This window comes from Flavobacteriaceae bacterium GSB9, from assembly GCA_022749295.1.
GTDB lineage: Bacteria > Bacteroidota > Bacteroidia > Flavobacteriales > Flavobacteriaceae > Flavisericum.
Genome location: CP062007.1, coordinates 3,340,001 through 3,397,671, shown reverse-complemented (window position 1 = coordinate 3,397,671; position 57,671 = coordinate 3,340,001). Strand labels below are relative to the sequence as shown.

Below are 57,671 nucleotides of genomic sequence, written 5' to 3'. Positions count from 1 at the left end.
AAGTCGAAGCGCTTAACGGTGCTCCAGGTGTGTACTCTGCCCGATATGCTGGCGAACAAAAAAACGCAGAAGCCAATATGCAAAAACTGCTTTCTGAATTGCAAAAAGCCTCAAGCAGAACTGCACAGTTTAAAACCGTTATTGCACTTTATTTAAATAATGAGCTACTTTGTTTTACCGGTATCTGCCTCGGGGAAATAACAGTAACCCAACATGGCAAAAAAGGATTTGGCTACGACCCCATTTTTAAACCTGAGGGGCACGAGCAAACTTTTGCCGAAATGGATTTAAGTTTAAAAAATAAAATTGGCCACCGTGGTAAAGCTGTAGCCCAACTGGTTGATTTTTTAAACGCCTTATAGCATATAAATAAAAAACCATAATTAGGTATTGCCTGTTAATATTCTTTATGTTACTTTTAAATTATGATGACAGAGGAATACATTGAAAAAGAAAATGCTGCGATTACCAAAGCTTACAAAGAGCTTTTAAAAGTTAGTTACACCACCTTGACCGATGGCGACAAAAAGCTGATAAGAAAAGCTTTTGAAGTTGCCATGGATGGACATAAAGACCAACGAAGAAAATCTGGAGAGGCCTACATATTCCACCCGCTTGCAGTAGCCAAAATAGTGGCTCAAGAAATTGGTCTTGACGGTACATCAATTGCCGCTGCCCTGCTCCACGATGTTGTTGAAGACAGTCCAGATTATCAAATTGAGGATATCGAAAAGCTCTTCGGAAAAACCATTGCCACAATTGTTGATGGGTTAACAAAAATATCATCGTTAAGCAAAGAAAAAGACATGGATGTTTCTTTGCAAGCAGAGAACTTCCGTAAAATGCTGCTCACGCTAAATGACGATGTGCGTGTTATCATTATAAAAATTGCCGACAGGCTGCACAACATGCAAACCATGGATTCTATGCGTGCAGACAAACAGGTGAAAATAGCTTCAGAAACACTTTACATCTACGCCCCTTTAGCGCACAGAATAGGGTTGTACAATATAAAAACAGAACTTGAAGATTTAGGCTTAAAATATACCGAACCCGATGTTTACAACGACATTCTAAGTAAAATTAAAGAAAGTAAAGACGAACAAGATGCCTACATTGAAAAGTTTAGTGCGGTAATAAAAAACTCCCTCGATAAAGAACACCTAAACTATACTATAAAAGGGCGCCCTAAATCTATTTTCAGCATCAGAAAAAAAATGATCAATCAAGGGGTTTCTTTCGATGAAGTTTATGATAAGTTTGCCATCAGAATAATTTATGAATGTGACAGCGATCCGCACAACGAAAAGTTTTTGGCTTGGAAAATTTACTCCATAGTTACAGACCATTTCAGGCCAAACCCCATACGGTTACGCGATTGGATTTCTTCTCCAAAATCAACGGGATACGAAGCTTTACACATTACTGTTATGGGGCCAAGAGGCCGCTGGGTAGAAGTACAGATACGAAGTGAACGCATGAACGAAATTGCGGAAAAAGGCTATGCTGCACATTACAAATACAAACAAGGCAACGAAAAAGAAGATAATTTAGAGAGCTGGATTAATCGCCTACAGGAAGCACTTGAAAATCCAGAAACAAATGCTGTAGATTTTGTAGAGCAGTTTAAACTCAACCTTTACTCTAAAGAAATTTTTGTTTTTACTCCTGCCGGAGATTTAAAATCGTTGCCAAAAGGCGCTACGGCACTCGATTTTGCTTTTCATATCCATACCGAAATTGGCATGAAAACGCGTGGTGCCAAAGTAAACAATAAATTGGTAACCTTAAGCCACGAACTTAAAAGTGGAGACCAAGTTGAAATTTTAACCGCCGAAAACGCTAAACCAAATGCCAACTGGCTCGACTATGCCACTACAGCAAGAGCACGGAGCAAAATAAAATCGGCCCTGCGTGAAAACAAAAAGATTATTGGTGAAGACGGCAAAGAATTGCTACGCCGTAAACTAAAGCAACTAAAAATTACGCTTAATGAAGAATCTGTAAACGATATGGTTAGATTCTTCAAACTTAAAACAAGCCTAGATTTATTTTATAGAGTTGGTGTGGGCACCATAGACAACAACATGCTTAAAAGCTACGCGTCTTCAAGAAGTAACGCTTTTATGAGCTTCATAAAAAACAGAATCAACAAAAAAACTCCAATCAAAAAGGAGGAAATAGAAAAAGAAGAGATTACTGTTAATTTTGATTCACTTGTTTTTGGTAAAGAAGAAGAAAAACTCGACTATAAATTAGCAAACTGTTGTAATCCCATTCCGGGAGATGCTGTTTTTGGATTTCTAACGGTTAACGAAGGAATCAAGGTGCATAAAAAAAATTGCCCAAATGCCGTTAGTTTGCAATCCAATTACGCTTACCGAATCATGTCCGCCAAATGGATAGACTCCACACAGCAAGAGTTTTTGGTTAAAATTGTACTTGCCGGAATTGACCACATTGGGCTTGTTAAGGATATAACCACCGTCGTTTCTGAAAATATGCACGTAAACATGAAAAGCATAAGCTTTGAAAGTAATGACGGTTTATTTTCTGGAAAAATCAATGTCGTGGTTAAAAACAATACCATAATAAAAAAGCTATTAGATAGGCTTAAAAAAATTAATGGCATTGATAAGGTTACCAGAGTGTAAAAAAAGTGTAAATTTGCCACGAAATTATGGATGCTAAACCAGACACTAAAAATCAAGAGATTGTAAAAAACGTGTTTACAACGTTTCTTGAAGCTAACGGACACCGCAAAACGCCCGAGCGATACGCCATACTACAAGAAATCTATAATAACAACGAACATTTTGATATAGAATCGCTATATCTTAACATGAAGAACAAAAAATACAGGGTTTCTCGTGCTACGCTGTATAATACAATAGAACTTCTTTTAGAATGTGGTTTGGTTAGGAAGCATCAGTTTGGACAAAACCAAGCACATTATGAAAAATCATACTTTGATAGGCAGCACGACCACGTTATCCTAACCGATACAGGCGAAGTTATAGAATTTTGCGACCCAAGAATTCAATCTATAAAAAAAACTATCGAAGAGGTTTTCGACATTGAAATTAACAACCACTCGCTCTATTTTTACGGAAATAGAAAATCAACAAACAAATAACTAATTTTTACAATGGCAGTAGATTTACTACTAGGACTACAATGGGGAGACGAAGGCAAAGGAAAAATTGTTGACGTTCTAACATCAAACTACAACATTATAGCCCGTTTTCAAGGTGGACCAAATGCTGGGCACACCCTAGTTTTCAACGGAAAAAAACACGTTTTACATACTATTCCTTCTGGAATATTTCATGATGATGCTACCAACCTTGTTGGTAATGGCGTGGTTATAGACCCCGTAATCTTTAAAGGTGAGCTTGATAAACTTGAAGCGCAAAACGTAAACTATAAAAAATCGCTTCTAATTTCACGCAAAGCACACATTATATTGCCTACGCACCGCTTATTAGATGCTGCTAGTGAGGCTTCAAAAGGTAAAGCTAAAATTGGTTCAACCTTAAAAGGTATTGGACCAACTTACATGGATAAAACCGGAAGAAACGGACTTCGTGTTGGTGATTTAGAGCTTAGCGACTGGAAAGAACGCTACAGAAATCTGGCGGATAAACATGAGAAAATGATAGCCTTCTACGATGTTGATATTGAATACGACTTAAAAGAACTTGAAGGTGAGTTTTTTAACGCTATCGAAACGTTAAAATCGTTAAAGTTTATCGATTCAGAAGAATATATTCACCAGGCACAAAAATCTGGAAATACCATTTTGGCCGAAGGCGCCCAAGGCTCACTGTTGGATATTGATTTTGGAACCTATCCATTTGTAACGTCCAGCAATACAACTGCTGCTGGAGCCTGTACTGGCTTAGGGGTTGCTCCTAACCAAATAAAAGAGGTTTTTGGTATTTTTAAAGCTTATACGACGCGTGTTGGATCTGGACCGTTCCCTACCGAATTATTTGACAAAGACGGCGAAACTATGGCCAAAGTAGGTCATGAATTTGGCGCAACAACGGGTCGCCCTAGACGCTGTGGTTGGTTAGATTTGGTGGCCCTAAAATATGCCTGCCAAGTTAATGGCGTTACCCAATTGATGATGATGAAAGCCGACGTGCTTTCTGGTTTTGACACCTTAAAAGTATGCACAGAGTATAAATACAAAGGCCAAACCATTTCGCATTTACCTTACAATATAGAACCTGAAAACGTAGAACCTGTTTACACGGAGTTCAAAGGTTGGGCAGAAGATTTAACCAGTATGTCCGAAGCTTCAGAACTACCAAAAGCACTTAACGATTATATTGCGTTTTTAGAAAAAGAATTGGAAACACCTATCACTATTGTTTCGGTTGGACCAGACAGAAAACAAACCATTTTCAAGAATTAAAAATTTATAATATTTTTATTTCAATAAAAAAGCTCCAATGTTTTTCAACTTTGGAGCTTTTACTTTTATGGAAAGTTTAATTAAACTTTAATAGTACATCCAATAGCCTTTGTTTCTTTTTCAGGCACCTCTTCACCAGCCAATAACGCATCAACAGCATTTTCAACATACTTTGTTGTTACATCCGAAGCATCTTTATAATTATCATCAATCGCCCCAATGTATTTTACCACATTACCTACCTTAGTTTTCTGTAGCACAAAAATATGTGGCGTTTTTGTTGCCCCATATTTAGGAAAGACACTTTGCTCTGCATCAATTAAATAAGGAAACGTAAACCCTTTACTTTCTGCTCTTTCGCGCATGGCATCTAAATTATCACCAGGTTTTACCTCAACATTGTTGGGCATAATGGCTATTACCGGATACCCCTTTTCTTCATATTTATTGTTAAGCGCTATAATTCTATCTTCGTACATCACAGCATACGGGCATGTATTACAGGTAAATGTTACAATAAATCCTTTGGCTTCATGATAATCAGAAAGTGACACCATGTTGCCATCGCTGCTTTCTAAAGAAAAATCTTCGGCTATATCGCCAATTTTATAACCGTTATCTACGGTAAATGCACTAATTAATATCACAATTAATACTGCTGAAAACAATTGTAATGACTTTTTCATATTATTATAGATTTAAAAATTGTTTTACTTCTAATTCTAAGGCTTCATAATTAAAAGAGCGCTCATAAAACCGTTGCTCGTTATTTTTATAAATAATTGTAGCAGGAATAGCGCCCGTCCATTTTTCGCTAACTTTCGGAATCCAAGTATTCATATCGGGGTCATCCAAAGCCACCACCCTACTCTCAAAGTTATTTTCTTTTATAAAGGGCATCAGTTTCTTTTCATACAAATGCGGAAAATCCAAACTAACCAATAACACCTCCACGCCTTTGCCTTTATAGGTTTTATTAAGTCGTTCAAAATAAGGCAACTCTTTTACACACGGGGCACACCAAGTCGCCCAAAAGTTAATAACATGAATTTTATTGTCTTGCTTGTTCAAGAATTTTTCTAAACCAGAAAAATCATAAACTTCCAGACTTACATCTTTTTGGTGATTTTCAACAACATGAATTTCATGAAACGTTCCTACATTTTTCTTTTTTCCATCAAAACAACTTACCAGAAATAATAAACTAAGACTTAATATTTTTAATTTCATGCATATAAATTTAATTAATCAATTAAGTCTCTGTATTTTTTTAACAGTATTTTAAGTTAAAACATGCGAACCTCTATTTTTATGATCAAAAATTTGAATTATTTCTGTAAATTTGTATATACAACTGTTAATGGATGAAAATAGAAGACATTCTAAAAACAAGCTCTAACATACCATTACAAAAAAAAGTTGTAGTGAGCCTTTTGCATACCTACGGTATTGTTAACGTTCAATTAAATGATGTTCTTAAACCTTATGGTATATCAATTCAGCAATTTAATGTGCTTAGAATTTTACGCGGACAAAAAGGCACTCCCGTTACCCTAGCAACCATACAAGAACGTATGGTAAATAAAATGAGCAACACCACACGACTAGTTGACAAACTAATAAAAAAGCAATACGTAACCAGAAGCAAAAACAAGCAAAACAAAAGAAAAATAGATATTACGATTACAAATGAAGGACTTAATTTTCTAAATAAAATAGACAGTTTGGTTGAAAGAACCGAACAAAATATCACAAAGCCTTTAAATGACGATGAAAGGCTCGAACTCATCCGATTATTGGGCAAATTGAGATTAATAGCAAACCAACCAAGTTCGAGCAAACCCTAATAACCAAGAAAAACTACCATTTTGCAATGGTAGTTTTTTATTAAAAAACCTGTCTTTCTTTTGGGTAATAATTTTTTCATTTCTATATTTGAGCCATTAAAAATAAAACGATGAATAAAACTTTAAATAAAACTTGGTGGTGGTGCTTTAGAAACTAAAAATTCGTGAAGTAAAAACCTAGTATATTTAAAACTCAAAATATTCAAAAAGGCTTGTCAATTCACGACAAGCCTTTTTATTTGTTCAGAAATAAAATTATAAATGGAAAAATACAGCCTTTATACACATCATAAAAGAATTTTAACCGATACCATAACCCCGGTTACAGTGTATTATAAAATTCGTGATAAATACCCTAACAGCATCCTATTGGAAAGTGGTGACTACCACCGTAACCACAAAAACTTTTCGTATATCTGTTTTAACCCCATTGCGTCCATAAAGGTAGAAAACGAAGTAATTTCGCAAACTTTTCCAGACGGAAGCACCACAAATTTAAACATCACCGACGATGTTAACGTTGTGAATGAAATCTATAATTTCACCAAGCGATTTGATGCGAAATCTGAAGAGAATTTCAAATTCATCAACAATGGTATTTTTGGTTATACCGCTTATGACGCTGTTAGGTATTTTGAAGATATTGAAATTGGCAAAAAAGACAATTCGGTAACTGTACCCGATGTGTATTATGCGGTTTACAAAAACATTATAGCCATCAATCATTTTAAAAACGAAGCTTACATTTTCGCACATTGTTATAACGACAATGAAAATAACATCGATGAAATAGACAAGCTCATCAATATCCAAAATTTTGCCTCTTACAATTTCAATACCAAAGGCGAAATTGAATCTAATTTAACCGATGACGAGTTTAAAGAAAATGTTGAGTTAGCTCGAAAACATTGTCAACGTGGTGATGTGTTCCAATTGGTTTTGTCGAGGCGTTTTTCACAAAAATTTGCTGGCGACGATTTTAACGTTTATCGTGCCCTACGCAGTATAAATCCATCTCCTTATCTCTTCTATTTCGATTATGGGGATTTTAAAATTTTTGGCAGTTCACCTGAAGCTCAACTTGTGGTTTCTGATGGTATGGCCGAAATACACCCCATTGCAGGAACTTTTAAACGTACTGGCGATGATGCACAAGATGCTATTTTAGCCGAAAAATTAAAAAATGACGACAAAGAAAATGCAGAACACGTAATGTTGGTCGATTTGGCCAGAAACGACTTAAGTCGCCACGGTAGTCAAGTATCGGTTGAAACCTATCGTGAAGTTCAGTTTTTCTCTCATGTCATCCATTTAGTAAGTAAGGTTATCGGAAAAAAACACGACACCACATCTACCATGCAAGTGGTAGCCGATACTTTTCCTGCCGGAACCCTAAGTGGTGCACCAAAACACATGGCCATGCAGCTTATTGAAAAATATGAAAAAACAAGCCGCGGCTATTACGGTGGCGCCATTGGATTTATGGATTTTGAAGGTAATTTTAACCACGCCATCATGATTCGCACCTTTTTAAGTAAAGATTATAAATTAAACTGGCAAGCCGGTGCAGGAATGGTTTCAAAATCAAACCAAGAAAACGAATTACAAGAAGTTTACAATAAATTAGGCGCATTAACCAAAGCTATCAAAATAGCAGAAGACATTTAAAAATGAAAAAAGTATTAGTTATAGATAATTACGACAGCTTTACTTACAACCTGGTGCATTACTTAGAAGATTTAAACTGCGATGTTACGGTTGTAAGAAACGACAAATTAGCTTTGGAAGATGTTGAACAGTTCGATAAAATTGTACTTTCTCCCGGGCCAGGCATACCCGACGAAGCAGGTTTATTAAAGCCCATCATAGCGAAGTATGCACCAACCAAAAGTATTTTGGGTGTATGTTTAGGTCAACAGGCCATAGGTGAAGTTTTTGGCGGGTCGCTAATAAATTTAAAGGAGGTGTATCACGGCGTGGCCACCGAAGTTGAAATATGTGTGGATGATGAAGCCATCTTTAACGGGTTGAGCAAAACCATAGAAGTTGGCCGATACCACTCGTGGGTAATAAACCCTATATTACCTGACAGACTGGAAGCAACATCTTACGACAAAAACGGACAAGTGATGTCGTTGCGTCATAAAGATTACGACGTTAAAGGGGTGCAATACCATCCTGAATCGGTTTTAACGCCAGACGGAAAAAAGATATTGGAGAATTGGGTAAATAGCTAAAATTAAAATGAAAGACATACTAAACAGACTTATAAATCACGAAACCCTTTCAACCGAAGAGGCCAAAAAAGTTATCGTCAATATATCCAACGACAAGTATAACCCAAGCCAAATAGCATGTTTCTTGTCGGTTTTCATGATGCGTAGCATTACCATTGAAGAACTCTCCGGGTTCAGAAATGCGCTATTGGAACTTTGTGTTCCTATTAATCTCAACGATTACAATGCGATTGATATTGTAGGTACGGGTGGCGATGGCAAAAACACGTTTAACATTTCAACTCTATCGTCGTTTATAACGGCTGGCGCGGGCGTAAACGTTTCAAAACATGGTAATTATGGCGTATCATCAACCTCAGGCTCTTCCAATGTCATGGAGTCTTTAGGTGTAAAATTTTCTAACGACGAAGATTTTTTAAAATGTTGTTTAGACGAAGCAGGCATTTGTATTTTGCACGCACCGCTTTTTCATCCCGCCATGAAAAACGTGGCTCCTATTCGTAAAGAGTTGGGCGTAAAAACGTTTTTTAACATGTTAGGCCCCATGGTAAATCCGTCGTTTCCCAAAAACCAATTGTTGGGCGTTTATAACCTAGAGCTTTTACGCCTATACAGCTTTATGTATCAAAATACCGATAAGCACTATAACATCGTGTATGCGCTTGATGGTTATGATGAAATTTCATTAACTGGAAAAGCAAAAATCATTTCCAATCATTCTGAAACAATTTTTTCGCCAGAAGATTTAGGAGTAAATTATGTGAATCAAAAAGATATTTTTGGAGGCGACACCATACAGGAGGCTGCCAATATTTTTGTTGAAATCATTAACGGAAATGGTACTGAAGCACAAAACAATGTGGTTTGTACCAATGCCGGTTTGGCCATTGCTACAACTAATCAAATTTCACATAAAGAAGGTTTCGAATTGGCCAAAGAATCATTATTTTCTGGTAAAGCCAAATCGAGTTTGGACAAATTGATTGAATTGAGTAAAAAATAAGTTGGTAATATTCAGTAATCAGTTGGAAGTCAAATCGACAAAAACTGAAGACTGAAGACTGAAGACTGAAACATGAACATTTTAGATAAAATAGTAATAGACAAACGGAACGAAGTAAATCTTAGAAAAGGTTTAATTCCGGTTTCACAACTTGAGCAATCTGTACTCTTCAAAAGAGAAACCGTTTCATTGTCCCGTAAATTACGGAATAGTGACTCGGGTATTATCGCCGAACACAAAAGGCGCTCTCCTTCCAAATCGGTTATCAATAACACTTTAAACGTACAAGATGTAGCCTCTGGTTATGAGAATGCAGGCGTTTGCGGTATGTCGGTTTTAACAGACGGAAAATATTTTGGCGGTTCGTTAGACGACTTATTAACCGCCCGAGCCAGTTGCAATTTGCCGCTCTTGAGAAAAGAATTTATTATCGACGAGTATCAAATATTAGAAGCTAAAGCATACGGTGCCGATGTAATTTTACTGATTGCTGCTATTTTAACCAGAGATGAAATCAAACAATTTTCAAAGCTTGCTAAAAGTTTACAATTAGATGTGCTTTTAGAAATTCACAATGAAGAGGAATTACATAAATCGGTTATGCCAAGCTTGGACATGTTAGGCGTTAATAACAGAAACCTAAAAACTTTTGATGTTAGCTTAGAAACAAGTAAAAACCTGAGCACTTTAATTCCAGACGAATTTGTAAAAGTTTCTGAAAGTGGCATCAGTAAGATTGAAGCGATTAAGGAACTCCAACCATTTGGCTACAAAGGCTTCTTAATTGGTGAAAACTTTATGAAAACAGATAATCCAGGAGAAAGCGCTACGGTGTTTATTAACAAATTAGAAAAATAACGTTATTGCAAGGAGGAACGACAACGTAATCTTTTCAACAGATTGCTTCACGACGTTCCCTATGAAAACAAACAATAAAATGAAACTGAAAATCTGCGGCATGAAATACCAAGACAATATTGAGCAAGTTGCAACTTTGCAGCCCGATTATCTTGGGTTTATATTTTACGAAAAATCCGCAAGGTATTTTGAGGGTGATACCGTTCCTAAATTGCCAAAATCGATTAAAAAAGTTGGCGTTTTTGTTGATGCCTCTTTAGAGTTTGTTGAGGAGAAAATAAATCAGCTCGATTTACAAGCTGTTCAGTTGCATGGCAAGGAATCGCCAGAGTATTGTAACGCTCTGCGTCATGCTTACAGCAACCTTGAAATCATCAAAGTGTTTTCAATAAAAGATGAATTTAATTTTGAGGTGCTAAAACCTTACGAAAAAGTTGTTGATTACTTCCTTTTCGATACCAAAGGAAAACTACCGGGCGGCAATGGCTATACCTTTAATTGGAAGGTCTTGAACAACTATCCATCAACGAAACCGTTCTTTTTAAGTGGCGGCATTGGTATTGAGGAAGTGGATAAAATAAAAACATTTAACCAAAGTGATGCTTCAAAATATTGTTATGCCTTAGACGTTAACAGTAAATTTGAAATTAAGCCTGGATTAAAGCATATTGAATTATTAAAAGAATTTAAAGCTAGTTTATCATTCCGCACTTAATGCGGAATCCATTATAAACCGGAACTAAAAATAAAAAGATCCCCGTCTCCACGGGAGTGACAAAATAAAATGAAAAATTACAACGTAAACGAAAAAGGCTATTATGGCGAGTTTGGGGGGGCTTTCATCCCCGAAATGCTCTACCCCAATGTAGAGGAACTGCGCCAAAAATATTTAGAGGTTATGGCTGAACCATCTTTTAAAGCAGAATTTAATCAGCTTTTAAAAGATTATGTTGGTCGGCCTTCCCCATTGTATTTTGCAAAGCGCCTTTCTAAAAAGTACAATACTAAAATTTATTTGAAGCGCGAGGACTTAAACCATACGGGCGCCCACAAAATAAATAACACTATTGGGCAAATATTAATGGCCAAACGTTTGGGCAAAACCCGAATTATTGCCGAAACTGGTGCCGGACAGCACGGTGTGGCCACGGCTACCGTTTGTGCTTTAATGGGATTGGAGTGTATTGTGTACATGGGCGAAATAGACATTGACCGACAAGCCCCTAACGTAGCCAGAATGAAAATGCTTGGCGCTAAGGTAATGCCTGCCAAATCGGGAAGTCGCACATTAAAAGATGCTACCAACGAAGCCATTCGAGATTGGATAAACAATCCCGTAAACACCCATTATATTATTGGTTCAGCCATTGGCCCACACCCTTACCCCGATATGGTGACTCGGTTTCAGTCAGTGATTTCCGAAGAAATAAAATGGCAATTAAAAGAGCACGAAGGACGTGAAAATCCCGATTATGTTGTAGCGTGTATTGGAGGCGGAAGTAATGCCGCAGGAACATACTATCATTATTTACACGAAGAAGATGTGAACATCATCGCTGTGGAAGCCGCCGGGCACGGTGTAGATTCTGGAGAAAGTGCCGCCACGTCGGTTTTAGGAAAAGAAGGCATCATCCATGGCTGTAAAACGCTGTTAATGCAAACCAACGACGGGCAAATTACCGAGCCCTACTCCATTTCAGCGGGGTTAGATTACCCTGGAGTTGGCCCCATGCATGCCCATTTGGCTAAAACGGGACGTGCAGAATTTATGTCCATTACCGATGATGAAGCCATGAACGCTGGCCTAGAACTTTGTAAATTGGAAGGCATTATTCCTGCTATTGAAAGTTCGCACGCTTTGGCTATTTTCGAACAGAAAACCTTCAACCCCGAAGACGTGGTCGTTGTAAGTTTGTCTGGGCGTGGCGATAAAGATTTGAATAATTATATTGAATATTTTAATATATAACCAGCGTCATGCTGAACTTATTTGGGCATCATAAGAAATAAAAATTGTCATTCCGTACATGATACGGAATCCATGAACTTTACAAATTTAAAAATAGATTCCTGCCTTCGCAGGAATGACAGATGAAATGAACAGAATAAATCAAAAACTAGAAGCAAACAAAAAGTTACTTTCTATATATTTCACAGCGGGCTACCCCAACCTCAACGATACGGTTTCCATTATTGAAAATTTGGAAAAAAATGGTGTCGATATGATTGAAATCGGTTTACCGTTTAGCGACCCGTTGGCCGATGGCCCAACCATCCAAGAAAGTTCTACAGCAGCACTGAAAAACGGCATGACCACCGAAACACTGTTCAACCAGCTAAAGGACATCAGAAAAACAGTTGAAATTCCTTTAATCATTATGGGCTATTTCAACCCGATGTTGCAATATGGCGTTGAAAACTTCTGTAAAAAATGTCAGGATATAGGTGTTGATGGGCTTATTATCCCAGACTTACCAGTTGATGTTTATCATGAGCAGTACCAAGCCGTTTTCGAAAAATACGGACTCATCAATGTGTTTTTGATTACACCACAAACTTCAGATGAACGCATACGCTACATCGATTCTGTTTCCAACGGATTCATCTATATGGTTAGCAGTGCTAGTGTTACGGGATCGCAATCTGGTTTTGGCGACATCCAGAAACACTATTTTCAGCGTATCTCGAATATGAACTTAAAAAACCCTCAAATTGTAGGGTTTGGCATTAATAACAACGAAACCTTTACGCAAGCTACAGCATATGCAAAAGGGGCCATTATTGGTAGTGCATTTATAAAGTTTATCACGAATAATTCCGTTGAAAATATTGCTAAGTTTGTAAAATCTATTAGATGATTTTATGTACCCCAATATTTCAACAAAAGTGAACATATTAAATCAAACCGTTTATAAAACTGCCATTGAAACTAACTAAAAACTTCAAGCTTATCGTTTTACTATGCCTAACTTTGGGCTTAGCACCTTTTTTTCCTGAACCTCATATTTGGGGAAAACTAAAATGGATTGCTGGCGGCGCCAAGGGCATGGCATTTATAGACTGGTTCGATGTTGTGCTTCACGGTTTTCCATTTGTATTGCTTCTTGTAGCTTTAGCCTTAAAACTACAAAAAAAGTAACACTTGGTTTTAACAGGAAAACCCTAGGTTTTAAGATAGTTTTAATAAAATTTTGATTCATTTTTTTTATCTTAAGATAAACCAAAAAATAGAAACACAATGGGAATTATTGAAGATAAAAAGAAATTTGAACGCACTAAAGAACAAAAAAATCCATTAAACCCTAGTGGCGATATCGACCAAGATAGAAACCAGTTTGATATTGATGAGAAAACCATAAAAAAGCAGCAAAACAAAAGTTAATTTAATTATGCTGTTTAAAAAAAACAGAATAACCTATTCTACTTTTAGAATAGGTTATTTTTTTATATTTATCCCACAAAAACCACCCAGATGCCTCTGAATATTGTTTTAATTGAACCCGAAATACCAAATAACACCGGAAATATTGGTCGCTTAGCATTGGCTTCTGGTTCTACCTTGCACTTGGTTAAGCCATTTGGATTCGAAATTAACGATACGCGATTAAAACGTGCTGGCTTGGATTATTGGCAACATTTAAACATAACCTATTACAACAATATTGACGTTTTTTTTGAAACCCATCATGATAAACCTATGGCTTTTCTCTCCAGCCATGGCACAAAAAACCATTGGGATATTTCGTTTAAAGACGATATGTTTTTAATCTTCGGAAAAGAATCAGTAGGTCTGCCCAAACCTTTGATTGAAAAACACCAAAGTCAACTTTTTAAAATTCCGTTACACAGCCCCCACGTACGAAGTCTAAATTTGGCAAACGCTGTTAGCATTGTTATTTACGAAGGTCTTAGACAATTATAAAAGCTTGCTATAATAGCAAAATTATTCTTACATTTAACTCACTAAACTAAACATCAACAATACTGATATTTTCACTATGAAAAAACCTTTACTTTTAATTGTTACTTCTCTAATTTTTACGTTTGCAACGTACAATTTATTGGCCCAGCCTAATTTTGACTTGGTTGGATTCGCTACGGAAAACGGAGGAACAACAGGTGGCCAAGCAGGCTCTACCGTTACTGCAAACACATTTACGGAACTGAAAAGTTATGCCGAAAGTGCTACACCATACGTCATTATGGTTAACGGCACCATAGAAAATGGCCCTGAAGGTGGCAGAATAAGCATTGCCTCAAACAAATCGATTATTGGAGTTGGCAGCGATGCTTTTTTGTACGGTATTGGGCTTGAAGTAAAAAACAATAGTAATGTGATTATCCAAAACTTAAAGATTTCATTAACTGGAGTTACGACCAGAACAGACAAAGCTGGTGTTTATTCATCGACTGGAGACAATGGCCTACCTCAAATATTAGTGAATGGTGGTGATTGCATTTCAATAAACGGCAATTCTACCAATATATGGATTGACCACTGTGAGATTTTTTCTGAAGACCCCGATGTGCAAACCAATAAGGATTTATATGATGGTTTGATTGACATAAAAAACAACTCGGGCTTTATAACCATTTCTTGGTGTTACTTACACGACCATCATAAAGGTGGTTTGGTTGGTTCCAGTGATAGTGACCTGTGGACAGATAGAAAAGTTACCATGCATCATAATCATTACGATAAAGTGAAACTAAGAGTCCCAATGTACCGCGGATCAACTGGGCACTTTTTTAATAATTATATAAATGAAGCTGAAGACGCCACCGAAATAAGAGCCAACACCTGTGTTCGTGTAGAAAAAAACTACTATGAGCCGCTTCATTATTCCATTTACACGCCATCTGATTCACCTGGTAAAACTGAACGCATCGACAATATTATTGTAAGTCAGGCTTCACGTCCATTTCCAGAGGATTGCGTTGCCGATATCCCTTATGATTATGCTTCTGCTTTAACAACTAACACAACCGATGTTAAGACCATTGTCCCGCAGTATGCAGGTGTTGGTAAATTGGGGGACGACTGTAACGGTGATTATTTAGGGTCTGCTTATATTGACGATTGCGATACTTGTGTAGGCGGTAATACAGGACTTGAACCCTGCCAACTGGATTGTAACGGTGATGAAGATGGAACTGCGACCATTGACGGCTGTGGTATTTGTTCTGGAGGAAACACTGGGAATACTCCATGCGATGAAGACTGCAGTTGGGAAGCATACCAAGCTGAAGATGGAATTATGAGTTCTGGTAGTGTGGATTCCAACAACGAAGGCTTTACCGGTACTGGTTTTGTAAATACTGATAATAACGCCGGCGAATGGTGGGAAGGCACTGTTAACGTAACCGCAGCTGGCACTTATAATGTAAGATTCCGATATGCCAATGGCAGCACAGACCGCCCTATGAGTGTTAGTGTTAACAGTACAGAACAAATAAGCAATTTGAGTTTTCCAAATACAGGGAGTTGGACGACTTGGGATAACGTTTATTTTACTTTAAACTTAAATCAAGGCAGCAATACCCTCCGCTTTATAGCACTTGGTAGTTCTGGTGCAGCAAACCTCGATAGAATTGATGTTTGCTCGGGTGAAGTACTGTCCGTTTCAAAATCCGATTTAGAATCTTTGATACAATTGTACCCAAACCCAACAAAAAACACACTTATCCTGTCCCTTAAGGGTGGTATTAAAAACAATACCGTAATTCAGTTATACAATAGCCTAGGCGAACTGGTTATAAAAGATTATCAAGTAAAATCTGGCGAAGCGGTATTAAACCTACACCATTTAGGTGCTGGATTATATTTTGTAAAAGTGTCCAACGCTGAAAACACCATTGTTAAAAAAATAATGAAGCAATAATTAAAAATAAGCCTGAATTCAACTTTTTTATATTTTGAATTCAGGCTTTACTATTTCTTATTCTTTAGCATTTGCAAATACATGGCTTCTACCTTCGTTCGAGCCCACGGTGTTCGTCTTAAAAAAATCAAGCTAGATTTCACTGAAGGGTTATTAGTAAAGCACTTTATTTTGATTGTATAGCCCATATATTCCCAACCATAATGGGCCACCAGTTCATTTATAATTTGTTCTAGTTTAACACCATGTAACGGATTATTAGGTTGCGACTCCATAATGCTTTAATTATTATGCTTATTGCTACTACGCCCACGTCGCCTCGAGTTTACATTTTTACCCGAACTTCGGTTTGAATTTCTAGGGTTTCTTTGGTTTTTTCTACCCCGATTTTGTCCTGGTTTTATAGGCTCGGTGGAAGCATTAGAGTCGGGTTCAAACCCTTCAACAATTTCAACTTCTATTTTTTCACCTATTAGTTTTTCTATACTTTTTAAATAGGTTGTTTCATCCGCACTCACTAAAGATATGGCTTGACCGTTCGCCCCTGCTCTACCTGTTCGGCCTATTCGGTGTATGTAATCTTCAGAAATATTTGGTAATTCAAAATTAACCACATGTGGCAACAACGGAATATCCAATCCTCGCGCCGCAATATCGGTAGCCACCAAAGCTTTTACACTACCGCTTTTAAAACCGGATAAAGCTTTAGTTCGCGCACCCTGACTTTTATTACCATGAATGGCCGCTGCCGAGATACCGGCGCTTACCATTTTTTTGCACAGTCTATTCGCTCCATGTTTGGTGCGTGTAAATACTAAAACCTGTTGCCAGTTACCTTCTGAAATCAATTTGATAATCAGTCCCGTTTTTAAACCTTTAGCCACCCGATACACTTTTTGGCTTATGGCCTCAACCGCTGTATTTTCGGGTGTAGCTTCTACCTGTACAGGCTGATTTAAAATACCGTGCGCCAACTTTTTTATCTCTTTAGAAAAGGTGGCCGAAAACATTAAGTTCTGCCTTTTGTTGGGCATCATATCGATTACCCGTTCAATATCGCGTAAAAAACCCATATCGAGCATGCGATCAGCTTCATCCAATACAAAAATTTCTATTCGTTTTAGCGACAATAAACCTTGGTTTTGTAAATCAAGCAAACGTCCTGGGGTAGCCACTAAAATATCAACGCCTTTTCGTATTTGTGCTACCTGTGGCTTTTGGTTTACACCACCAAAAATAACGGCACTACGCAAATTCAAAAAGGCACTATATTCCTTAACATTGGCATATACCTGTGCCGCCAATTCGCGGGTTGGGGCTAATATTAAGGCACGGATAGGCCGGTATTTATCTTTTGGGTTTTCCGATAAAACGTGAAGCAAGGGCAAGGTAAAACCTGCTGTTTTTCCAGTACCGGTCTGTGCCGATGCCAATACATCCTTACCCTGTAAAACGGGCGGAATGGCTTTTTGCTGAATGGGACTTGGGGTGGTGTAACCTTTTTGATCCACCGCTTTTAATAAGGCTTCAGATAAGCCCAATGATTTGAATGTCATATATGCTATTTATAAGGAACCCAAATGGGCTTTGGCAAGTGGCTTAAATGCCTAATATTACCGTCCTCTTAATTAAGGCGCAAAGGTACAGCTATTTTATGGGTAATTAGGATTTATTTGAATGTGTAGGAATTTTTATCGATATTTATTATGTATTATATTAATAGTGTTATATCCTGTAGTTGAGCATAATTTGACCAAAAAATGATAATATTTATTTTAATCATTTTCTTTAGTTTTTCAATAGGCTATTCCCAAACAGCGGAATACGGAAAATTGACAAAAAAACGGAATATAAAATTTATATCACTAAAATTGGATATACTTTAAAGGTTGGAAATACTTTGACAATGGGTATTCCCTATTCTGACTTAGGATTTACTTATATTTCACAAGGTGGACAAAGAGTATCAAATACTTTAGTCGACAAAAAAATTGTTGTGAATAAATTAAAAACTTATGGAACGAAAAAAAAAAAAAAAAAACGGATACAAATTATATGCACATTTTAAAGGTTATGGGCTTCTCCCTGTTTTAATTGACTATGACACAGCATTGGAAGTGGAGAAATTAAAAAATCGAACGGAAAATTAACTAAAGAACAAGCTATCTCTAAATTGATAGAAGCAAAAGAATTATTAGAATTAAGAGTAATAACTGAAGAGCAATATGACAAATTAAAATCTCAATTGACACCTTTTTAATCCTGAATAAATAAACTATGTAGAACGACGGCTATAATTCATTAATGCGGGTTTTCTCGCAACAAACTCCTAACAAAGCATCTTAAAAAAACTCCCGATACTGCATCACCCTAAAATCGAAGGTGTTGAAATCGGGGTTTTTAGATTTTAGCTGTTTGTACAACGGCAATCGGCTAATAGAGATATTAGCTGCACCAGAGCCCGAGGTTAGTGAAACAGTTTTTATTTTACGGGGTTGTTCCATTTCGCCTCCACGCAAAACAACATCCTGCTCTACCGGAATAACGAATTCGTGGATTCGGGGCACTTCGTTTGAAACTAATTTCAATTTTAATCCGTATTCCTTTAAATGTTTTCTAAAAAAATATTCGGTACCGTTTTTACTATTTCCGCCAGTGAACAATAACGTATTAATATTTGGAAATGCTTTTAAATAGCCCACCACATCGCGTAGTTCGATGTTTACCATACCTAAATCTGAGGCATCTATTTTTTCGCGTTCGGCACTTTCCACAATATCACATACTCCAATTTTATGTTTTATTAAAAATGCTTCTCGCTGCTTCACAGCTTCTTCTGAATTATCGTAGCGCAAATTCAGATTATGAATTTTATCTATAAAAAGCCAAAGCGAATTATAATAGCTACCGTAACAAAAATCGACATCCTTTTCGAGCAATTGGCCCGTTGAAAATCGTGGTGGCGGTAAAGTGCCCACAATGAGCCTTGTAGTATCTTTGTTTATAAATGGTGGATATGGATGTTTATGGAAAAACAGAAATTTGAATTTTAGTTGTTAATTTATTATATTTTGACGACATGAAATTTATTAATCGTTCGTCAGTTCGAGTGAATTTCACGACAAAAAAGAGTGAAATTTGTATCGAGAAAGAGAATTTTTCATCACAAAATAGTTCTCGATACGATTTTTAGTCCCTCAAAATCTCTCGAACTGACGCGTAACTAGTTTTATGTTCTAAATGCACAACGAATGATGAACCACTAAAAATAAAAAACCATGGGTAAAGGCGATAAAAAAACGAAACGCGGAAAAATACACCGAGGCACTTTTGGCAAGCGAAGGCCACGCATAAAAAAGAAACCTTCAATTGAAACTAAAATTAATGTAGGCGAAAAGGCTAGTCCGAAATAGCAATTAATCGAATTCTTTTAATAGTTTTTCAACCTCAGCAATAGTGCCTCTGTAGAGACGCCTGTTAGGTTTGGTCATGTGGCTGGATTCATTAAAGATTTCATTCAAAATCTCTTTGGCTTCTGTCTCTTTTTTTATGCTCATTAAAAACTTGGCCAATATCAAGCGCTCTTCGTAAAAAGAGTATCTAATATCAATTTGACGCAAATGGGTTTCTGCTTCTCCAATGTTACCCATTTTTTCTAGTGACAGACCATATAGAAACTGGGTTCTCGACTTATAAAATTCTGGATGCCCTTTTATGTTTTCGGCATAATGAATAACGTTTTGGTAATCTTCAAGGTTAAAATAGGCATTAATTAATTTTTTGGCAGCGTAAAAATTATTTTGCGATTGATCTTTAAGCGCTTCCAAATAATGGGTGACAGCGTTATTATAATCTTTAATTTCTAAATAAGCATCGGCAAGATCTACACGATTTTGATACGTTTCAGAAAATTGCAACCTCTTTTCCAAATCCTTTACCTTTTTGGTTGGGTTGATGATGTGCGCCACTTCGTTGGTTATTTTTTCGGCATCTCGCTTGTTGTACACCTGTGTTATTAAATAAACAATACTGCCTATCACAGGTATAAACATAATGATAAAAAACCACCAAAACGGATTTTTGCGCGTAATGAGGTGGTAAACACAATAGCCCTGAAGCGCTAAAATGAGGTAATACTGCATAAAAAAACCTTTTATACAATAATAAGGATTATCTTATAAATACCAACTCTGTTTCGGTCGACATGTCTTCACTAAACCCATAACCTTCATAATTAAAACCTTTGATATCATCAATGGATTTTGCACCCGAATCTACAATATACCTAGCCATAAGTCCACGGGCTTCTTTAGCAAAAAAGGAAATGACTTTGTATTTACCATTTTTAAAATCTTTAAAAGTAATATTAACCACAGGGACTTTTAACGCTTTTTTATCAATCGCCTTAAAATATTCATTACTCGCCAAGTTTAAAAACAACTCATCATCTTCCAATTCTTCGTTAAGCGCTTTGGTAATGTCTTTTTTCCAGAATTCGTAAAGGTTTTTCTTTGTACCAACGGGCATTTTAGTTCCCATTTCCAAGCGATAAGGCTGTATTAAATCAGTCGGTTTCAATAACCCGTACAATCCTGAAAGAATACGCACGGTATTTTGGAGTGTTTCTATTTTATCTTTAGGAATGGTATAAGCACCCAATCCGCGGTAAACATCACCACTAAAGGCATAAATAGCGGGGCGGGCATTGTCGGTAGTAAAGGGTAGTTCCCAAGATTGATTGCGCTCATAATTTAATTGTCCCAAAGCATCAGAAATACTCATGAGTTTCGATAAACTTTTAGCCGATTTCTTTTTAAGTATTTTATTTAAGCGTTCCGATTGTTTTAAAAACTGAGCTTGGGTATGCTGTTCTGTTGGCAATTGGCTTTCAAAGTCTAATGACTTTGCTGGTGACAATACTAATTTCATATAAATATTTTCTGTATTTCTTTAAATAAGGATAAACTTAATTTCCGTGCAATCAAATTTACGATTACTAATTTATATATAATTCTTACCGTTAAAATTATTTTAAATGGCTATATAAAACGAATCTATAAGTTGATTTTGTCGCAATAAATGCCGAACTTCGTTAAGAGCAGGATTCTTCAATCACAGTAATTTAGCTTTGAACAAATCCTACTAATCTAATAACAAGGCACTAATTATTAAACGTAACATAAATTATGAGTTTGCTTTCTGAAAATGTAATACCTGGACACCACGGTAAAATTTTTGAAACCGACGCTACAAAAGACGACAGCGACAAATTGGAGACCATAAAGAAATTTATTCTGAAAATACCTGGAGTGAAAAAAGTATTTATCGACACCCAGAAGTTTCCGGTACAGATAGCTGTATATACCTCTGCCATGGTTAAGGTTGACGATATTGAAAACGCCGTAAAAAAAACGGGGCACCATGCCATCCCTAAAGGGCTATTTAAACTTTAAGGCATGAGTGAAAAAATAAGTTTGAAAGATGCCATTTCAATTGGAATCGGCGGCATGGTTGGTGGTGGTATATTTGCAGTTTTGGGTTTGGCGGTGTCGCTAGCCAAAGGTGGTACCCCAATAGCGTTTCTTTTTGCTGGCATCATTGCGCTTTTAACGGCCTATTCTTACGCGAAGTTATCAAAGAAATATCCCGAAAATGGGGGCACCGTTAAATTTATACACCAACAATATGGCAATGGCATTTTTGCTGGTGGCGTAAACAATTTATTGTGGATAAGCTATATAGTTATGTTGGCGCTTTATGCGTCTGCCTTTGGTTCTTATGGCCTTGAATTGATTTCAATAAGTGGCCAAAAGGAAGTAGACGTTAAAATTCTACAGACCTCGATAATTATTTTCGCTTTGCTCATAAACTACATGAGCGTTAAACTTGTAAGCGATATAGAATCCGTAGCCGTTGTAGTTAAGCTTATTATCTTAATTGCTTTTATTGCAATAGGGTTTTATGGTTTTTCCTCACATACCGAAAACCTTACGCAACTCTTACCAGAACATTGGGAAAGTCCTTTATTGTTGCTTTCAGGAGGCATGGTTATTTTTGTTGCCTATGAAGGTTTCGAGCTTATTGCCAATTCCATTTCAGATTTAAGAAACAAGGAAAAAAACACTGAAAAAGCCTATTTTGGTGCTGTGGGTTTTGTTGTGGTGTTGTACATATTAATTGCAATTGTTACCGTAGGCTCCTTGCCTTTTTCTGAAATAGCTAACGCCCAAGATTACGTTCTAGCAAAAGCTTCCGAACCTATTTTAGGCCACATCGGATTTACCATTATCACCGTTACAGCATTAATATCTACATTTTCGGCAATAAACGCAACTGTATTGGGCAGTAGTCGGGTCAACTATGATATAGCCCAAGACCAAGAACTCCCAGAATATTTTTGCCATAAATTTTGGGGCAAACCAGTTGGTATGGTTATAACCGCTATTTTATCGGCCGCGTTGGTAAATCTATTTAATCTGCAAAGTATATCAACAGCGGGCAGTGCTGGCTTTTTATTAATTTTTTGCATTGTAAATTTTATTGGTTATAAAAAATTTAAAGTACTACACTCCAATAAATGGATTCACATTACAGCTAGCTTTCTTTGTTTTGCAGCTTTTATAACACTTATAGTCCAGCAATACCAAGATAATAAGACCGGTGTATTAGTTGCTATCGGAATAATAGTGTTTGCATTTATTCTTGAGGCCACATACAAAAAATGGCCGTCAACAAAAACGTCTAATAAGTAATTAGCAAAATAATGTGCAATTAAATTATCTTTGCCCTCCTATTTAGCACGAATTATGCGTATTGATATTATTACCGTTTTACCCGAATTACTTAAAAGCCCGTTTACAGCCTCCATTTTAAAACGCGCCATTGAAGCCAATTTAGTGGAAGTACACTTCCACAACCTAAGAGATTATACTACCGATAATTACAAATCGGTTGACGATACCCAATTTGGTGGTGGCGCAGGTATGGTGATGATGGTAGAGCCCATTGATAAATGTATTTCTACCTTAAAAGCCGAACGTCATTATGACGAGGTTATCTACATGACACCAGATGGCGAAACCCTTAATCAAGGTATAGCCAATCAATTATCACTAAAAGAAAATATTATCATCTTGTGCGGCCATTATAAGGGTGTAGACCAACGGGTGCGCGACCATCTGGTAACCCGCGAAATATCTATTGGTGATTATGTACTATCCGGTGGTGAACTAGGCGCTGCCGTACTGTGCGATGCGGTTATTCGATTAATTCCGGGCGTGCTGGGCAACGAAACCTCAGCCCTAACCGATTCATTTCAAGATAATTTATTAGCACCCCCCATTTACACCAAACCCCGCGAATATAAGGGGTGGAAAGTCCCCGAGTTGTTATTTAGCGGCAATTTACCCAAAATAGAAAAATGGCGCGAAGAACAAGCGTATATCAGAACCAAAGAGCGACGGCCAGATTTACTTGAAGATTAAATTTACCGTTATTAAAAAACTTTTAGTTTTAGCTTTCCGCTTTTAACTTTTTAATTATCTTTGCAGCCAATTTCGGCTTAACCTCTGGCGAGAATCGTGAATGTTGTTCTGAATTAATCACTTATTAATTTTAAAGATATGGAATCTTTAGTAAAATTTGTACAAGACGAATTTGTAACAAAAAAAGAATTGCCTGATTTTTCGGCTGGTGACACCATCACGGTTTACTACGAAATTAAAGAGGGCAACAAAACACGTACCCAGTTTTTTAGAGGTACCGTAATACAGCGAAGAGGTACTGGAGCTTCAGAAACCTTTACGATTAGAAAGATGTCAGGTTCAATCGGCGTTGAGCGTATCTTCCCCGTAAACCTTCCTGCATTGCAAAAAGTTGAAGTTAACAAGCGTGGTAAAGTACGTAGAGCAAGAATCTACTACTTTAGAGGTCTTACTGGTAAAAAAGCCAGAATTAAAGAAGCGAGACGCTAATTGCCCAGCAACACTGCGTAAAACGAATAAAGCCTTGAAAATTTCAAGGCTTTTTTTTATTAACAAAAGTTAACAACTTGCCTTTATAACCTGTTGAAAACAAATTAGTTAAAAAACTTGGACAACTGGACTTTTTATTGTATCTTAGATGAAGAAATAATAACAGTATTGTGCTGGTTTCGTTTCAACAGCGAATTTGTATTATATTCTAAATAAGGTAACGTTCTTATAAAAAATTGTTTTTTGAGGTTTTTGAGCATCTACGTGTATGCGTACGAAAGCTAAAAACCATGATATCGTAAATAGAGTTATATGTGCGAACAGATAGACCACTAGTACGATTGAAAGCTTTTAAAAACAAAAATTGCGAAAGCGAGGGTTGTCCAATACAAAGCAATGCTGTTAATAAATTTAACGCGAAAGCGAATAGGGAGTTAATAGCATCAAGAAAAACAATTTACGGAAACATGATGTAATAGGTCAATACATTTTGAAAATTACAAGAATGTTTCTTTGAAATAACAACACTTGAACCGAAAGATTTAAATGAAAATTTTGAGTTTGATAGTAGAAATACTAAAAGGTCACGTTAAGTTATTTCAAAAAAGCCATGTCAAAGTAGATTAAATTCTATCATGATATGGCTTTTGTTTTTTTAAGCTTAACCGTTATTCTTTAAGAAATTCTTACTCTTGCCCATCTTTTTTACCATTATCGCAATTCTGTAGCGCCCAATATTTTAGTTAATCGTTTAAACATTAATAACTGCCATTTTTTTGTATATTCGCATCGCTAAAAACGAAACGTCTTTTTCATTTTATGTTTTTAGCTTTTTAATAATTCTTTAAAATAACTCATTAGGAATGTCTAAAATTATTTATACAAAAACCGACGAAGCCCCAGCTTTAGCTACAGAATCGTTGTTACCAATTGTAAAAGCATTTGTTAAATCTTCAGGTATTGATATCGAAACCAAAGACATTTCTTTGGCTGCTAGAATTTTAGCAATCTTCCCAGATTTTTTAACTGAAGACCAAAAAGTTCCAGACGATTTAATGTTATTAGGCGAATTGGCAAAAAAACCAGAAGCTAATATTGTAAAACTACCAAATATAAGTGCTTCCATTCCTCAATTAAGTTCGGCTATTGCCGAGTTGCAGGCTTTGGGGTATAAAATTCCTAACTATCCTGACGAACCTAAAACTGACGCTGAAAAAGAAATAAAGTTGCGTTACGACAAAATAAAAGGAAGTGCAGTTAATCCTGTATTACGCGAAGGGAACTCCGATCGTCGTGCACCAAAGGCCGTTAAGAATTTTGCAAAAAATAACCCGCACAGTATGGGCGCTTGGAGTTCAGATTCTAAGTCTCATGTTGCCACTATGGAAAACGGCGATTTTGCTCATACCGAAAAATCCTTAACTTTAGCCGAAGCTACCGATATTAAAATCGTACATGTTGACGATAATGGAAACGAAACACTCTTAAAACCATCTTTCCCCATCCTAAAAGGAGAAATAATAGACGGTTCAGTAATGAGCAAAAATGCATTGGTTAGCTTTTTGAAAGAACAGGTTAAAGATGCCAAAGCCAACGGCACGTTATTTTCATTACATATGAAAGCAACCATGATGAAGGTTTCAGATCCTATCATTTTCGGTCATGCTGTAAAAGTGTTCTTTGCTGATGTTTTCGACAAATATGCTGATGTTTTTGAAAAAATTGGTGTTGAAGAAAACAACGGACTTGGAAATGTGCTTTCTAAATTAGATGAACTTCCTGCTGACAAAAAAGAAGAAATTTTAAAAGCCATTGAAACGGCTATTGAAAATGGTCCGGATTTAGCAATGGTAAATTCAGATAAAGGTATCACCAACCTACATGTCCCTAGCGATATTATTATTGATGCCTCCATGCCAGCAATGATTCGTAATTCTGGACAAATGTGGAATGCGGAAGGAAAGCCACAAGATACAAAAGCCGTAATTCCAGATAGTAGCTATGCTGGAATTTACACAGCCACTATTGATTTCTGTAAAGAAAATGGTGCCTTTGATCCAACAACCATGGGAACTGTACCTAATGTAGGGCTTATGGCTCAAAAGGCCGAAGAATACGGATCACACGATAAAACCTTTGAAATACCTTCAGACGGTGTGGTAAAAGTTATTGACAATAGCGGTAACACCTTAATGAAACACAACGTTGAAGCGGGCGATATCTGGCGTATGTGCCAAACCAAAGATGCTCCAATTCAAGATTGGGTAAAACTAGCTGTTACACGCGCAAGAACCTCCGAAACGCCAGCTGTATTTTGGTTGAATGAGAATCGCGCACATGATGCCGAATTAATCAAAAAAGTAAACGCATACTTAAAAGACCACGACACTTCTGGATTGGATTTAAGAATTTTGTCGCCTATCGATGCCACAATTTTTACTTGTAAAAGGCTTAAAGAAGGTAAAGACACCATTTCTGTTTCTGGTAACGTACTTCGTGATTACCTTACAGACCTCTTCCCTATCCTTGAAGTTGGAACCAGTGCCAAAATGCTATCTATCGTTCCTTTAATGAATGGTGGTGGATTATTTGAAACTGGTGCCGGAGGTTCTGCTCCAAAACACGTTCAACAATTATTGGAAGAAAACCATTTACGCTGGGACTCTTTAGGAGAATTTTTAGCCCTCGCTGTTTCCCTTGAGCATTTTGGTGAAACAAATAATAATGCTAAAGCTAAAATTCTAAGCGCAACCCTAGATGATGCTACAAGTACCTTGTTAGAAAACAGAAAAGGGCCTTCTAGAAAAGCTGGTGAACTCGACAACAGAGGTAGTCATTACTACTTAGCTCTTTACTGGGCAAAAGAATTGGCCAATCAAAACGAAGACCAAGATTTAAAAGCAGAATTTGCTCCTATAGCCAAACGTTTAGAAGAAAACGAAGCTGTTATCATTAAAGAATTAAACGATATCCAAGGAAAACCAACAGATTTAGGAGGTTATTATGAACCAAATGAAGCTTTGGTCAACCAGGTGATGCGTCCAAGTAAAACCTTTAATGCTATAATAGAAGGATAAATCATTCTGTTAAAATATATTAAAAGTCCCTTCTTGAGGGGCTTTTTTTTATTTTTATAAAAAATTGAGCTTTACCTGAGAGCCTTGCTCCATAATTACCGTTGGGTCTGCCTATGAAAAAAAAATCGCTTTTCTTGCTATTAACTTGGTGTTTTTGTAGTTCATTGTTTTCTCAAGAAAAATTTACCATTAGTGGCACCGTATCTGAGCAAAAAAGTAACGAAACCTTAATTGGGGTTAACATTATATTTCCAGAAATACAATCTGGCACAACGACTAACGAATATGGCTTTTACTCCATTACACTCCCAGAGGGATCTTATAATGTTGTGGTGAGCTATTTGGGCTTCAATACTATTTCTGAAACCATCAACTTAACTGGAGACATCACTAAAAACTTCAGTTTAACAGATGCCCTCGAAGATTTGGGCGAAGTCATCATTACCCAAAATGTAGAAAGGTTGGATATCAAAGCACCGCAAATGAGTGTGAATAAACTCAGCTCAAACACTATCAAAGAAATTCCTGTTGTACTCGGCGAATCTGATATTATAAAAGCAATTACATTACTACCTGGAGTAACCACAGTTGGTGAAGGGGCTTCAGGCTTTAACGTGCGTGGTGGGGCAGCAGACCAAAACCTGATTCTTCTGGATGAAGCCACCATTTATAATTCATCACATTTGTTTGGCTTTTTTTCTGTGTTCAACCCCGATGCCATTAAAGATTTAAGGCTATTTAAAGGTGGTATTCCTGCACGTTATGGAGGGCGTGTGTCTTCAGTGTTAGATATTTACCAAAAAGAGGGCAATAGTAAAGAATTTCATGCCAATGGTGGCATTGGCCTCGTTTCAAGTCGTTTGCTCGTTGAAGGCCCATTGAAAAAAGATCAAGGTTCATTCCTCTTAGGTGGTCGTTCCAGTTATGCCCACTTATTTTTACCGCTTTTTGACCTCGATAATATTGCTTATTTCTATGACCTCAACACCAAGCTAAGCTATAAGTTAAACGACCGAAACAACATTTACCTATCGGGTTATTTTGGGCGCGATGTTTTTAGCATTGAAGATACTTTTGAAAACACTTACGGCAACTCGGTATTGAATTTTAGATGGAACCATTTGTTTTCCGATAAGTTGTTTTCAAACTTATCACTCATCTATTCCGATTATTATTACAATTTAAAACTAAATTTTGTAGAGTTCGATTGGGTGTCGGGTATAAAAAACTTTAACCTTAAATACGACCTTAAACACTACGTAAGCAATACTTTTAAACTGCAATACGGCATAAACAGTATTTATTATAAATTCAACCCCGGAGAAATCAATCCAACCACACCTACTTCAGGCATAAACCCATTTAAACTAACAGATAAGTATGCTTTTGAAAATGCATTGTATATTGATGCCGAGCATAAAGTCTCCGATAAATTATCGCTTTCGTATGGCTTACGCTCAAGCAGTTTTCATCGTTTAGGGCAAAACGAACTTAATCTTTATCAAAATGATGAAGCTGTTGTTTTTAACGAAGATTTCCAAATCTATGAAAAAGCAGCCCCCATAGGAACCGAATCTTTCAAAAAAAGCGATGTTATTGAAAGCTTTGTTAACCTAGAACCCAGAGTTTCACTAGCCTACCAATTAACCCAAGAAAGTTCGGTAAAACTGAGCTACAATCGTATGAGCCAATACTTGCATTTACTTTCAAATACCAATTCGCCAACACCTCTGGATATTTGGACGCCAAGCGGGAAATTTATAAAACCCCAATTGTTAGACCAATATGCTGTTGGCTATTTCAAAAACTTTAAAGACAACCTCTTTTCTTTAGAAATTGAGGGTTTTTACAAGAAAATTAAAAATCGTATCGATTATATTGATGGTGCCGACTTAATAGCAAACAACGCCATAGAACAGGTTATTTTAAACGGTCGAGCAAGAGCCTTCGGTGCCGAATTACTGCTTAAAAAAAACAGTGGAAATTTTAAAGGATGGTTAGCTTATACACTTTCTAAATCGGAGCAACAAACACCAGGCAGAACCCCTAACGAGCTGGGCTTAAATTATGGCAAATGGTACAATACACCCTACGATAAAACTCACGATATTTCTTTAACCAGCAGTTACCAATGGAACGACAAGTGGAAAATAAACACCAATTTTTTGCTTCAAACGGGGCAACCGGCCACCTTTCCTACGGCACAGTACACCTACAACGGATTAAACATTCCACATTACGAGGGTAGAAATGAAAACAGACTTCCTGCTTACCACCGTTTAGATTTTGCCCTTAATTATACACCAAAACCCGAAAAATCGAAAGGTTGGCAAAGCTATTGGGTTTTTGGCATCTATAATATTTACAACAGAAAAAATGCAGCTTCAATAAATTTTAGAAGAAATTCAGATACCAGTAATAATGAAGCTACAAGGTTGTCCATTTTTGGCATTGTACCTTCCGTTTCATACAATTTCAAATTTTAAATTCATGAAAAGCACATTATACATACTCGCTTTGTTTCTTCTGTTTTTTTACTCATGTGAAGATGTTATTGACGTTGAACTGGACAACAGCAAGCCAAAATTAGTCATTGATGCCTCCTTATATTGGGTAAAAGGCACCGATGGCAATATGCAACAAATACAGCTCAGTTTAACCGCTCCCTATTTTAATAATAGCATACCAGCGGCAACTGGAGCAACCGTGACGGTTACAGATATGAACAATAATACTTTTAATTTTACCGAAGACGGCAATAGTGGTGTTTATAAAACTGAAAAATTTATACCGGTACTCAACATGCTTTACAATTTAAACATTATTTACAATAATGAAGTCTACTCGGCTACTACAGCAATGATTCCAGTTGTTCCGATAGAATATGTTGAACAAAAAAACGACGGTGGTTTTGCCGGTGATGAAATTGAGATCAAAGCTTTTTACACCGATCCCGAGGACACCGAAAACTTTTATTTATTTGAATTTTTGTTATTTAATAGCAACAAGGTAAATCTTGAAGTTTATGACGATGTGTTTACCAATGGAAATCAAATATTTGCATTTTTCTCTGATGAAGATTTAGAGGCAGGTGACGAACTCATCATAAGAAATTCTGGTATTACAGATCAGGCGTATCAGTTCATGTTTATACTGTTGCAACAAACCGATGACGAAGCTGGCGATCCGTTTGAAACCCAACCTGCCACGTTAAGGGGCAATTGTATTAATGAAACCAATCCCGATAATTTTCCATTGGGCTTTTTTAGAGCTTCTGAAACCGACGTTTTCACCTATGAGATTCAATAATTTGAACGATTTTGAATGATTTATTAAAAATTAGGTTTTATTTAACCAAATAAAATCTTACAGCTTTGTTTTTTTTGTAATTTTAAAACTTCATCAACAAAAACTAAGCATGACCAAAAAAAGAATCGCCATTATTTTAGGTGTTATTGTTCTTCCTATTATTGCCTATTCATTTTTCAGTTCATCTTCTGATGAAGCTGTTTCACTAACCAATAAAGTAGTAAGAGGCACATTTTTAAATGAAGTCTTTATTTCGGGCGAAGCCCAATCCACAAGTTCAAAAAAAATAAACGGCCCCAGCAATACCAGACGATTTGGGCTGTACAACATTAAAATACAAGATTTGGTTCCTGAAGGTACCGTGGTTAAAAAAGGCGACTATATTGGCAAATTGGATGTTTCTGAACTTAACGGAAAAATACTTGATGCCCAACTAAACCTAGAAAAAGCACAATCGAGGTACACACAACAAGAGTTGGATACCACACTTACCCTAAAACAAGAGCGCAACGCCATAAAAGATTTACTTTTTAAAATTGAAGAAGACAAACTGGAGTTAGAACGCTCTATTTATGAGCCCCCAGCTACGGTACGTTCGTTGGAAATTAACATCGAAAAAACCGAAAGGGAACTAAAAGAAAAAAGAGCCGATTATTCCATTAAAAAAAGACAGGCCAATGCCAAAATGATTGAAGTTGGCACCGAGGTATCTAAATACAAAAAGCAGATAGAGGAATTAATGGACCTGCAAAAAGAGTTTACCATATATTCTGATGATGACGGCATGGTAACCTACGTTAAGGAATGGAATGGCACCAAAAAGAAAGTGGGCTCTACCGTTTCACCCTGGGAACCGGCCATTGCAAGCCTTCCTGACCTTAGCAAAATGGAATCTAAAACCTATAGCAACGAAGTTGACATTAGAAAAATTAAAAAAGGCCTTACCGCCAAAGTTGGGTTTGATGCCTTTCCCGATATCGAATTAGATGGTGTGGTAACCGATGTGGCCAATGTTGGTGAAACCAAAGCGGGCTCGGATATAAAATTGTTTCAGGTTTTAATTAAAATAAATGGTACCAATAAAAACATTCGCCCAGGAATGACAACATCTAACAGAATATTAACCAAACAACAGGACGATGTATTAATGGTGCCCCTAGAAGCCATTTTTTCAAAAGACTCTATTAGCTATACCTATGTGAAATCTGGTTTGTCCATCGAAAAAAAACAAGTTGAACTTGGGGTGTCAAATAACGAAGTTGTCATCATCAAAAAAGGCCTTAAAGAAAATGATGTCGTGTATTTAAACAAACCCGATGATATAGAAGATAAAAGCATCACATTATTGGAATAGCATGATAAACAGACTACTCTTTGAAAAGCTAAAATCCAATTTTAACGAAGCATTTTGGTTTATAAAAACCAATAAAGTAAGAACCTTTTTAACTGCCTTGGGTATTATTTTTGGTGTCGCTTCGGTTATCGCCATGTTGGCCATAGGAAATGGAGCCGAAAAAGAAATATTGTCTCAACTGGAACTTGTGGGCGTTAACAATATTGTTGTCACTCCCATACCTGATGAAGAAAACGAAGATGATGCTGGCGAAGAACAACAAGACAGTGAAGATGCCGAATCTAAGCGGTTTTCAAAAGGTCTGGACGTCATGGATGCACTTAACGTAAAAAAACATATTCCAAGTGTAAAATTGGTTAGTCCGGAAATTATCATGAAAACCTATATGATAAATAACGGCAAACAAAATCCGGTAAGGCTCATTGGTATTTCCCCTAGTTTTTTCGAAACCTCTAATATTGCTTTAGACAAAGGAAAGTCTTTTTCAAACTATCATATAAAAAATGCCATGCCGGTTTGCATAGTTGGTAAAAAAGTAGAAAAAAAGTTGTTTACCGGTGAAAGTGCTCTTGGAAAACAAATAAAAGTTAAAGATGTTTGGTTACAGGTAATAGGAGTTATTGAAGAAAAATTTATTTCAAATAAAGCTCAGGAAAACTTGGGCATTAGAGACCTCAATGAAGATGTTTATATCCCATTGAACACATTTTTAACCCGTTACAAAGACCGTAAGATAATAAGTGATAACATAGGCAGCAGCAACCGAAATGAAAATGGCCCAAAAAAGAAAATACCCCGCGGCAACTACCACCAAATTGATAAATTGACTATACAGGTGGCAAATTCAAACCAATTAAAAGCAACGGCCGAAGTGCTAAGTAAAATGTTGAAACGCAGGCATAACGACGTATTGGATTTTGAAATCACCATTCCCATTCAACTTCTAAAACAACAGCAAAAAACAAAACAGATTTTCAATATAGTCTTAAGCATTATTGCAGGTATTTCTTTGCTCATTGGAGGTATAGGCATTATGAATATTATGCTGGCATCCGTTTTAGAAAGAACCAAAGAAATAGGAATAATCAGAGCCATTGGAGCAACCGAAGAAGATGTTATTTTACAGTTTCTTTCAGAGTCTGTTTTAATTAGCGTTGGCGGTGGCTTTGTTGGTATTTTACTGGGTATTTTAAGCGCCTACATTATCGAAATGGTTTCTGGCATCGAAACCGTTTTATCCCTTACATCAATATTAGTTTCATTCTTTATTGCGGTACTAGTAGGACTTACTTTTGGCATATTCCCCGCCAAATCGGCCGCCAAAAAAAGACCTATAGAAGCACTAAGATCAGAATAATTCATCATGAAAAAAAAACTAATAATTACCCTTATAATTTTTCCGTTAATAGCCTTTTCCCAATCAAAACAAATTACACTTGGCGAGGCTATAAGTATTGCAAAAAAGAAATCACCAGATTATAAAATAAACCTCAACAGAAACCAAGCAAGTTATTGGCGCTTTAGAAATTATAAGGCCAGTTTTTTACCTGAATTACGATTCAATGCTATTTTACCAGAATACAGAAATGAAGTAGAGCTAATTACAAATGACGAAGGCCAAGATGTATTTAGAACCAAAAATCAACTGTTCGTACAAGGAGGTTTATCGTTATCGCAAAGTGTGCCCTATACCGGAGGAACCTTATCGATAAATTCACGTATTAACCGGATTGAACTTTTTGGACTAGACGAAAATATTGGCTATTCCGTAATTCCGTTTACGATAAATTATTTTCAAAACTCATTACTTTATAATGCGTTTAAGTGGGATAAAAAAATTGAACCTTTGGTTTACGAAGAATCCAAGCGTGATTTTATTGAAAACATGGAGCAAATAGCGGTAAGCACATCGCGCCGTTATTTCGAATTGCTCAAGGCCCAAATGCAACTGGAAATTTCCAAAACCAACCTAAAAAACCAAGACACCCTTTATCAAATTGCTGAAGGAAGATTTAAAATGGGAAAAATTGCCGAAAACGAACTGTTGCAAATGGAATTGACCCTTTTAAATTCTAAAAACCGAGTAACCACCAACACTATTGAAGTTAAACGTACCTCCCAAAACTTAGCCCGTTTTTTAGAACTCAATACAGAAAATATAGCATTGGCTGTACCCGAAGAGCTCCCTTTGTTTAAAGTGGATGTAAACAAAGCGTTAACCGAAGCCCAATCTAATCGAAAGGCTGTTATTGAGTTTAGAAGAAAACGCCTTGAAGCAGAAAAAGAAGTTGCTTTTCAAAAAGGAAACAACAGACTTAACCTTGGGGTTTCGGCTAATTTTGGTATTTCGCAAAATGGCGATGACTTTAATAACTTGTTCAACAACTACAACAAACAACAAAGCGTTAGGGTAACACTTGGCATTCCTATTTTTGACTGGGGTGTATCGAAATCCAGACGTAAAATGGCCGAGGCCAATTTAAACTTAACCAAAAACAACATTAACCAAGACATGCAGGAATTTGAACAGGAAATCTATCTTCATGTACTCAATTGGACCAATCAACGCGATTTTTTATTCACATCGGAAAAAGCCAAAAAAGTAGCCACCAAACGTTACGAAATATCAAAAAAACGATATGTTTTGGGAAAAATTACAATAACCGATTTAAATATTGCACTTCGAGAAAGAGATGATGCTGTTTTAAGATATTTAAACTCGCTTGAAAACTTTTGGCGCGATTATTACATATTGAGACAACTTACGCTGTACGATTTTATAAATGATAAAAAAATAGAAGTTGAAGACGTCCTTTACGATTAAAACTGCCAATTAATTCCTATTTTTGGCACATGGGGTTTACAAAAACTACAGAACAAGATTCTAATTACAACCATTTGGAAAACATGTCGGTTTTAGAATTATTGACTAACATCAATAACGAAGACAAAACCGTACCCTATGCTGTAGAAAAAGCACTTCCGCAGGTAGAACAATTAGTTGAACAGATTGTCACTAAACTAAAAGCCGGTGGGCGATTATTTTATTTGGGTGCTGGCACCAGTGGACGTTTGGGTATTTTAGATGCCTCGGAATGCCCGCCCACTTTTGGCGTACCCCACGAATTGGTAGTTGGCCTTATTGCTGGAGGTGATTCGGCCATTAGAAAAGCGGTAGAGTTTGCTGAAGACTCACTAACCCTAGGTTGGGAAGATTTACAAAACCACAACATCACTAAAAATGATGTTGTGGTTGGTATTGCTGCTTCAGGAACCACGCCATATGTTATCTCTGCCTTAAAAACCTGTAACGAAAACGATATTATTACGGGTTGCATAACTTGTAACGCTAACAGTCCCCTATCGCAAACGGCTCAATTTCCTATTGAAGTTATTGTAGGTCCCGAATTCGTTACAGGAAGTTCGAGAATGAAAGCAGGTACAGCCCAAAAACTGGTTTTGAATATGATTACCACGACAACCATGATTCAACTAGGGCATATTAAAGGCAACAAAATGGTTGATATGCAATTGAGTAATAACAAATTGGTTGATCGTGGCACCAGAATGATAATGACAGAACTAAATATTAACAGAGAAGAAGCAGAAATTCTGCTTAAAACCTATAAAAATGTGCGATTAGCCATTAAAAACTACAATTATGGAAAACAAAACGGATAAAATTATTCTTTTTAAGGGTATAAAAACATTAATCTTTGCGGTGTTGAGTCTTTTTATAGGCCCTATTTTACTCACTTTTGCTTTTAGTCAACCAGAAAACCCGTTGTATATTCCTTTGTTAATTGTGGGCTGTTTAATATGCGCTATGGCCGTTTTTTTAATTTTTAAAGGCATCAGACTTATAATGAGCAGTATGTTTAAAAACAAATAATCGCTACTCCTCTAAAATTTGCTTTGGTGTGGTAGGATTATACCCAAAGCTAGAATCTTCAACTTTAATATCTAGCCTATCAAAAATATAATTGATAATGGCGTAATGGTGAATGGTATGGCTATTGGCCTGGGCCAATAAAGCACCATAAGTATAGGGTATTTCCGTTTTACCGAGACCTAAATCATCCACTACCTTTACAGTATCTTCCATTATAAAATTGGCCGACTTCAGTTTTTGCTCAACTTTATTTAGATATTCTTGCGCACACGTGCAACTCGATTCTACATCTTTATTTCTTCGTCTCGCCGTTAAATCAATTTTGTTGTTCTGGCTTCCACTTAAAACACAGTCATAAAAATCTAAAATATGTCTAATGTGGGTACCGATACTAGAATGGTAAGGCGAAACGGAATCATTACATAATTGAACGTTGGACAAACTATTTAATATGCCATGCATTTTTTGCATGGTGCTTAAAGTAGATTGGATGATTATGCTCATGAGCACTAAAATAAATAAATTATTTAACAAATAATAAAAACGATAGTTTACTTAGTCTTAAATAGAGCGATATCTTACGTCTCTCTAAACACCAATCCCACACCCTACTTAAACCCCTGGTTTTCAAATGAAAAAATTTAAAAAAACAAAATGTTACATATATGGCATACTTTGAAACATATGTTTGATGACTTTATTCTGTTTCGATATAGATTTACTTAAAACAAAAATCTTAATTGAAATATGATTAACACAACAAACTTCAACTTTTTTAAAAAAACCTCTTTGATCTTAGCATTTGCAGTCTTCGCTACAACAGGTTGTTCCAGTAATAGTGATGATGGTGATGATAATAACCCTACTGGTTTTTGTGACCAATTACTTGTAAAATCACAAGAGTACACAAATATTCTTACCGCGTTTCAGGAAGATCCCTCTGAAACTACCTGCAACAATTTACGCAATTCTGCCCTTGAATTTATTGAAGCCGTAAAGGGGTGCTCAGAATTTTCAGAACAATATGCAGACCTTGAAAATGCCGCTCAAGAATGGACAGCCTTGGATTGCTCGAAAGAATTTGGAAATTAACAGTAAAAACCAACTTAACCTCTAAAATTCAAAATTGATTTGTCAACCAATTAAATTAAAAATAAAGGTTATGAAAAATAAAGTGATAATAACAATGCTATTGGCGTTTTGTTTCACACTGCCAACACAGGCACAGTTTTTAAAAAAACTTAAACAAAAAGCCGAACAGGCCGCCGAACGTACCATATTACGTAAAACGGATGAGGTTGTTTCTAAAAAGACTGAAAAAACAATAGATGACGCAACATTATCTAAAAAAAATAAGCCCCAAAAGGAAAATTCAAAAGAAAACGAACAGGAAACAACTGCTTTGGAGCCGGCAAATGCGGCCTTAAACAAAAACACCAAGGCCAAAAAGGATTTTTATAAAGAAGATGTTGTTATAAAGCTCCATGAAAATAGCAACCTAAACCAAACACAATTTTTTGACGCCAATCAAGTTGCCGTAAGATCTGAACAGGGTAATATGCCAAAACCTAGTTACATAGATAGCGAAGGCTTTATGTATTCGTATAAAGACGGCGAGTACACCAAATCGTCAATTATAGCACTCCAAAGTCAAGGCATGATGATTCCGACCATGATAGTCGAAGCTTATAAACTACCTCCCGAGCCTGTAATGGCCAGTTTGCAAAAACAAACTGATTTAGGTATGACCGCCAACCCTTTTAATGGCATTGTAGAATTTGCCTTTATATACAAACCTGACGATTTTAGATATGTGGATTTTAAAGAATCTAAACAAATCCTAAGAGGCAAAACATACACAAAATTCGAATTCCTAAACGAACCCGGTTATGAAGGCAGTTATGTGCTTTTCGATGACCAAGACCGATTAGTGGAAATCTATACCAAAAAAGGAGAAACCGAAGAACCTACATCGTTCGATATGAGCTTCACACCACCAGAAGCTGGCGAGAGTTTATTGCTCTATAATTACCAGCCCGTTGAGGTACAGCTCCCTCAAGCCAGAGAAGTTAAGGCTCAAGGCCAAGGGTTAATGGAGGGCGTAATGAAAAACGTTGTAAAAGGTGGCAATCAACCCAAAAATGATATTGATGAAGACGATTACGATACCAGCGATAGCAAAGGTATGACCAAAAGGATGAAAAAATCCTTAAAGGAATTTGATGTCACTAAAAAGGATTTGCCAGACTCTTATGATTTTGATTGGCTACTCGAAACCGAAATGGTTATCAATTCCAAAAATAAAGACGTAATGAACATGACCTTTCTCATTAAAGAGGATGCCCCATACCAAGCTACAAAAATAACTAGCAGAGAAAATAAAAATATGGGAATTACTACTATGGTTTTCGATTTAAACCTTAATGCTATGATTATGTTCATGGATGCCCAAGGCTCTAAGTTTTTACAAATGTATCCAACTCAAGATTCAGGGAAAACCGACATAGATATTGATAAATACAAAATTACAGAACTTCCAACAAAAACCATAATTGGCTATAACTGTAAGGGTCTTCAATTTGAAGATGACAGGTATATTATGAAAATTTACCATACCACAGAAGCAGATATCACACTTGCCAACTTTTTAAATTTTGGCGGACAAACCAAAATGGATTTTCCAGATATCGACCCAAGAATTACAAAACAATTCGCCAATGGCTTGATTATGGAAATGGACATGGTCGATAAAAAGAAATCCAAGAACAATGTCAATATTATAGCAAAGTCATTAAAAAAAGAAAAGTCATCCATAAAAAAAGGCGACTATAATGAAATGAAATTCCTTTCAGGGATGATGGGGAATTAAGTTAGTAAATCGAAAGAATAAAATAAAAATTATCCATTTACATGAAGTTGACACTTTACATAATGATCTTTCTTTTTATAAACACCATTTCAACACAGCTAAGTGTTAATGGCAAAATAAGCAATTACCAAAGCGGTAAAGCAGAAATTATTTTGCCAGTAAAAGAACCCAAAGCTATTGGCACCATAAAAGCTAATGGCAAGTTCGCCATAGAATTGGAAAACAACATGGCATCAGTCGTCACAGAGACTCAAAATGAAGCCAATACCAAAAGCAAAGACATTAGAATTAAAAACAATTCGGTTAGCAGGGCTTTTTATTGCGGTTCAGAAGATGTTAAAACTGTAAACGGTGAATTGGAATTAGAATCTTTAACCATGCAAGGAAATTTCTTCATCGGTATTATAAAAGACAAAAAACCTATCGGCAAATTAAGACTAGTTAGTTCTAAAGCTTTTAGTGAAAGTTACTTCTCCTATGGAAAAAAAGATTTTGTTACTGGTTATTATATAGACTTTTATTATGTCCCCGAAAGGGCTTCTGTTAAAGGAATTTGCAAAACCAAAACCTATACGCTTGATATGAAAAGCACTTTTAACCTCATACATCATTACGATATCGACTTAAAAAAAGGTTGGAACATTGTTAAAATTGAAGTTGAAGAAGTGTACACGGATCAAGAAGGGCATGTAAGACCATTAAAGTTCAAAATGCAAACCGTTGATAAGATTCCAAAAGAAACAAAATTTATTTTCTCAGAGGGTAAAACCCTTTAAAAAGAATATCAAGTATCTCGAATAAAAATTCAACAAACCCCTTACCTACCATTTTAATCCCTTTTGTTTGGCTCATAAAAATGAATAACTAACGTAATTAATAAACGTCATGATACCATCCAACCAGCAAATGAAACAATATGTTACTTTATTTTTCTTAGTACTATGTTCGTTTCTAGGATATTCGCAAGCACCCACAACGGCTTCTACAAATTTTTCAGTTGTTGAAACCGATGGCAACAGGATAAGGGTAAGCTTCACCCCCGGCGATGGAGCAAAACGTATAATAGTTGCTAAAGCATTGTCTCCTGTAACTGCTATACCAACAGATGGTGCGGATTACACGGCCGATGCATTTGGCTTGGGAAATGAACTTGCATCAGGCGAATTTGTGGTTTATGATGGTTCATCTTCCTCTTATATATACATAGAAGGCTTAATGCCTGATACAACATATTTTCTAAAAGTTTTTGAGTATAACGGCGTAGATTTTTCTACTGAATACCTTACCAGTAGTTTCTTAGAAGCCAGTATCCAAACCTTATCCGCTCCCACAGTTCAGGCCAGCAACATACAGTTTAGCAATGTATTGGGGGGGAGTATGACCGTTAGCTGGACAAGAGGCGATGGGCAGGGCTGCATTCTTATAGCTAAGGAAGGAAGCACGGTTGATATTGAGCCCGAAGACTTGATAAACTACAGCAGCAGCAGCAGCTTTGGAAGCGCAACACAAATAGGTACTGGGAACTACGCACTTTACGAAGGCTCGGGTACCAGCGACTATGTTTACAACCTAAAGTCAAACACAACTTACCACTTTGCCCTGTTTGAGTACAATGGCAGTAGTGGTAGAGTTTACCTTACCTCCACTTCTTCTGTTTCAACACCTGGCGCTACCGCCAGCCAGAGCACCACGGCCTATCCATCACTGAACACAACCAATATGAGCTTCAGTAACGTGGACGGCGACAGGTTCTACAGGAACTTATCGTCATCGTGGTACGGCAACGGACAGAACCGACTTATCATCGCCAAGGCAGGTAGCCCCGTTACCGCAGTGCCCACTGACGGTGCTTCGTACACCGCCAGTTCCACCTTTGGGGAAGGACAGGAAGTAGCTCCAGGAGAGTTCGTTATGTACAGTGGGCCCAACGGAGGCAGTTGGGTGTACGGCCTACAGCCAGAGACCACTTACTACTTTAAAGTCTTTGAGTTCAACGGTACGGGTACAGAAACCTTTTACCTCACCGGAAACGACACCAATGGAAACCCGCCGTACGAAGCCAACTATACTACTTTGTCTGAGCCCGTCCAACAGGCAAGTAACATACAATTCAGCAACGTTATTGGTACAGCTATGACAGTTAGCTGGACAAGAGGCGATGGGCAGGGAAGCATCCTAATTGCCAAAGAAGGAAGTCCTGTGGATATAGAGCCTCAGAACGGCATAAACTACAGCAGCAGCAGCAGCTTTGGAAGCGCAACACAAATAGGTACTGGGAACTACGCACTTTACGAAGGCTCGGGCACCAGCGACTATGTTTACAACCTAAAGTCAAACACAACTTACCACTTTGCCCTGTTTGAGTACAATGGCTCAAACGAAAGACTGTACCTTACCTCCACTTCTTCTGTTTCAACACCTGGCGCTACCGCCAGCCAGAGCACCACGGCCTATCCATCACTGAACACAACCAATATGAGCTTCAGTAACGTGGACGGCGACAGGTTCTACAGGAACTTATCGTCATCGTGGTACGGCAACGGACAGAACCGACTTATCATCGCCAAGGCAGGTAGCCCCGTTACCGCAGTGCCCACTGACGGTGCTTCGTACACCGCCAGTTCCACCTTTGGGGAAGGACAGGAAGTAGCTCCAGGAGAGTTCGTTATGTACAGTGGGCCCAACGGAGGCAGTTGGGTGTACGGCCTACAGCCAGAGACCACTTACTACTTTAAAGTCTTTGAGTTCAACGGTACGGGTACAGAAACCTTTTACCTCACCGGAAACGACACCAATGGAAACCCGCCGTACGAAGCCAACTATACTACTTTGTCTGAGCCCGTCCAACAGGCAAGTAACATACAATTCAGCAACGTTATTGGTACAGCTATGACAGTTAGCTGGACAAGAGGCGATGGGCAGGGAAGCATCCTAATTGCCAAAGAAGGAAGTCCTGTGGATATAGAGCCTCAGAACGGCATAAACTACAGCAGCAGCAGCAGCTTTGGAAGCGCAACACAAATAGGTACTGGGAACTACGCACTTTACGAAGGCTCGGGCACCAGCGACTATGTTTACAACCTAAAGTCAAACACAACTTACCACTTTGCCCTGTTTGAGTACAATGGCTCAAACGAAAGACTGTACCTTACCTCCACTTCTTCTGTTTCAACACCTGGCGCTACCGCCAGCCAGAGCACCACGGCCTATCCATCACTGAACACAACCAATATGAGCTTCAGTAACGTGGACGGCGACAGGTTCTACAGGAACTTATCGTCATCGTGGTACGGCAACGGACAGAACCGACTTATCATCGCCAAGGCAGGTAGCCCCGTTACCGCAGTGCCCACTGACGGTGCTTCGTACACCGCCAGTTCCACCTTTGGGGAAGGACAGGAAGTAGCTCCAGGAGAGTTCGTTATGTACAGTGGGCCCAACGGAGGCAGTTGGGTGTACGGCCTACAGCCAGAGACCACTTACTACTTTAAAGTCTTTGAGTTCAACGGTACGGGTACAGAAACCTTTTACCTCACCGGAAACGACACCAATGGAAACCCGCCGTACGAAGCCAACTATACTACTTTAGGCGAACCTACAGTGCAATCTAGTAATGCCTTTATAAGCAGCAGAAGCACTACAAGTATTAATATATCATGGACAAAAGGAAACGGCGCCCGTAGGCTATTAATCGGCAGACAAGATGGCCCTGTATCAGTAGAACCAGAAGATTTCACTAATTATAATTCAAACTCTGGAGGATTCTACAATGGTACTTATGAAATTGGTAATTCTGGTAATTACGTGCTTTACGCTGGTACCGGCACAAATGTTAATATCACTAATTTACTGTCAGGTCAAAACTATCATTTTGCTTTATTTGAATTTAATGGAAGTAATTCAAAACTATACTTAACACCAGGGTACAAATTTGCTTTAGAAACCTTTGGTGAACGACCCACAGTACAAGTTTCAAACGCACAATTTACAAATATAGATTTAAACTCATTTGATGTAAGCTTTAGCCCAGGAGACGGAACACGGAGACTCGTTATAGCTCGCGAGGGCAGTGCTGTTAATGTAACCCCTGCAGATTTTACCACATACAATGCTAGTTCAACTTTTGGAGATGGGGATGATTTGGGAAATGGCAACTTTGTCGTTTACAATGATTTTGGCAATATCTTTAACTTATCAGGTTTAAATCCATCTACCATTTATTATTTTGCTTTCTACGAATACGCCATCAATGAAAATGGTGAATTATATCTAGTTCCAGCCTATACAACATCCCAAAACACGACTTTCAATTATGATGTCGGTATATCAGCAATCAATTCTCCTGATTCGGGTTGTGATTTAACTTCAAATGAAGTAATTACAGTTGAAATCACAAATTATGGAGACCCAGCCATTAACAATCTTGATGTGGCCTACAGTATTAATGGTGGCGCAACAGTTATTGAAACAATAAATAATATAAATCTTTTATCGGGCAACAATACAACCTACACGTTTGCTCAAACGGCAAATCTTTATTCTGAAGAAACCTATAATATAAACGCCTATACGATAATTGAAAATGATATTGATGATACAAACGACAATAATTTAAAAAATATAACCCATTTTTCGCAACCAATTACTTCAATATCACAAGATATTACCATTTGCTCAGGAGAAACAACCACATTAACAGCTTCTGGAGGAAACTCATATCTGTGGAGTACCGGGCAAACTACTTCAGAAATATCAGTAATCCCGTCTGCAACGACAATCTATTCGGTAGACATTTCAAATACAAATGGCTGTACTAATACAGAGGAAGTGACCGTTACAGTTACACCGCTTCCAACGGTATCTTTAAATTTACCTTTTGAGAGTTTAAATATCGACGACACAGTAATAACTCTAGATATGGGTACACCTATGGGGGGCGTTTATTATTTCAACACCAGTCCAGAATCTACAATTACCAGTATTGATCCTTCAACATTATCGCCAGGAACCTATACCTTAATTTATGAATATGAGGAAAACAATTGTACTGGAACAGCACAAGATAGTTTCTCCATTATTGACAATACTGTTGTTGTTGTAGCACCCAGCCTTGATGACCTATGCGAAAGTGAATCTGACTTTTCTCTGCCCGACGGCACACCATCCGGCGGAACATGGTCTGGTGATTTTGTGGATGGAAATACGTTTTTAACCTCAAGTGCCTCCCCAGGTGAATATATGCTAACATATACCGTTTCCAACGAATCAGACACAACTATTATTACGGTTCTTGAAACACAAAAAGCGTATAAAGAAGTGACCATTTGTGAGGGTGATTTTTATGAAGTTGCTGGCCAGGTTCTCAACTCTTCAGGCATTTATACCATAGAAGACGGCACATCACCAAACGGGTGTCCTATTCAATATACCATCAACCTAACGGTTTCAAACCCAGGTGAAACTCCAATTATTGAATCAGCTTCAGGAAATACGCTTTGTGAAGATTCTGAAACAGTACTCACCACTCAACTCAGTACTCCTGTAATTTGGAAAAGAATATACGAAGGTGAATTTTACGATATGGGAACTTCAATTGAAATCACTACCAACTTGCCAGGACTTTACGAAGCAAAAATAGAGAATAACTTAGGGTGTGAAGCAGTTTCGGAGTTCTTTGATTTAAATATCATACAAACACCAACTATACAGACTTCTTCTGTTACTACAATCTGTATTGGAGAAACTATTGAACTTTCGGTCAACAATGCAGACACCCAAACATGGTCAACAGGCTCTAATTTAAGCAGCATAACTGTTGCCCCTAGTACTGATAAAGAGTATGCCGTTGAAGGCACATATAACAATGGCTGTACCTTTACAGATACGGTTTTCATTGAAGTGATTCCTGCATCACCTCCAGGAGAAGTAAGCAACATGACCCCCACTACGGGTTCTGTTAACATGACACAACCAATTAGCCTGTCTTGGTCTCCAAGTGCCAATAGTGTATACTATGACATCTATGTTTGGCCAACCCACGAAACAAAAAGCGAAACGCCTATAGTTTCTAACCTTCAAGAAATATCATATAACGTTAGAAACTTAATTCCTGCAACCGAATATTCGTGGCAGATAGTGGCAAAAAACACGTGTTTTGAAACCGCTGGCCCTATACAAACCTTTACACCATCAGGAACACCCGATTTAACTTTAGACAACGTTTCAATACCCACTGATGCTGTTGGAGGCGGTACGATAACAGTATCGTGGGAAGTAACAAATGTTGGTAACGGAAGTACAAATAACACTATATGGAAAGACCGATTATATCTTTCGCCCGACTTGGATTTACGTCGTGGTGACGATACGCTACTGGGAGAATTCACAAGTGTATCTTCTCTTAACCCTGGTGAATCATATACCAATGTTCAACAAGTAAACATCCCTTTGAACCATGTAGGCTCATATTACTTGTTCGTAATAACCGATAATGTTGATGGCTATTGTACTACAGAAAATGGAGAGTGTGTAAACGAAAGACGGTCTCATGGTGCCGACCTCATTGAGATAAACGAACAAAACAATCTGTTCTATCAAAAATTGTTTATTGAGATTCCGCCTGCACCAGATTTAAGCATGGTTAATGTTGGTGCGCCAACAAATGCTTTCTCTGGGGATAAAATAACAATTCAATATTCAGCTGAAAATATAGGCGAAAGAACAGCAATAGGCGGTTTTTGGTGGAAACCTCCATATATAGTATTTGATATAAATATCAGTTCTGGTGGCAATTCAGGCGGTTATGGAGGTAGCTCATCTATTTCGTTTTCTCCAATTCCACAAAATACAGATTACGATCCATGCATATTTGAACGCCATTGGAGAGATGCCATATATTTATCTAAATACCCTACATTTTCATTTGCGACAGCAAAGAAAATAAAAGATTACCGAGCTTCTTTAGGACAAAACGGTGGTGGTTGTGTCATCAATGACTATTTAGAAGTAAATGACACCTACAACTATTCTAAAGAAATTGAAATCCCAGAAAACATATTTGGTGAATATTACATATACGTAATCAGCAATTTTATGGGGATGTACGAGCCTATTTATTCCAATAATATTATTAGAAGTGAGCCTATCAACATTGTGCTTACGCCTCCTGCAGACTTAGCATTAATATCAATAAACACACCAATCGAGGCAACAGCAAATCAAGATTTAACCATATCGTGGACTGTGGCAAACCAAGGCATTAATCCGCCTATAAAAAATTCATGGGTAGACGAAGTGTTCATTTCAAAAGAACCTACATTCAATATAAATGAAGCGACCTCACTTGGCAATAATTCATTTTTTCAAAATGCAGAAGTTTTCATTTCAGGAAAGAGTATTACCGGTGATTTTGAAAACGGCATGTCATACACGGTCACAAAAGGTTTTAAACTTCCTGAAAAAACCGAAGGTGATTATTACGCTTACATAATTACCGACGTAAAAGATGATATATTTGAATTTGAAACGAGTGCCAACGACACTATTAGGAGTAACCTTATCAGCATTAATTTGGATAACCGGCCTGATTTAGTACCAGTTTCTATATCCTACCCAGAAACCATAACACGCACACTCCCTTTTAATTTAAAGTATCGGGTGAAAAATTTAGGCACTAAAGAATCTAGTTCTCGAAGCGATAGAATATTTTGGTCTGAAAATACCGAATGGAATCCTAGAAACGCAAAAGAGCTCAATACAAAAAACATATCTACAGCCATCAATGTAAATCAAACCATTGAGTATACCAGAACGTGTACTTTGCCCAGTACTGTTCCTGATAATATTTATTTTTTCATTTATGTAGATGCTTACGACAAGGTATTTGAGATAGACGAACTAAACAATAAAATGAGTAATGCTTCTATAAGTCTAAATTCGCCTATTATTATTAATCCACCAGAACCCGCCCCTATAGACTTAGATATTGCTCTTACCAATATTGATGCGCAGGGCACAGCCAATTCTGGAGAAGAAATCCCTATAAATTGGACGGTTGAAAACTTTGGAACTTCTGATGTCTTATCATCATTTGTTACTCGGGTTTATTTGAGTTTCGACACCCAATTGAGTGCAGACGATTTTTATCTAGGGCAACGATCTATCTCTAAATTAATTGGAGGTGGCAGTATTACACAAAATGCAACTTTTAAAATACCCAATGGCATTGAAGGTGATTTTAACATTATTCTTTGGGCAGATTTTGATAATAGGTATGAAGAAGATAAAGATAAAATCAACAATCAATTATACATACCTATTCAGCTCATATTACCCCCTCATGCCGATTTGGTTATTACCAATTTTAGCGCTCCTGAAACGTTAGTTAATGGGCAAAGTTTTACCATAAGCTATACGGTACAAAACCAAGGTCTTGGTGAAACAAAAAACGAGTGGTACGATAAATTCTACCTTAGTTCACTTCCAACGGCTACCTTACAAAACAACGGCATAGGAGGATCTTTAAAAGAAACTGTTCTAGCTCCCGGCGAATCTGCAACAACGGAAGTCAAGCTCAAAATCCCTGATCATGCATCTGGTAATTATTATCTGATAGGGGAAACAGATTCCTCAAACAAAATTTATGAAGGGTTTGAAAATGGTGAATCTAACAATGAAACCTCCCAGCTTGTTTTAATAGAAATTCAAGACCCTTCTGATCTTAAAATTAATTCTATAAACACAGATACACAAGCCACATTGGGCGATTCATTCGACTCTCAACTAGTTGTAAATAATATTGGCGATAATACGGCTGTTGGAAACCTAGCAAATGCTTTTTATTTATCTCCCCAAGCTGAGTACAATGGTGCGTTGGCATCTTTAATTGGATCAAATGATTTTTCAATCACTTTAGCACCAGGAGAAACTAGAATTTTCGACCTTACGGGAAATGTTAGAGGTTTATTTCCAGGCAATTATTATGGAATCGGACGAACTAATATTCAATCTTCTATAAACGAGAATGACTTTACCAATAATAGTTTGGCCACAAATGAAACCATAGCGCTTGACGTTAGAATTTTACCGTTAAGTACACCAACTACAAAAAATATAGAAAATCAGAATTGGTTGTATTATAAAATTTCGGTTGAAGAAGGTAAAGATTTGATTATTGATATAGAATCTACCCGAGACATAGGAAACAATAATGTTTATGTATCTCATGAAACCGTACCTACTCCAAATCTGTTTGAATTTCAAAGTATTTACAAAAACTCGACAGATCAGCGTGTTTTGGTGCCCAACACAAAAGCAGGTGACTATTATTTATTAATCAATACAGATTTGTCAGCCTTGCAAACTTTAACCATAAACGCTGAATTATTAGATTTCAGTTTACTTTCTGTTTCCCCAAATACAGTTGGAGATGGTAAGGTTAGTACTTCAATTACTGGTGCTGGTTTTAGACCAGATATGGTTGCTCGATTATTAAATAACGGTACAACGGTTAACACTGCTTTAAGTATAAACTTACAAAGTAGCATGGAAGCAGAAATATCATGGGATTTATCAGATGTTGCATTCAATACCTATGATTTAGAAATTGAAAACCCTGATGGTTCTTCCGTAATATTGAATCAATCAATAACAGTTGAAGAAAGCACTGGATACAGTAATTTAACATATGATATATTATCGCCAGATTTATTGCGAAGAGGACGAAGTGCCTTTTTTGAGTTCATTATTAGAAATGATAATAATGTCGACACGCCCGGAGTTTTAGCTGAAATAGCCATGCTAGACAATGTAGATATTTTAGATATCAGTGTCAGCGGAAAACTCAAAAAAAATTCTGTTACTGATGTTTACGGTAGACTTCAAGATATGCCAGACTACAAATCAAACGAAGGTTATCAACTTATTCCATTTACGGCTAGAGATTTTAAACCAGGTGAAGTTATGATGGCTAGTGTACACATTGCTAATTTTTCTGGCAACACCTTCCCTTTAAGGGCAAGGGTAATAGGTGGAAACGAAGAAACTATGGTTTTTAATGCACTAAAAAATATTGAATCCACTCGACAACTTGCTCTAGAAACACCAGGTTACCTTAGTGATAACAGAGAGTTAGTAGAAGACAAGACTGCTTTTTCTAAATTGATGCTCAAAAACTATGTAGAATATGGATTCTTAAAAGCCAGCGATACACTTCTTGTAGATTTTGAATGTGAAAACTGTCAAAACGAAATAGCGCTAAACCAAAACACTTATAACCCAGGCATTCAAGGCCCTGATATATTACGAGCTTCAAATGCAACGTTTAGCCCTGGAGCCAACTACAACTGGGAAATAAATAAATATAATGGCGAAGCTGGTGCCAATTTAGGTCATGATATCATGAACCTATCTGGTAAGCTTAATATAGAATCGACCCCTGAAAATCCTTTTACAATTAATATTAAAAGTTTAGACTACAGCAACTCCCCAACTTATTTAGCTGGTTGGTATCCTGCTGTTGACAAATGCTGGACGATTTTAAAAGCCTCCGATGGTATCGTAGGATTCGATGTCTCAAAATTTTTAATTAATACAGATGGCTTTACAGCCTATAACTACATCTATGGAGGAACTTTTTCAATTGAAAAAATCAACGATAATGAATTGGCTATTTGTTTTACAGCTTATAAACCTGGATTGGGTGAGGATGGTGTCCCTGGCGCTCCCGGTGGTATTGGTGAAGACGGTTCTCCTGGTGGACCAGGTGGCCCTGGCAATCAATACATAAGCTCAGGAAAAGGAGGTGTTGGTGGGCCAGGTGGCCCCGGATATGGTTCTATTTCTCCGGGTAATCAAGGTCCCGATGGACCAGATGGTTGTACTTATGGAATTGATTGTGAATGTCCTGAAAACGGAAGCTGCAACGAAATTTGTAATGGCATTGATGATAATGGCGACGGCATAATTCCTTTAGTTGAACAAGATTTGGATGGTGATGGATTTTCGAAATGCCAAGGCGACTGCAATGATTATGACAGTAGCATTTATCCAGGTGCAGTTGAAATTCCAGATGGAAAAGACAATAATTGTGATGGTGTAATTCCTTCAAATGAAATAGACAACGATAATGATGGTTTTGCTGAGTTTGAAGGTGACTGTAACGATTTAGACAGTAGTATCTACCCAGGTAAAAAAGAAATATGCCATGATGGAAAGGACAATGATTGTGATGGTATTATTGATGAAAATTGTGATACTTGTACAGCAACCGATGACAACGATAATGACGGCTACACTATATGCGAAGGGGATTGTAATGATAATAATAGCCTAATCCATCCAGGTGCTCCAGAATTATGCGATGGTATAGATAATAATTGTAATGGGCTAATTGATGAAGATTGTGATGATGATGAGCCTTATATTCCTCCTTACCCGAACTGTTTTGGTGAAAATTGCGATCCTAAACCAGTTGACTGCTCGAGTGGTAGTATTCTTGGTGCGCCTCCCGGTACACCTTGTCCAAAACCAGAACCAGAAAAAGATCCTGATTTTGATGATGACAATACTCCAAATGACCCGGACAATCCGAATGACCCGAACAACCCGAATGACCCCAATGACCCCAATGATCCAGATAGTCCACCCGGCCCAGGAGGAGATTGCTCTGCAACTGGTGGCGGTGGTGATGGTACTCCTAGTTGGTGCGATGTTGCTTTTGTTGCTTTAGATTGTGGTCTGTCTGCTGGAGGATGCCTATCAAGTTTGGTTTTTTGCGCTACTGGAGCGGGTTGTGTTATTCCTGTTATTGTCTGCAGTGCAGGAGGATTAAGTTGTGCATTTTCATTAAATAACTTAAACGATAAAAGTGAAGCTGCATCCACAGCTTCAGAGTTTGGTTGTATAGGTAATGCAGCTGCAGATGCTTTATCGGGAGGATCAGGTATTACAGGTTTAGCGCTTTGTTATGGCCAACAATATTTCTGCAAGCCAGTAGTAGGCTCATGTGACCCCAATGAAATTATTGGCCCAGAAGGCTTTGGACCAGAAAAATTCGTATCAAATAAAGAGACCTTAAATTACACAATTAACTTTGAAAACGACCCTGATTTTGCCACAGCCCCCGCTCAAAGAGTTGTAATAAGACAAGTGTTAGGCGATAATTTTAACCCTGCAAGTTTTAGGCTACAAGGCTTTGGCTTTGGAGATTATTCGTTCACCGTTCCGGAAGGGCTTTCAAGTTATAGTACTCGACTAAAACTTACTGATGAAATTGGTATGGATGTTAACGTTTCAATCGGTATAGATGTTGTAAATTCTGAATTATTCTGGAGTTTCCAATCCATAGATTCCGAAACAGGGTTACCGCCCTATGAAGCGTTAAAAGGTTTTTTACCTGTAAACGATGACAACGGTGCTGGAGAAGGTTTTGTCAACTATTCTATAAAAGCAAAAAGTACAACCATTACAGGTGATGAATTGAAAGCTTCTGCAAATATCTTTTTTGACATTAATGAACCAATAGCTACTAATGAGGCTGTTAATATTATTGATGCTGTGTCACCAGCTATTGATGCTATTACCGATAGCAATCTGGAGTTCGAAACTATTCAAAGTTTTGGTATAAATGCAACCGACGATATTGGAGGAAGTGGTATTAGAGGTTACGAAGTATATCTTTCAGAAAATGATGGTGAATTTAATTTAATCTCAGAAGTTCTTGGGATTGATGATAAATTTACATTCGAAGGAGAACCAAATACCTCATATTGCCTCGCTCCAGTAGTTATTGATAATGTTAATAACAAAAGTGAGATTCATTCAGAAAATACTATCTGTTATACCACGCCTGCGGAAGAAGATATCACAACAGAATACTTTAAACTAACAACAGAACAAGTTGGAAACGGTACTATTACAATGCTACCTAGAACCAGCTACTTTGAAAGTGGAACAAATGTTACCGTAAACGCTATAGCAGATGACGGATGGCAATTTGTACAATGGGAAAATGACCTATCGGGTTCTGTTGGTTCTGAATCTATAATTATGGATAGTGATAAAAGCATCAGAGCAGTGTTCGTTCAAGAAACTTATACGCTATCCATAAACACTCAAGGCAACGGAAGTGTTTCGGTAAACCCTGAAAGTGGGCCTTACCTATCGGGTACAGAAGTATCTTTCGCTGCATCCTCAGAAAATGGATGGACATTCGATAGGTGGGAAGGCGATTTGAACAGCTTCAACACCAATGACAATATCATAATGGATTCTAATAAAACTATAACGGCTATATTTGTTGAAGGGTTGGTTGTTAGGGCCCAAGCTTTTGACGCTACTTGCACCGAATCCTTCAACGGGAATATAGACATTGAAGTCATTGGAGGCACACCACCTTACACTTTTGACTGGGATAATGATGGCACCGGTGCTGCAGATTTAGACCCAGACCCAGAGGATTTAGCAAACATCAAAAGTGGAACGTACAGTGTTTTGGTTACCGATGTAAACGGAATCACAGCTACTAAAACTGTTACTGTTGGTATAAATGATGTCGTTTACCCTGAAATAAGTAATATCGATGACCAAATTGAATCCTTAAACAATAATTGTACAATAATCGTAAAAGATTATAGCTCTATTGCTGGAATTAGCGATAACTGCAATGGTACATTGCAAATCAATCAATATCCAGAAATAGGAGCAGAGATTACTCAAACTACAAATGCTATTTTAACAGTAACCGATGCTTCTGGGAATAAGTCTTCAGTATCCTTTAAAATTATACCAGAAGATACCGAAGCACCTGTTATAACGCCAATTAACAATCAACTTTTGGATAGAAATGAAAATTGTACAGTTTACTTGCCGGACTATTCGTCCATCGTGGAAACGACCGACAACTGTACTAGCAATATCAATATTACACAAGTTCCTGCTGCCACAACTGTAATTTCAGAAAATACTCAGGTAACCATAATAGCTAGCGATAGTCAAGGTAATGAATCAACTGAAACATTTACTCTTGAGATAAAAGGAGATTTACAGGTATACTATTATGATGGCGATGGCGATGGTTTTGGCGTTGATAATGTATTGACGAATAAAACGGTATGCCAACTACCTGGCGACAATTATAGTACAATGGCTGGTGATTGTGATGACAACGATCCTTCAAACAATCCAAATACAAATGAAGAAGACTGCAGTACTTTAAGCATTGAAAATGAACAAAAGTTCAACTTTAAGCTATATCCTAATCCTGCAAAGGAAAAGTTAACTATAGAGTTTTTAAACGCCATTGGAGATAAAACTGAATTTACAGTATTTGATTCTTTAGGTCGAGAAATTATTTCTAAAATGGCAAGTAATAAATCAAAAGTTACATTAGACCTTAATGAGAATTACCAAGATGGTGTGTATCTCATTAAAGTGAGCAACGAAGGAAAAACCGAAACTAAACGATTTGTTGTTTTGAGATAAAACAGGAATCAATAAATTTTAAGGCGGGCTTAGAGAAAGGCTCGCCTTAATTTTTTAATACCTCTAAAACCAAACGCAACTCACCATAACTAAATTTATCATCTAATTGATGCTTTAAGTCTGATAAGTCTTCAAAATTGTACTTCTGAATGATGCTTTTCAATTCTTCGAAATGTTCAGCAAAAATAAAATCGGTTACTTTTATTTGACCAGAAGCAACAAAACTGGCCAAATACGCGAATATTATATTTTTGTTGGGTTCACATTCATTGGCAATTTCTTGGATGAATCTTCCAGATTTAAACTTTTGCAATGATTGCTTTTCGGTATCTCCTTTTTCTTTTTTGGTTGGGGAGCATCAAAAATTTCTTGTCCTTTTGATGTTTCAATATTTTTTAATCAAAATAGGCCCTTATAACTTCTAAAATTTTAGAAACATAGTTCTTTACATGAGTTTTTCCCTTTCCGTTCACCTCCAAAAGTTCTATTTTATTATATGGTAAAGTTTCAAACATTTCATTTGAGACCTTTTGTAATAAATAAACTTGTACTTATTACCCGTTTTAAGCTAGTTTTTAATCATTAAATTTATTCAATCAAATAGATTGGATAAAAATCACTATAAAAACTCAAGCTACTTTTTCAAGTACTAACCCAGTTGCAGTTAAACCAGGTCCGAATGCTAGCGCAATGATTTTAGTGTTGGGCTTAATATTAGGATCCTTTACAATTTCACTAAAAATATGAGGAACTGTTGCTGAAGACATGTTTCCATTATTTTTTAGAACCTCATAGGACCAATGCGCCTGTTTTTTATCTATTCCTAGCTCGTTCACAATGTGATCAACAATTTTTGGTCCACCAGGATGTATGGCATAATATATCGAATCTTTTTGCTCCTTAAAGTTTAAATCAATTTTATTACACATATCCGTAACGAACTTCTCTATATTTTTTTTTATAAAAATAGGTACACGTTTAGAAAGCGTCATTAAAAAATTATACTCTCCCAAATTCCAAGTCATATCCTCCAAAGAATCAGGTATAATTACTTCATGAGAAGCCAGTATTTTTAATCCAACTTTATTCTTAATAGAATCATCATCGAAAAAACTTGCTTCATCATATAGCGAATAACCAATAAATCCATCTGCAAACAATGAACAAATCACTGTATTAGCGGGCGAGAATTCCGTTAAATTTAAATGAGTTGACAATAATTCTGTATGCACAATATCAACCCTTCCCTTTTTTTCACTGTAACTTAATAATCCTGAACCTGTCCGTATAGCAGGAAAGGCTCCATAACACCCCATATGATAAGAATGAGTAACGCTTACATCGTCCCAATTACGCTCTATAACGGCTTCTTGCGCTAAACTTGGAGCAGAATAACCAGAACATGTTACATGTATAATACTTTCAGGCTTATTGGGTGAATATTCATAAAATTTATCAAAAACACATTTTACTTTATTCTTAAACCAATCCATACGAGCCCCTATCTTCGGACCATAATGGCTTCCTTGTAAATCTTCAAAACCAACAGGAAAAATATAATCCCAAGGCTCTGTATACTCCATTTCATTTACAATAAATGACTCTATCTCATCGAAAAGTAATACTTGTCTTTTTGCTATATTATTCGATGAAACGGCATATTTATCAACATGTTCGGATACTTCTTCAAAAAATATAGGTTCTTTTTCATCTATGTTTCCTTCTGCAACTAAAACAGGATGATTTTGATAATGATAGTACAAAAATTTTGTATACTGATTCAACTTGTCTTGACTAATTAACTTTCCAGCCAAAATAGGATGAAAGTTAGATATAATTATATTTTTCATATCAATTATAATTTAGTATTAATAATAGGTTAAGTAATAATGGTTGGTATGATATCCATCATATATTTAATATCTGGTTTTTAAAATATTGACTCCTTGTAAACGTAGTATGCTAAATTCAGTCTAAATATAGAGATAAAATGATTTTAAACGAATAAAATAACGTTTAATCGATGAAATACATAAAAACAACTAGATTTTGTATGAATTAAAATACAAATATTAACACCAGAAGGAAAGACTTAAAAGGTTGATAGCAAATATTATAAGTGTATTTTACAGCATTTTCTAACCTATCGTTATCTAGATTGAATATAGAATGGGACATCCTTTAAATATAGAAATGTATTGTTTAAATTACTTATTTGGGTAAAATATAGTTTTTCATTGATTAAATAACTTAAAGTTCCCTTCTTTCCGTGAAGGGTTCCCAAAAAAGCAAAGACCTACTCTCCAACGGATGCAATACCATCGGTGCTAACGGGCTTAACTTCTCTGTTCGAAATGGCAAGAGTTGAGCCCCGTTACTATAAAAACTATAACTTTAAACTATTTACTACTCATTCGAGAACCTCCAGTTGCTCAGGTTTTGCAAACATTTTTCCAGTTAAACTAAATACACATTAAACCCCGTGTCTTAATCCTTCAAATACTCTAACACCAAACGCAGCTCACCATAAGAATACTTATCACCCAGTTGATGCTTCAAATCGGATAAATTTTCGAAGGATATTTGGGGAATGGCAGTTTTCAACTCATCGTAATGTTCTGCAGACATCAAATCAGTTACTTTTATTTCTCCAGCATGAACAAAACTGGCCAAATGCCCGAAAATTGTATTTTCGTTAAGCTCACGTTCATCTGCAATATCTTGGATAGATTTACCAGACTTAAACATCCGTAATGATTCCTTTTTAGTATCACCTTTTTTTCTTTTGGTTTTAGGAACTTTAAAAAGTTCTATTTCACCCGACACTTCAATATTATGTTCCTCACAATAGCCCCGAATAACCTCTAAAATATTAGAACCATACTTCTTAACACGCGTTTTACCCATACCGTTAACCTCTAAAAGTTCATTCTTATTGGTTGGTAAGGTTTCACACATTTCATAAAGCGCCTTTTGTGTAAATATTTGATAATGTATTAAGTCTTTTTCCTGAGCTAAATCATTTCTAAGCGTGCGTAACCTTTCAAAAAGCTCAATATTACTTGTGCCTTCCACAATGGTTTTACGTTTCTTTTTAGGTTTTTCTTTTTCTGTAAATACAGCCTTCGCACGTAATTCCAAAAAACTGTTAACATGAAAACCATCAACAATTTCTTTAAAATATAGCTGCTTTGTTGCCAATAGCGCTTCAAAGGCATCAAGGTGTTTGGTAATCTCGCTTCCAATAGCCTGATTATCTGTTGTAAACCCGAAGCTTTGTAAAGGTGCTGCAACATGTTTTACGATTTCTGTTTTAAAATAAGTAACGGCTTTATTAAACCGGTCTTGAATAGTTTTACTTTGTTCCGGCAATACCGGGTCATTTTCAGAAAGTTCTTTTAACTGATTTTTAAACCCATTACTAACCTTTAAAAAATGGGCAATTGTACTTTTTAACTTTTCAAAAGTATCACCAATAGGTCCCTCAACTACAGTTCTATTTTTATAATAGACATCTAAAATTCGATTGACTGGATGCAAGAACGCATAAAAATTAAATAGCTCTTCAATCAATTCTAACTGAAACGCTTTTTGAGATTGTGTTAAAACTTTTTCATCTGGAGCATTTTTTTCAGCATCTTCATTGAAGGCATTTACTTGATTGTCGCTAATAATCTGGCTCGGGTGCACTTTACTTTTTAACACCAAACCTTCTAATGATTTACAGCGACTCAGTGCCACATAAGTTTGCCCGTGTGCAAATGCGCCTTGAGCGTCAATTATGGCTCTTTCAAAAGTCAACCCTTGGCTTTTATGAATAGTTATAGACCAAGCTAAACGGAGTGGCATCTGGGAATATGAGCCAATTTTTTCTTCTGAAATAGCTTTGGTTTCAGAATTAATAGAATAATTAATATTTTCCCAAGTTTCAGGAGTAACAATGATATTAAACTCATCTTCAGGACAATGTACTACAACTTCATCGGTATCTAAATGGATAACTTTTCCTATTTTTCCATTGAAGTATCGCTGTTCTCCACTGCTATCGTTTTTAACAAACATCACTTGAGCTCCAACCTTTAATTCTAAATTTTCATTATTCGGATAAGCATACTCAGGAAATTTCCCTTCAATCTCAGCTTTATAGGTCAGTGATTTGCTTTTTAATTTATCTAATTCCACCCTGTTGGTCGCTTCAGCTTTATTATTGTGTGTCGTTAGTGAAATATAACCTTCATCTGCCTTGGGTTGAAAATCTTGAATAAATCGTTTGTTGAGTTCTTCTGCTGCCGATTCACTAAGTGTATTATTCCGTATTTGATTAAGAATCTCTATAAACTTTGGGTTTTCTTGTCTGTAAATGTGTTTTAATTCTATGGTAATCGCCCGGCTTTGTTGAAATGCTATACTGCTAAAGAAAAACCCGTTCTTATAAATATGTTTAAGCAAATCCCATTCCTGTTCTT

The 57,671-nt window shown here is 36.9% G+C and carries 44 protein-coding genes (2 of these 44 running past the window's edge); 33 read left to right on the top strand and 11 right to left on the bottom strand.

Going from position 1 to position 57,671, the window contains the following annotated elements; translation table 11 throughout:
- The 4 genes from GSB9_03033 to GSB9_03030 form a co-directional block, all read left to right on the top strand.
- A protein-coding gene (locus GSB9_03033; GenBank protein UKM66443.1) for a non-canonical purine NTP diphosphatase crosses the window boundary here: on the top strand, nucleotides 1-362 show its 3' portion. Its footprint begins 214 nt before the window's first position; only the last 362 of its 576 coding nucleotides appear in the window; the start codon falls outside the window, past its left edge; the stop codon is at nucleotides 360-362.
- A 66-nt stretch (nucleotides 363-428) separates the two neighbouring features.
- Entirely contained in the window at nucleotides 429-2,654 is a 2,226-nt protein-coding gene (locus tag GSB9_03032; protein UKM66442.1) for a RelA/SpoT family protein, read from the top strand.
- A gap of 26 nt (nucleotides 2,655-2,680) precedes the next feature.
- On the top strand, nucleotides 2,681-3,136 hold the full coding sequence (locus GSB9_03031; GenBank protein ID UKM66441.1) for a transcriptional repressor: 456 nt from the start codon (nucleotides 2,681-2,683) through the stop codon (nucleotides 3,134-3,136).
- Between the two features lie 12 nt (nucleotides 3,137-3,148).
- Nucleotides 3,149-4,423, top strand: a complete 1,275-nt coding sequence (locus GSB9_03030; protein UKM66440.1) for an adenylosuccinate synthase — start codon at nucleotides 3,149-3,151, stop codon at nucleotides 4,421-4,423.
- Nucleotides 4,424-4,503: 80 nt separating this feature from the next.
- Here GSB9_03030 and GSB9_03029 read toward each other — a convergent pair whose 3' ends face one another.
- Nucleotides 4,504-5,109 carry a thioredoxin family protein gene (locus GSB9_03029; GenBank protein ID UKM66439.1) on the bottom strand — a complete coding sequence of 202 codons (606 nt, stop codon included), beginning with the start codon at nucleotides 5,107-5,109 and terminating at the stop codon, nucleotides 4,504-4,506.
- A gap of 4 nt (nucleotides 5,110-5,113) precedes the next feature.
- Nucleotides 5,114-5,653 carry a TlpA family protein disulfide reductase gene (locus tag GSB9_03028; protein UKM66438.1) on the bottom strand — a complete coding sequence of 180 codons (540 nt, stop codon included), beginning with the start codon at nucleotides 5,651-5,653 and terminating at the stop codon, nucleotides 5,114-5,116.
- Nucleotides 5,654-5,787: 134 nt separating this feature from the next.
- Between GSB9_03028 and GSB9_03027 the strand changes: the two genes are divergently transcribed.
- The 12 genes from GSB9_03027 (at nucleotide 5,788) to GSB9_03016 (ending at nucleotide 16,250) form a co-directional block, all read left to right on the top strand.
- Nucleotides 5,788-6,270: a MarR family transcriptional regulator gene (locus GSB9_03027; protein ID UKM66437.1), complete on the top strand. Its 483-nt coding sequence runs from the start codon at nucleotides 5,788-5,790 to the stop codon at nucleotides 6,268-6,270.
- 261 nt (nucleotides 6,271-6,531) lie between these two features.
- The gene (locus GSB9_03026) at nucleotides 6,532-7,938 is read left to right on the top strand and encodes an anthranilate synthase component I family protein (protein ID UKM66436.1); all 1,407 of its coding nucleotides are present in this window, start codon (nucleotides 6,532-6,534) and stop codon (nucleotides 7,936-7,938) included.
- Between the two features lie 2 nt (nucleotides 7,939-7,940).
- On the top strand, nucleotides 7,941-8,507 hold the full coding sequence (locus GSB9_03025; GenBank protein UKM66435.1) for an aminodeoxychorismate/anthranilate synthase component II: 567 nt from the start codon (nucleotides 7,941-7,943) through the stop codon (nucleotides 8,505-8,507).
- A gap of 7 nt (nucleotides 8,508-8,514) precedes the next feature.
- Nucleotides 8,515-9,510 carry an anthranilate phosphoribosyltransferase gene (gene trpD / locus GSB9_03024; protein UKM66434.1) on the top strand — a complete coding sequence of 332 codons (996 nt, stop codon included), beginning with the start codon at nucleotides 8,515-8,517 and terminating at the stop codon, nucleotides 9,508-9,510.
- 72 nt (nucleotides 9,511-9,582) lie between these two features.
- Entirely contained in the window at nucleotides 9,583-10,368 is a 786-nt protein-coding gene (gene trpC / locus GSB9_03023; GenBank protein ID UKM66433.1) for an indole-3-glycerol phosphate synthase TrpC, read from the top strand.
- Between the two features lie 79 nt (nucleotides 10,369-10,447).
- Nucleotides 10,448-11,083 carry a phosphoribosylanthranilate isomerase gene (locus GSB9_03022; GenBank protein ID UKM66432.2) on the top strand — a complete coding sequence of 212 codons (636 nt, stop codon included), beginning with the start codon at nucleotides 10,448-10,450 and terminating at the stop codon, nucleotides 11,081-11,083.
- A gap of 69 nt (nucleotides 11,084-11,152) precedes the next feature.
- Nucleotides 11,153-12,337, top strand: coding sequence for a tryptophan synthase subunit beta (gene trpB / locus GSB9_03021; protein ID UKM66431.1), 1,185 nt, complete (start codon nucleotides 11,153-11,155; stop codon nucleotides 12,335-12,337).
- Between the two features lie 127 nt (nucleotides 12,338-12,464).
- Nucleotides 12,465-13,226, top strand: coding sequence for a tryptophan synthase subunit alpha (trpA, locus tag GSB9_03020; protein ID UKM66430.2), 762 nt, complete (start codon nucleotides 12,465-12,467; stop codon nucleotides 13,224-13,226).
- 65 nt (nucleotides 13,227-13,291) lie between these two features.
- On the top strand, nucleotides 13,292-13,507 hold the full coding sequence (locus GSB9_03019; protein UKM66429.1) for a hypothetical protein: 216 nt from the start codon (nucleotides 13,292-13,294) through the stop codon (nucleotides 13,505-13,507).
- Between the two features lie 99 nt (nucleotides 13,508-13,606).
- A complete protein-coding gene (locus tag GSB9_03018; protein UKM66428.1) occupies nucleotides 13,607-13,750 on the top strand; it encodes a hypothetical protein in 144 nt (47 codons plus the stop codon).
- Between the two features lie 90 nt (nucleotides 13,751-13,840).
- Complete coding sequence (locus tag GSB9_03017) at nucleotides 13,841-14,290, top strand: tRNA (cytidine(34)-2'-O)-methyltransferase (GenBank protein UKM66427.1); 450 nt, start codon at nucleotides 13,841-13,843, stop codon at nucleotides 14,288-14,290.
- Nucleotides 14,291-14,366: 76 nt separating this feature from the next.
- A complete protein-coding gene (locus GSB9_03016) occupies nucleotides 14,367-16,250 on the top strand; it encodes a T9SS type A sorting domain-containing protein (protein UKM66426.1) in 1,884 nt (627 codons plus the stop codon).
- A 50-nt stretch (nucleotides 16,251-16,300) separates the two neighbouring features.
- Here GSB9_03016 and GSB9_03015 read toward each other — a convergent pair whose 3' ends face one another.
- The 3 genes from GSB9_03015 to GSB9_03011 all read right to left on the bottom strand — a co-directional run bounded on the left by GSB9_03015 (nucleotide 16,301) and on the right by GSB9_03011 (nucleotide 19,288).
- Nucleotides 16,301-16,525 carry a VF530 family protein gene (locus GSB9_03015; protein ID UKM66425.1) on the bottom strand — a complete coding sequence of 75 codons (225 nt, stop codon included), beginning with the start codon at nucleotides 16,523-16,525 and terminating at the stop codon, nucleotides 16,301-16,303.
- 6 nt (nucleotides 16,526-16,531) lie between these two features.
- Nucleotides 16,532-17,806, bottom strand: a complete 1,275-nt coding sequence (locus tag GSB9_03014) for a DEAD/DEAH box helicase (protein ID UKM66424.1) — start codon at nucleotides 17,804-17,806, stop codon at nucleotides 16,532-16,534.
- Nucleotides 17,807-18,592: 786 nt separating this feature from the next.
- Nucleotides 18,593-19,288 (bottom strand): uracil-DNA glycosylase family protein, encoded by a 696-nt coding sequence (locus GSB9_03011; protein UKM66421.2) that lies wholly within the window; start codon nucleotides 19,286-19,288, stop codon nucleotides 18,593-18,595.
- A gap of 240 nt (nucleotides 19,289-19,528) precedes the next feature.
- Here GSB9_03011 and GSB9_03010 point away from each other — a divergent pair, with 240 nt between their 5' ends.
- Complete coding sequence (locus tag GSB9_03010; protein ID UKM66420.1) at nucleotides 19,529-19,663, top strand: 30S ribosomal protein THX; 135 nt, start codon at nucleotides 19,529-19,531, stop codon at nucleotides 19,661-19,663.
- Between the two features lie 3 nt (nucleotides 19,664-19,666).
- Here the strand turns inward: GSB9_03010 and GSB9_03009 are convergent, their stop codons facing one another.
- Entirely contained in the window at nucleotides 19,667-20,392 is a 726-nt protein-coding gene (locus tag GSB9_03009) for a hypothetical protein (GenBank protein ID UKM66419.1), read from the bottom strand.
- A gap of 28 nt (nucleotides 20,393-20,420) precedes the next feature.
- Complete coding sequence (yaaA, locus tag GSB9_03008; protein UKM66418.1) at nucleotides 20,421-21,179, bottom strand: peroxide stress protein YaaA; 759 nt, start codon at nucleotides 21,177-21,179, stop codon at nucleotides 20,421-20,423.
- Nucleotides 21,180-21,436: 257 nt separating this feature from the next.
- Between yaaA and GSB9_03007 the strand changes: the two genes are divergently transcribed.
- The 12 genes from GSB9_03007 (at nucleotide 21,437) to GSB9_02996 (ending at nucleotide 35,855) form a co-directional block, all read left to right on the top strand.
- Nucleotides 21,437-21,703 (top strand): heavy-metal-associated domain-containing protein, encoded by a 267-nt coding sequence (locus tag GSB9_03007; GenBank protein UKM66417.1) that lies wholly within the window; start codon nucleotides 21,437-21,439, stop codon nucleotides 21,701-21,703.
- Between the two features lie 3 nt (nucleotides 21,704-21,706).
- Nucleotides 21,707-23,002, top strand: coding sequence for an APC family permease (locus tag GSB9_03006; protein ID UKM66416.1), 1,296 nt, complete (start codon nucleotides 21,707-21,709; stop codon nucleotides 23,000-23,002).
- Between the two features lie 54 nt (nucleotides 23,003-23,056).
- Nucleotides 23,057-23,734: a tRNA (guanosine(37)-N1)-methyltransferase TrmD gene (trmD, locus tag GSB9_03005; GenBank protein UKM66415.1), complete on the top strand. Its 678-nt coding sequence runs from the start codon at nucleotides 23,057-23,059 to the stop codon at nucleotides 23,732-23,734.
- A 138-nt stretch (nucleotides 23,735-23,872) separates the two neighbouring features.
- Nucleotides 23,873-24,223 carry a 50S ribosomal protein L19 gene (rplS, locus tag GSB9_03004; protein ID UKM66414.1) on the top strand — a complete coding sequence of 117 codons (351 nt, stop codon included), beginning with the start codon at nucleotides 23,873-23,875 and terminating at the stop codon, nucleotides 24,221-24,223.
- Between the two features lie 863 nt (nucleotides 24,224-25,086).
- Nucleotides 25,087-27,300: an NADP-dependent isocitrate dehydrogenase gene (locus GSB9_03003; GenBank protein ID UKM66413.1), complete on the top strand. Its 2,214-nt coding sequence runs from the start codon at nucleotides 25,087-25,089 to the stop codon at nucleotides 27,298-27,300.
- Nucleotides 27,301-27,413: 113 nt separating this feature from the next.
- Complete coding sequence (locus GSB9_03002; protein ID UKM66412.1) at nucleotides 27,414-29,786, top strand: TonB-dependent receptor; 2,373 nt, start codon at nucleotides 27,414-27,416, stop codon at nucleotides 29,784-29,786.
- Between the two features lie 4 nt (nucleotides 29,787-29,790).
- Nucleotides 29,791-30,609: a DUF4249 domain-containing protein gene (locus GSB9_03001; GenBank protein ID UKM66411.1), complete on the top strand. Its 819-nt coding sequence runs from the start codon at nucleotides 29,791-29,793 to the stop codon at nucleotides 30,607-30,609.
- Nucleotides 30,610-30,718: 109 nt separating this feature from the next.
- Nucleotides 30,719-31,963, top strand: coding sequence for an RND transporter (locus GSB9_03000; protein UKM66410.1), 1,245 nt, complete (start codon nucleotides 30,719-30,721; stop codon nucleotides 31,961-31,963).
- Between the two features lies 1 nt (nucleotide 31,964).
- Nucleotides 31,965-33,320 carry an ABC transporter permease gene (locus GSB9_02999; GenBank protein UKM66409.1) on the top strand — a complete coding sequence of 452 codons (1,356 nt, stop codon included), beginning with the start codon at nucleotides 31,965-31,967 and terminating at the stop codon, nucleotides 33,318-33,320.
- A gap of 6 nt (nucleotides 33,321-33,326) precedes the next feature.
- Nucleotides 33,327-34,787 (top strand): TolC family protein, encoded by a 1,461-nt coding sequence (locus tag GSB9_02998; protein UKM66408.1) that lies wholly within the window; start codon nucleotides 33,327-33,329, stop codon nucleotides 34,785-34,787.
- Nucleotides 34,788-34,816: 29 nt separating this feature from the next.
- Nucleotides 34,817-35,644 carry an N-acetylmuramic acid 6-phosphate etherase gene (murQ, locus tag GSB9_02997; GenBank protein UKM66407.1) on the top strand — a complete coding sequence of 276 codons (828 nt, stop codon included), beginning with the start codon at nucleotides 34,817-34,819 and terminating at the stop codon, nucleotides 35,642-35,644.
- Entirely contained in the window at nucleotides 35,625-35,855 is a 231-nt protein-coding gene (locus GSB9_02996; protein UKM66406.1) for a DUF6095 family protein, read from the top strand. Before murQ ends, GSB9_02996 begins: the two co-directional genes overlap by 20 nt.
- 3 nt (nucleotides 35,856-35,858) lie before the next feature.
- Here GSB9_02996 and GSB9_02995 read toward each other — a convergent pair whose 3' ends face one another.
- Nucleotides 35,859-36,359 (bottom strand): hypothetical protein, encoded by a 501-nt coding sequence (locus GSB9_02995; GenBank protein UKM66405.1) that lies wholly within the window; start codon nucleotides 36,357-36,359, stop codon nucleotides 35,859-35,861.
- A gap of 285 nt (nucleotides 36,360-36,644) precedes the next feature.
- Here GSB9_02995 and GSB9_02994 point away from each other — a divergent pair, with 285 nt between their 5' ends.
- From GSB9_02994 to GSB9_02991, 4 genes are all read left to right on the top strand, one after another.
- Nucleotides 36,645-36,947, top strand: a complete 303-nt coding sequence (locus GSB9_02994) for a hypothetical protein (GenBank protein UKM66404.2) — start codon at nucleotides 36,645-36,647, stop codon at nucleotides 36,945-36,947.
- A 70-nt stretch (nucleotides 36,948-37,017) separates the two neighbouring features.
- On the top strand, nucleotides 37,018-38,724 hold the full coding sequence (locus GSB9_02993; GenBank protein ID UKM66403.1) for a hypothetical protein: 1,707 nt from the start codon (nucleotides 37,018-37,020) through the stop codon (nucleotides 38,722-38,724).
- Between the two features lie 41 nt (nucleotides 38,725-38,765).
- Nucleotides 38,766-39,500: a hypothetical protein gene (locus GSB9_02992; GenBank protein ID UKM66402.1), complete on the top strand. Its 735-nt coding sequence runs from the start codon at nucleotides 38,766-38,768 to the stop codon at nucleotides 39,498-39,500.
- A gap of 109 nt (nucleotides 39,501-39,609) precedes the next feature.
- Nucleotides 39,610-53,205 (top strand): T9SS type A sorting domain-containing protein, encoded by a 13,596-nt coding sequence (locus GSB9_02991; GenBank protein ID UKM66401.1) that lies wholly within the window; start codon nucleotides 39,610-39,612, stop codon nucleotides 53,203-53,205.
- 46 nt (nucleotides 53,206-53,251) lie between these two features.
- Here the strand turns inward: GSB9_02991 and GSB9_02990 are convergent, their stop codons facing one another.
- The 3 genes from GSB9_02990 to GSB9_02986 all read right to left on the bottom strand — a co-directional run.
- Complete coding sequence (locus GSB9_02990; GenBank protein UKM66400.1) at nucleotides 53,252-53,518, bottom strand: helix-turn-helix domain-containing protein; 267 nt, start codon at nucleotides 53,516-53,518, stop codon at nucleotides 53,252-53,254.
- A gap of 316 nt (nucleotides 53,519-53,834) precedes the next feature.
- Nucleotides 53,835-55,055 (bottom strand): hypothetical protein, encoded by a 1,221-nt coding sequence (locus tag GSB9_02988; GenBank protein UKM66398.1) that lies wholly within the window; start codon nucleotides 55,053-55,055, stop codon nucleotides 53,835-53,837.
- Between the two features lie 637 nt (nucleotides 55,056-55,692).
- Nucleotides 55,693-57,671 carry the 3' portion of a helix-turn-helix domain-containing protein gene (locus tag GSB9_02986; protein ID UKM66397.1) on the bottom strand. It continues 460 nt past the right edge of the window, so only the last 1,979 of its 2,439 coding nucleotides appear in the window; its start codon lies beyond the right edge, outside the window; it ends in the stop codon at nucleotides 55,693-55,695.

Bases quoted from the DNA above. Each gene is read 5' to 3' on its own strand.
- trpA (UKM66430.2), top strand. From the start codon at position 12,465: ATGAACAGAATAAATCAAAAACTAGAAGCAAACAAAAAGTTACTTTCT.
- GSB9_03027 (UKM66437.1), top strand. From the start codon at position 5,788: ATGAAAATAGAAGACATTCTAAAAACAAGCTCTAACATACCATTACAA.
- GSB9_03029 (UKM66439.1), bottom strand. From the start codon at position 5,109: ATGAAAAAGTCATTACAATTGTTTTCAGCAGTATTAATTGTGATATTA.
- yaaA (UKM66418.1), bottom strand. From the start codon at position 21,179: ATGAAATTAGTATTGTCACCAGCAAAGTCATTAGACTTTGAAAGCCAA.
- GSB9_03017 (UKM66427.1), top strand. From the start codon at position 13,841: ATGCCTCTGAATATTGTTTTAATTGAACCCGAAATACCAAATAACACC.
- GSB9_03001 (UKM66411.1), top strand. From the start codon at position 29,791: ATGAAAAGCACATTATACATACTCGCTTTGTTTCTTCTGTTTTTTTAC.
- GSB9_03028 (UKM66438.1), bottom strand. From the start codon at position 5,653: ATGAAATTAAAAATATTAAGTCTTAGTTTATTATTTCTGGTAAGTTGT.
- GSB9_03015 (UKM66425.1), bottom strand. From the start codon at position 16,525: ATGGAGTCGCAACCTAATAATCCGTTACATGGTGTTAAACTAGAACAA.
- GSB9_03014 (UKM66424.1), bottom strand. From the start codon at position 17,806: ATGACATTCAAATCATTGGGCTTATCTGAAGCCTTATTAAAAGCGGTG.
- GSB9_03000 (UKM66410.1), top strand. From the start codon at position 30,719: ATGACCAAAAAAAGAATCGCCATTATTTTAGGTGTTATTGTTCTTCCT.
- GSB9_03025 (UKM66435.1), top strand. From the start codon at position 7,941: ATGAAAAAAGTATTAGTTATAGATAATTACGACAGCTTTACTTACAAC.
- GSB9_02996 (UKM66406.1), top strand. From the start codon at position 35,625: ATGGAAAACAAAACGGATAAAATTATTCTTTTTAAGGGTATAAAAACA.
- GSB9_02999 (UKM66409.1), top strand. From the start codon at position 31,965: ATGATAAACAGACTACTCTTTGAAAAGCTAAAATCCAATTTTAACGAA.
- trpD (UKM66434.1), top strand. From the start codon at position 8,515: ATGAAAGACATACTAAACAGACTTATAAATCACGAAACCCTTTCAACC.
- GSB9_03026 (UKM66436.1), top strand. From the start codon at position 6,532: ATGGAAAAATACAGCCTTTATACACATCATAAAAGAATTTTAACCGAT.
- GSB9_03031 (UKM66441.1), top strand. From the start codon at position 2,681: ATGGATGCTAAACCAGACACTAAAAATCAAGAGATTGTAAAAAACGTG.
- trpC (UKM66433.1), top strand. From the start codon at position 9,583: ATGAACATTTTAGATAAAATAGTAATAGACAAACGGAACGAAGTAAAT.
- GSB9_03016 (UKM66426.1), top strand. From the start codon at position 14,367: ATGAAAAAACCTTTACTTTTAATTGTTACTTCTCTAATTTTTACGTTT.
- GSB9_03007 (UKM66417.1), top strand. From the start codon at position 21,437: ATGAGTTTGCTTTCTGAAAATGTAATACCTGGACACCACGGTAAAATT.
- GSB9_03002 (UKM66412.1), top strand. From the start codon at position 27,414: ATGAAAAAAAAATCGCTTTTCTTGCTATTAACTTGGTGTTTTTGTAGT.
- GSB9_03009 (UKM66419.1), bottom strand. From the start codon at position 20,392: ATGCAGTATTACCTCATTTTAGCGCTTCAGGGCTATTGTGTTTACCAC.
- rplS (UKM66414.1), top strand. From the start codon at position 23,873: ATGGAATCTTTAGTAAAATTTGTACAAGACGAATTTGTAACAAAAAAA.
- GSB9_02995 (UKM66405.1), bottom strand. From the start codon at position 36,359: ATGAGCATAATCATCCAATCTACTTTAAGCACCATGCAAAAAATGCAT.
- GSB9_03032 (UKM66442.1), top strand. From the start codon at position 429: ATGACAGAGGAATACATTGAAAAAGAAAATGCTGCGATTACCAAAGCT.
- trpB (UKM66431.1), top strand. From the start codon at position 11,153: ATGAAAAATTACAACGTAAACGAAAAAGGCTATTATGGCGAGTTTGGG.
- GSB9_03006 (UKM66416.1), top strand. From the start codon at position 21,707: ATGAGTGAAAAAATAAGTTTGAAAGATGCCATTTCAATTGGAATCGGC.
- GSB9_03022 (UKM66432.2), top strand. From the start codon at position 10,448: ATGAAACTGAAAATCTGCGGCATGAAATACCAAGACAATATTGAGCAA.
- GSB9_02988 (UKM66398.1), bottom strand. From the start codon at position 55,055: ATGAAAAATATAATTATATCTAACTTTCATCCTATTTTGGCTGGAAAG.
- GSB9_02993 (UKM66403.1), top strand. From the start codon at position 37,018: ATGAAAAATAAAGTGATAATAACAATGCTATTGGCGTTTTGTTTCACA.
- GSB9_03018 (UKM66428.1), top strand. From the start codon at position 13,607: ATGGGAATTATTGAAGATAAAAAGAAATTTGAACGCACTAAAGAACAA.
- GSB9_03030 (UKM66440.1), top strand. From the start codon at position 3,149: ATGGCAGTAGATTTACTACTAGGACTACAATGGGGAGACGAAGGCAAA.
- trmD (UKM66415.1), top strand. From the start codon at position 23,057: ATGCGTATTGATATTATTACCGTTTTACCCGAATTACTTAAAAGCCCG.
- GSB9_02992 (UKM66402.1), top strand. From the start codon at position 38,766: ATGAAGTTGACACTTTACATAATGATCTTTCTTTTTATAAACACCATT.
- murQ (UKM66407.1), top strand. From the start codon at position 34,817: ATGGGGTTTACAAAAACTACAGAACAAGATTCTAATTACAACCATTTG.
- GSB9_03010 (UKM66420.1), top strand. From the start codon at position 19,529: ATGGGTAAAGGCGATAAAAAAACGAAACGCGGAAAAATACACCGAGGC.
- GSB9_03003 (UKM66413.1), top strand. From the start codon at position 25,087: ATGTCTAAAATTATTTATACAAAAACCGACGAAGCCCCAGCTTTAGCT.
- GSB9_02991 (UKM66401.1), top strand. From the start codon at position 39,610: ATGATACCATCCAACCAGCAAATGAAACAATATGTTACTTTATTTTTC.
- GSB9_02998 (UKM66408.1), top strand. From the start codon at position 33,327: ATGAAAAAAAAACTAATAATTACCCTTATAATTTTTCCGTTAATAGCC.